Annotated in this window: 56 protein-coding genes (2 of these 56 cut by a window edge); 34 read left to right on the top strand and 22 right to left on the bottom strand. The window is 34.8% G+C overall.

The window, feature by feature from the left end; all coding sequences use genetic code 11:
• A protein-coding gene (locus MKS83_RS04765; protein WP_240582198.1) for a diacylglycerol kinase family protein crosses the window boundary here: on the bottom strand, window positions 1-125 show its 5' portion. Its footprint begins 232 nt before the window's first position; 125 of the gene's 357 nt are visible here — the first part of the coding sequence; it begins with the start codon at window positions 123-125; its stop codon lies off the left edge, out of view.
• A 196-nt stretch (window positions 126-321) separates the two neighbouring features.
• On the opposite strand from MKS83_RS04765, the gene dnaN reads away from it, so the two are divergent.
• From dnaN to MKS83_RS04720, 9 genes are all read left to right on the top strand, one after another.
• On the top strand, window positions 322-1,452 hold the full coding sequence (gene dnaN, locus MKS83_RS04760) for a DNA polymerase III subunit beta (protein ID WP_100375979.1): 1,131 nt from the start codon (window positions 322-324) through the stop codon (window positions 1,450-1,452).
• A gap of 198 nt (window positions 1,453-1,650) precedes the next feature.
• A complete protein-coding gene (locus tag MKS83_RS04755) occupies window positions 1,651-2,955 on the top strand; it encodes a TolC family protein (protein ID WP_240582197.1) in 1,305 nt (434 codons plus the stop codon).
• A gap of 29 nt (window positions 2,956-2,984) precedes the next feature.
• Complete coding sequence (locus MKS83_RS04750; protein ID WP_240582196.1) at window positions 2,985-4,241, top strand: efflux RND transporter periplasmic adaptor subunit; 1,257 nt, start codon at window positions 2,985-2,987, stop codon at window positions 4,239-4,241.
• Window positions 4,242-4,330: 89 nt separating this feature from the next.
• A complete protein-coding gene (locus MKS83_RS04745) occupies window positions 4,331-5,068 on the top strand; it encodes an ABC transporter ATP-binding protein (RefSeq protein WP_240582195.1) in 738 nt (245 codons plus the stop codon).
• A 167-nt stretch (window positions 5,069-5,235) separates the two neighbouring features.
• Window positions 5,236-6,453 carry an ABC transporter permease gene (locus MKS83_RS04740; RefSeq protein ID WP_240582194.1) on the top strand — a complete coding sequence of 406 codons (1,218 nt, stop codon included), beginning with the start codon at window positions 5,236-5,238 and terminating at the stop codon, window positions 6,451-6,453.
• A gap of 208 nt (window positions 6,454-6,661) precedes the next feature.
• A complete protein-coding gene (locus MKS83_RS04735) occupies window positions 6,662-7,690 on the top strand; it encodes a sensor histidine kinase (RefSeq protein ID WP_240582193.1) in 1,029 nt (342 codons plus the stop codon).
• 1 nt (window position 7,691) lies between these two features.
• Window positions 7,692-8,417 (top strand): LytR/AlgR family response regulator transcription factor, encoded by a 726-nt coding sequence (locus MKS83_RS04730; protein ID WP_240582192.1) that lies wholly within the window; start codon window positions 7,692-7,694, stop codon window positions 8,415-8,417.
• Between the two features lie 156 nt (window positions 8,418-8,573).
• Entirely contained in the window at window positions 8,574-10,976 is a 2,403-nt protein-coding gene (gene pheT, locus MKS83_RS04725; protein WP_240582191.1) for a phenylalanine--tRNA ligase subunit beta, read from the top strand.
• Window positions 10,977-11,258: 282 nt separating this feature from the next.
• Window positions 11,259-11,663, top strand: coding sequence for an META domain-containing protein (locus MKS83_RS04720; RefSeq protein WP_240582190.1), 405 nt, complete (start codon window positions 11,259-11,261; stop codon window positions 11,661-11,663).
• Between the two features lie 67 nt (window positions 11,664-11,730).
• On the opposite strand, the gene MKS83_RS04715 is transcribed toward MKS83_RS04720, so the two are convergent.
• The 8 genes from MKS83_RS04715 to MKS83_RS04680 all read right to left on the bottom strand — a co-directional run bounded on the left by MKS83_RS04715 (window position 11,731) and on the right by MKS83_RS04680 (window position 19,168).
• Window positions 11,731-11,970 carry a hypothetical protein gene (locus MKS83_RS04715; protein WP_002977986.1) on the bottom strand — a complete coding sequence of 80 codons (240 nt, stop codon included), beginning with the start codon at window positions 11,968-11,970 and terminating at the stop codon, window positions 11,731-11,733.
• A gap of 38 nt (window positions 11,971-12,008) precedes the next feature.
• Entirely contained in the window at window positions 12,009-13,328 is a 1,320-nt protein-coding gene (locus tag MKS83_RS04710; RefSeq protein ID WP_240582189.1) for a hypothetical protein, read from the bottom strand.
• A 79-nt stretch (window positions 13,329-13,407) separates the two neighbouring features.
• Entirely contained in the window at window positions 13,408-14,298 is an 891-nt protein-coding gene (locus MKS83_RS04705) for a 3-hydroxybutyryl-CoA dehydrogenase (RefSeq protein ID WP_175608832.1), read from the bottom strand.
• Window positions 14,298-14,720, bottom strand: a complete 423-nt coding sequence (locus MKS83_RS04700) for a hypothetical protein (RefSeq protein ID WP_240582188.1) — start codon at window positions 14,718-14,720, stop codon at window positions 14,298-14,300. The genes MKS83_RS04705 and MKS83_RS04700 overlap by 1 nt, the downstream gene beginning before the upstream one ends.
• Before the next feature lie 30 nt (window positions 14,721-14,750).
• Window positions 14,751-15,632, bottom strand: coding sequence for a CGA/CIA family class A beta-lactamase (gene bla-A, locus MKS83_RS04695; protein WP_240582187.1), 882 nt, complete (start codon window positions 15,630-15,632; stop codon window positions 14,751-14,753).
• Window positions 15,633-15,700: 68 nt separating this feature from the next.
• Entirely contained in the window at window positions 15,701-16,147 is a 447-nt protein-coding gene (locus MKS83_RS04690) for a hypothetical protein (RefSeq protein ID WP_240582186.1), read from the bottom strand.
• Window positions 16,148-16,210: 63 nt separating this feature from the next.
• Window positions 16,211-17,935 (bottom strand): cellulase family glycosylhydrolase, encoded by a 1,725-nt coding sequence (locus tag MKS83_RS04685; protein WP_240582185.1) that lies wholly within the window; start codon window positions 17,933-17,935, stop codon window positions 16,211-16,213.
• A gap of 270 nt (window positions 17,936-18,205) precedes the next feature.
• Window positions 18,206-19,168: a Gfo/Idh/MocA family protein gene (locus tag MKS83_RS04680; RefSeq protein WP_240582184.1), complete on the bottom strand. Its 963-nt coding sequence runs from the start codon at window positions 19,166-19,168 to the stop codon at window positions 18,206-18,208.
• A 125-nt stretch (window positions 19,169-19,293) separates the two neighbouring features.
• Between MKS83_RS04680 and MKS83_RS04675 the strand changes: the two genes are divergently transcribed.
• The 8 genes from MKS83_RS04675 (at window position 19,294) to MKS83_RS04640 (ending at window position 29,529) form a co-directional block, all read left to right on the top strand.
• Window positions 19,294-19,944, top strand: coding sequence for a protein-L-isoaspartate(D-aspartate) O-methyltransferase (locus MKS83_RS04675; protein WP_240582183.1), 651 nt, complete (start codon window positions 19,294-19,296; stop codon window positions 19,942-19,944).
• 210 nt (window positions 19,945-20,154) lie between these two features.
• Complete coding sequence (locus tag MKS83_RS04670; RefSeq protein WP_240582182.1) at window positions 20,155-20,550, top strand: DUF1801 domain-containing protein; 396 nt, start codon at window positions 20,155-20,157, stop codon at window positions 20,548-20,550.
• Between the two features lie 65 nt (window positions 20,551-20,615).
• Window positions 20,616-20,840 (top strand): prevent-host-death protein, encoded by a 225-nt coding sequence (locus tag MKS83_RS04665; protein WP_240582181.1) that lies wholly within the window; start codon window positions 20,616-20,618, stop codon window positions 20,838-20,840.
• Between the two features lie 105 nt (window positions 20,841-20,945).
• A complete protein-coding gene (locus tag MKS83_RS04660; RefSeq protein WP_240582180.1) occupies window positions 20,946-21,929 on the top strand; it encodes a 2-hydroxyacid dehydrogenase in 984 nt (327 codons plus the stop codon).
• A gap of 52 nt (window positions 21,930-21,981) precedes the next feature.
• On the top strand, window positions 21,982-22,272 hold the full coding sequence (locus tag MKS83_RS04655) for a hypothetical protein (protein ID WP_240582179.1): 291 nt from the start codon (window positions 21,982-21,984) through the stop codon (window positions 22,270-22,272).
• Window positions 22,273-22,468: 196 nt separating this feature from the next.
• Window positions 22,469-26,668: a T9SS type B sorting domain-containing protein gene (locus MKS83_RS04650; protein ID WP_240582178.1), complete on the top strand. Its 4,200-nt coding sequence runs from the start codon at window positions 22,469-22,471 to the stop codon at window positions 26,666-26,668.
• 193 nt (window positions 26,669-26,861) lie between these two features.
• Entirely contained in the window at window positions 26,862-27,281 is a 420-nt protein-coding gene (locus tag MKS83_RS04645) for an endonuclease domain-containing protein (protein WP_240582177.1), read from the top strand.
• Between the two features lie 262 nt (window positions 27,282-27,543).
• A complete protein-coding gene (locus MKS83_RS04640; RefSeq protein WP_240582176.1) occupies window positions 27,544-29,529 on the top strand; it encodes a urocanate hydratase in 1,986 nt (661 codons plus the stop codon).
• A 501-nt stretch (window positions 29,530-30,030) separates the two neighbouring features.
• Here MKS83_RS04640 and MKS83_RS04635 read toward each other — a convergent pair.
• Both MKS83_RS04635 and MKS83_RS04630 read right to left on the bottom strand, forming a co-directional pair.
• Window positions 30,031-30,657, bottom strand: a complete 627-nt coding sequence (locus MKS83_RS04635) for a hypothetical protein (protein WP_240582175.1) — start codon at window positions 30,655-30,657, stop codon at window positions 30,031-30,033.
• Window positions 30,638-31,651: a hypothetical protein gene (locus MKS83_RS04630; protein ID WP_240582174.1), complete on the bottom strand. Its 1,014-nt coding sequence runs from the start codon at window positions 31,649-31,651 to the stop codon at window positions 30,638-30,640. Before MKS83_RS04630 ends, MKS83_RS04635 begins: the two co-directional genes overlap by 20 nt.
• Window positions 31,652-32,028: 377 nt before the next feature.
• Here MKS83_RS04630 and MKS83_RS04625 point away from each other — a divergent pair, with 377 nt between their 5' ends.
• The 5 genes from MKS83_RS04625 (at window position 32,029) to MKS83_RS04605 (ending at window position 36,323) form a co-directional block, all read left to right on the top strand.
• Window positions 32,029-32,727 carry a DUF6261 family protein gene (locus tag MKS83_RS04625; RefSeq protein WP_240582173.1) on the top strand — a complete coding sequence of 233 codons (699 nt, stop codon included), beginning with the start codon at window positions 32,029-32,031 and terminating at the stop codon, window positions 32,725-32,727.
• A gap of 316 nt (window positions 32,728-33,043) precedes the next feature.
• Window positions 33,044-33,622: a hypothetical protein gene (locus tag MKS83_RS04620; RefSeq protein ID WP_240582172.1), complete on the top strand. Its 579-nt coding sequence runs from the start codon at window positions 33,044-33,046 to the stop codon at window positions 33,620-33,622.
• Window positions 33,623-33,635: 13 nt separating this feature from the next.
• Complete coding sequence (locus MKS83_RS04615; protein WP_240582171.1) at window positions 33,636-34,394, top strand: hypothetical protein; 759 nt, start codon at window positions 33,636-33,638, stop codon at window positions 34,392-34,394.
• Between the two features lie 209 nt (window positions 34,395-34,603).
• Window positions 34,604-35,542, top strand: a complete 939-nt coding sequence (locus MKS83_RS04610) for a tetratricopeptide repeat protein (RefSeq protein ID WP_240582170.1) — start codon at window positions 34,604-34,606, stop codon at window positions 35,540-35,542.
• A gap of 55 nt (window positions 35,543-35,597) precedes the next feature.
• Complete coding sequence (locus tag MKS83_RS04605; protein ID WP_240582169.1) at window positions 35,598-36,323, top strand: TonB-dependent receptor plug domain-containing protein; 726 nt, start codon at window positions 35,598-35,600, stop codon at window positions 36,321-36,323.
• A 123-nt stretch (window positions 36,324-36,446) separates the two neighbouring features.
• Here MKS83_RS04605 and tpx read toward each other — a convergent pair whose 3' ends face one another.
• Window positions 36,447-37,019: a thiol peroxidase gene (gene tpx, locus MKS83_RS04600; protein ID WP_240582168.1), complete on the bottom strand. Its 573-nt coding sequence runs from the start codon at window positions 37,017-37,019 to the stop codon at window positions 36,447-36,449.
• A gap of 163 nt (window positions 37,020-37,182) precedes the next feature.
• Between tpx and MKS83_RS04595 the strand changes: the two genes are divergently transcribed.
• The 6 genes from MKS83_RS04595 (at window position 37,183) to MKS83_RS04570 (ending at window position 43,725) form a co-directional block, all read left to right on the top strand.
• On the top strand, window positions 37,183-38,811 hold the full coding sequence (locus MKS83_RS04595) for an NADP-dependent glyceraldehyde-3-phosphate dehydrogenase (RefSeq protein WP_240582167.1): 1,629 nt from the start codon (window positions 37,183-37,185) through the stop codon (window positions 38,809-38,811).
• A 189-nt stretch (window positions 38,812-39,000) separates the two neighbouring features.
• Window positions 39,001-39,501, top strand: coding sequence for an RNA polymerase sigma factor (locus tag MKS83_RS04590; RefSeq protein WP_240582166.1), 501 nt, complete (start codon window positions 39,001-39,003; stop codon window positions 39,499-39,501).
• Window positions 39,502-39,519: 18 nt separating this feature from the next.
• Window positions 39,520-40,332: a hypothetical protein gene (locus tag MKS83_RS04585; protein ID WP_240582165.1), complete on the top strand. Its 813-nt coding sequence runs from the start codon at window positions 39,520-39,522 to the stop codon at window positions 40,330-40,332.
• Window positions 40,333-40,424: 92 nt separating this feature from the next.
• Window positions 40,425-42,485 carry a M4 family metallopeptidase gene (locus MKS83_RS04580; protein WP_240582164.1) on the top strand — a complete coding sequence of 687 codons (2,061 nt, stop codon included), beginning with the start codon at window positions 40,425-40,427 and terminating at the stop codon, window positions 42,483-42,485.
• A gap of 127 nt (window positions 42,486-42,612) precedes the next feature.
• The gene (locus MKS83_RS04575; protein ID WP_240582163.1) at window positions 42,613-43,113 is read left to right on the top strand and encodes an RNA polymerase sigma factor; all 501 of its coding nucleotides are present in this window, start codon (window positions 42,613-42,615) and stop codon (window positions 43,111-43,113) included.
• An 18-nt stretch (window positions 43,114-43,131) separates the two neighbouring features.
• Window positions 43,132-43,725 (top strand): hypothetical protein, encoded by a 594-nt coding sequence (locus MKS83_RS04570; protein WP_240582162.1) that lies wholly within the window; start codon window positions 43,132-43,134, stop codon window positions 43,723-43,725.
• Between the two features lie 37 nt (window positions 43,726-43,762).
• Here MKS83_RS04570 and MKS83_RS04565 read toward each other — a convergent pair whose 3' ends face one another.
• A complete protein-coding gene (locus tag MKS83_RS04565) occupies window positions 43,763-44,326 on the bottom strand; it encodes a YdcF family protein (protein ID WP_240582161.1) in 564 nt (187 codons plus the stop codon).
• An 8-nt stretch (window positions 44,327-44,334) separates the two neighbouring features.
• Window positions 44,335-45,870, bottom strand: coding sequence for a S41 family peptidase (locus tag MKS83_RS04560; protein WP_240582160.1), 1,536 nt, complete (start codon window positions 45,868-45,870; stop codon window positions 44,335-44,337).
• 141 nt (window positions 45,871-46,011) lie between these two features.
• On the opposite strand from MKS83_RS04560, the gene MKS83_RS04555 reads away from it, so the two are divergent.
• Entirely contained in the window at window positions 46,012-47,106 is a 1,095-nt protein-coding gene (locus MKS83_RS04555; protein ID WP_240582159.1) for an MBL fold metallo-hydrolase, read from the top strand.
• On the opposite strand, the gene MKS83_RS04550 is transcribed toward MKS83_RS04555, so the two are convergent.
• Window positions 47,107-47,394, bottom strand: coding sequence for a GNAT family N-acetyltransferase (locus MKS83_RS04550; RefSeq protein WP_100375941.1), 288 nt, complete (start codon window positions 47,392-47,394; stop codon window positions 47,107-47,109).
• 322 nt (window positions 47,395-47,716) lie between these two features.
• On the opposite strand from MKS83_RS04550, the gene MKS83_RS04545 reads away from it, so the two are divergent.
• The 4 genes from MKS83_RS04545 (at window position 47,717) to MKS83_RS04530 (ending at window position 51,507) form a co-directional block, all read left to right on the top strand.
• Entirely contained in the window at window positions 47,717-48,142 is a 426-nt protein-coding gene (locus MKS83_RS04545; protein WP_240582158.1) for a hypothetical protein, read from the top strand.
• Between the two features lie 121 nt (window positions 48,143-48,263).
• Window positions 48,264-49,169: a helix-turn-helix domain-containing protein gene (locus MKS83_RS04540; protein WP_100375939.1), complete on the top strand. Its 906-nt coding sequence runs from the start codon at window positions 48,264-48,266 to the stop codon at window positions 49,167-49,169.
• 88 nt (window positions 49,170-49,257) lie between these two features.
• A complete protein-coding gene (locus MKS83_RS04535) occupies window positions 49,258-50,259 on the top strand; it encodes an aldo/keto reductase (RefSeq protein WP_240582157.1) in 1,002 nt (333 codons plus the stop codon).
• 57 nt (window positions 50,260-50,316) lie between these two features.
• Window positions 50,317-51,507: an MFS transporter gene (locus MKS83_RS04530; RefSeq protein ID WP_240582156.1), complete on the top strand. Its 1,191-nt coding sequence runs from the start codon at window positions 50,317-50,319 to the stop codon at window positions 51,505-51,507.
• A 159-nt stretch (window positions 51,508-51,666) separates the two neighbouring features.
• Here the strand turns inward: MKS83_RS04530 and MKS83_RS04525 are convergent, their stop codons facing one another.
• The 7 genes from MKS83_RS04525 to MKS83_RS04495 all read right to left on the bottom strand — a co-directional run bounded on the left by MKS83_RS04525 (window position 51,667) and on the right by MKS83_RS04495 (window position 57,404).
• Window positions 51,667-52,059: a DoxX family protein gene (locus MKS83_RS04525; RefSeq protein ID WP_240582155.1), complete on the bottom strand. Its 393-nt coding sequence runs from the start codon at window positions 52,057-52,059 to the stop codon at window positions 51,667-51,669.
• Window positions 52,060-52,217: 158 nt separating this feature from the next.
• Window positions 52,218-52,991 (bottom strand): DUF1223 domain-containing protein, encoded by a 774-nt coding sequence (locus MKS83_RS04520; RefSeq protein ID WP_240582154.1) that lies wholly within the window; start codon window positions 52,989-52,991, stop codon window positions 52,218-52,220.
• Window positions 52,992-53,136: 145 nt separating this feature from the next.
• Window positions 53,137-53,901 carry a LytR/AlgR family response regulator transcription factor gene (locus MKS83_RS04515; RefSeq protein ID WP_240582153.1) on the bottom strand — a complete coding sequence of 255 codons (765 nt, stop codon included), beginning with the start codon at window positions 53,899-53,901 and terminating at the stop codon, window positions 53,137-53,139.
• Window positions 53,882-54,898: a sensor histidine kinase gene (locus MKS83_RS04510; protein WP_240582152.1), complete on the bottom strand. Its 1,017-nt coding sequence runs from the start codon at window positions 54,896-54,898 to the stop codon at window positions 53,882-53,884. Before MKS83_RS04510 ends, MKS83_RS04515 begins: the two co-directional genes overlap by 20 nt.
• Window positions 54,899-55,045: 147 nt before the next feature.
• On the bottom strand, window positions 55,046-55,486 hold the full coding sequence (locus MKS83_RS04505) for a hypothetical protein (protein ID WP_240582151.1): 441 nt from the start codon (window positions 55,484-55,486) through the stop codon (window positions 55,046-55,048).
• Window positions 55,486-56,469 carry a heme-binding domain-containing protein gene (locus MKS83_RS04500; protein ID WP_240582150.1) on the bottom strand — a complete coding sequence of 328 codons (984 nt, stop codon included), beginning with the start codon at window positions 56,467-56,469 and terminating at the stop codon, window positions 55,486-55,488. The genes MKS83_RS04505 and MKS83_RS04500 overlap by 1 nt, the downstream gene beginning before the upstream one ends.
• A 188-nt stretch (window positions 56,470-56,657) precedes the next feature.
• The gene (locus MKS83_RS04495) at window positions 56,658-57,404 is read right to left on the bottom strand and encodes an SDR family oxidoreductase (RefSeq protein WP_240582149.1); all 747 of its coding nucleotides are present in this window, start codon (window positions 57,402-57,404) and stop codon (window positions 56,658-56,660) included.
• 103 nt (window positions 57,405-57,507) lie between these two features.
• Here MKS83_RS04495 and MKS83_RS04490 point away from each other — a divergent pair, with 103 nt between their 5' ends.
• Window positions 57,508-57,671, top strand: the 5' end (the start) of a protein-coding gene (locus MKS83_RS04490) for a winged helix-turn-helix transcriptional regulator (RefSeq protein ID WP_240582148.1). It continues 172 nt past the right edge of the window; the window shows 164 of its 336 coding nt (coding positions 1-164); it begins with the start codon at window positions 57,508-57,510; the stop codon falls past the right edge of the window.

The following is a 57,671-nucleotide window of genomic DNA, read 5'->3' as shown; positions in this document are numbered from 1 at the left end:
AAAATTAAAAAGAGGTTAATGAAAAAAGCCAGGAGCTCAATCTGAAAATTTCTTTCGTTTTTCAACATCAAAAACACACCTCGGAAAGCGTTTAGAAAACTTTTATGGATTGGTGGTTTTCGCATGGTAAAAATTTATTGACAAATATACTCAATTGACAAAAAGGAATAGTTAATTGATCCAATCAAAAGAATCTATATTGAACAAAAGTGAAAGCGAAATATTTATAAAATTCTTTTGATGGTTGTTAATAACTCACCTAATTATTCTTTTCTATCTGTTTTCTATTTATTATATTTGTAGAAACTTATTTTTAAATCTATGAAATTTATTATTTCAAGTGGTGAACTGCAGAAGGCGTTACAAACTGTAAGTGGTGTAATATCAAGCTCTCAATCGAGACCTATTTTAGAAAATTATCTTTTTGAATTAGACGGAACAAACGTTACCATTACAGCATCTGATGGCGAAACAACTCTTGTGACTTCTCTTGAAGTGAAGTCTGATGATACAGGGAAATTCGCTGTTCCTGCTAAGATTTTTCAAGATTTTATTAAGACTTACGGAGAGCAACCTCTTACGTTGGCTGTAAAAGATAATGCAGAAGGAACAGGAAGTCAGCTTGAGATTTTAGACGAAAAAGATAATTTCGCGGTGGCATTGGACAATGCGGATGATTATCCTGAATTGCCTGAATTTGACGCTTCTCAAAGTGTGACAATGCCGGCAGGAGTTTTGTCTGAAGCACTTACCAATACACTTTTTGCGACAAGTAATGATTCTCTTCGTCCGGTAATGACGGGAGTATTGTTCCAGTTTGGAGAGAACGAAACGAATTTTGTTTCTACCGATTCTCACAGATTGGTTGTCTATAAAAGAACAGACCTGATGAATGCCGAACCAATGGAATTCATCATGCCTAAGAAACCGCTGAACATTTTCAAAAATATATTGGCAAGTTCGAATGATGATGTTACCATCGATTTCAACGAGAACATGGCTAAATTTACTTTTGGTAAGCATATCTGGATCTGTAGGCTGATCGATGGAAAATATCCGAACTATACAGCGGTAATTCCAAAAGAAAATCCGAATGTATTAACAATCAACAGAAACCTATTATTAGGAGCAATCAAAAGGGCTTCTATCATGTCCAATAAATCTACCAATCAGGTAAGATTTAAATTGTCGGCGAATATTCTTCACCTTCATGCAGAAGATACGGAATATGCAAACAAAGCAGATATGCAGATTCCTTGTGATTATAACGGGGAAGATATCAACATCGGATTTAGTTCTAAATTCTTAACGGAAATGCTAACCATTCTTGGTTCTGATGATATCACTATGAAAATGTCTCAACCCAACAGACCGGGAATCATAGAGCCACTTGATGGTCTTGAAGACAACGAAAACATTTTAATGTTATCAATGCCGGTAATCGGGTTGTAATAATATTAAAAAAAAAAATATATAAAAAAGAGACTGATTTTTTGGTCTCTTTTTTGTTTTTTAGTATTCTTTCAAAATATTCTATATATATTCCTTTCGTAAAAAACGACTGTTCTTCTAGACAATTTCATCGTTTGTCTATTACATTTGATATTGGTTTCATGATTGAGCAATTTTGTTTCGTAAAACAGACAGAAAATGAAACAGTATCTTATTATAGCACTCTTTGTCGGCATTTTTGCGCCTGCTCAAAAAATATGGACGCTTCAGGATTGTCTTGATTATGCTGTAGAAAATAATATCACTATTAAGAAAACAGTGTTAGATAAAACTACGGCTCAACTTAATTATCAACAACAGAAAAACAATAAATTGCCGACTATTTATGGTTCCTCTTCAGTAGGACTTACCAATGGATCGAGTATAGACCCTATTACCAGTAGTTTTGTAAATCAGAATATTCTTTCCAACAGCTTTGGGATTTCTGCCAACGCAGTTTTGTATCAGGGGAATAAATTAAACCTTCAGATTGAGCAAAATAAAATGATTGCTGATCAGTCAGAACTGTATCAGAAACAGGCTGAGAATAATATTGTTCTGAATGTTCTGAATGCTTATTTGCAGGCTTTATATTATTATGAAGGGATAGAAATTGCTAAAACAACGGCAAACTCTTCAGCACAGGAATTGAAATTTACGCAGACAAAATATAAAAACGGAGCCATTTCAAAACTTGAATTGGCGGATGTCGAAACCCAGGATGCACAGAACCAATATACTGTAGTGAGTAGTCAGAATCTTTATGATCAGCAGGTTTTAAAACTCAAACAGCTTTTGGAATTAGATCCGGGTATTGATTTTCAGATTGAAAAAGTAAACTTAAATGATTTAATGGATGAAATTCCGGATAAACAACAGGTATACACACTGGCAACGGAGAATCTTCCGGATCTTAAGATCTATGATTTTCAGAATGAAATCCTTACCAAAAGTTTAGAAATCACAAAAACAGGCTATTTGCCGACACTTTCGGCAACAGCAGGATTGAATACCGGATTGACCAGTACACAGGATTACAGTTATTTTAATCAGGTTAAAAATAACTTCAATAAATCTGTAGGGCTGTCTCTGAACATTCCAATCTTCTCTAAAAAGCAGAATGATACGAACGTACAGTTGGCAAAAATCAATATAGAGCAGAATAACCTGGATAAAATAAGCGCAGGGAAAACATTGTATTCTAATATTGAAACAGCCTGGCAAAATGCGGTGGCGAATCAGGCTCAACAGAAATCTTCAAAAGTGGCAAGAGATAATGCAAAACTTGCGTATGATTTGGCAAATAAAAAGTTTGAATTCGGAGGATTGACAACCACTGAGCTTGCTGTAAGCAGAAATACCTATCTCACGAATGAACAGACCTACATTCAGTCAAAATATATGGCAGTTCTCTACACTCAGCTTCTGAACTTTTACCAAGGTAAAACATTGACAACAAATTAAAATAAATATAAAGGATAAAATATAAAGCTATGAATCCAAAATATAAAAAATACTTTAAAAACTCAGTTATTACGCTTGTTGCGGTTGTAGCAGTCTTCTTTATCTACCAATATTTTACTCAGAAAAAAGAGGCTAAGATCTCCATACAAACAGTAAAGATGGCGAAGCAGAATATCACAACATCTGTTACAGCAACAGGAACAGTGGAGCCGGTAGATCAGGTTGAGGTGGGAACACAGGTTTCAGGGATCATTAATCATATTTATGTTGATTATAATTCTCAGGTCAAAAAAGGACAGCTATTGGCAGAACTGGACAAAACCAATCTTCAGGAATCTGTGAACAATGCATTGGCTCAATATGAAGCGGCTTTGAACGAACTTAATTATTATCAGCAGAATTATAACCGTCAGAATAATATGTTCAGATCAGGAGTGATCAGCAAAGCAGATTATGAGCAGGCAGCGTATCAGGTGAAAAATTCTCAACAAACCGTAAACCAAAGAAAGACAGCATTAGCACAGGCAAGAACAAACCTGAGTTATGCGAATATTTATGCTCCAATTGACGGGATTATTCTAAGCCGTGAAGTAGAAGAAGGTCAAACAGTTGCGGCAAGTATGACAACCCCTACGCTTTTCTCTATTGCAAAAGATATTACCAAAATGCAGGTTGAAGCCAATGTAGATGAAGCAGATATAGGTGATGTGAAAGTAGGACAGCGAGTGAGCTTTACGGTGGATGCTTATCCTCAGGAAGAATTTAACGGGAAGGTTCGTCAGGTGAGATTAGCAGCGACTACAGAATCGAATGTGGTGACGTATACGGTAATTATTGATGCAGATAATTCTGAACAAAAATTAAAACCAGGGCTTACCGCAACGGTGACTATTTTCACACAGGAATTGAAGAATATCAATACAGTTCCGGCAGCGGCGATTAGTTTTAGTCCGGACACAGAAATCTTACAGAAGTACTATCTGCAAAATCAGTTGACAGGTAAAGTTCCTGAAACGAAAACAGGGAAAAATAAAGAAAAATATATCTGGATCATCAATAAAGATAAAAGTCTTTCTCAAAAACAGATTACTGTAGGAATTAATGACGGAATCAATGTTCAGGTTAATAATGGATTGACGGGTGATGAACAAATTGTAACAGCTTTGGATGAACAGCAGGAAGCTGTAGCGAAATCCGGATCAGAAAGCAGCCCTTTTATGCCAAAAAGACCAAACAGTAACAATAAAAAATCAAGTTCAAGTCAAGGTCCGCCTCCGGGAAACTAAAAATCAGGAGAATTAAATTAAAATTTTGGTCAAGAATAAAGGAACTTAAGCCTTTTGAATTTGACCTTATAATCTAAAATAAAAGTAGAATGAAACCCATTATCCATATAGAAAATTTGAAGCGTGAGTTCAGAATGGGCGATGAAATTGTTCACGCGTTGAAAGGAATTAATCTTACCATAAATGAAGGTGAATTTGTAACCATCATGGGAACCAGTGGTTCTGGTAAATCTACCTTTCTGAATATTTTAGGGTGCTTAGATCAGCCAACCTCAGGAACGTATGAATTGGATGGTGTTTTGGTAAAAGAACTTAATAAAAATCAACTGGCAGATATAAGAAATAAAAAAATCGGATTTATATTTCAATCCTACAACTTATTGGCAAGAACAAGTGCGCTGGAAAATGTAGAGCTGCCACTATTGTATAACTCTAAAGTTTCAGCAGAAGAAAGAAGAGAGCGTGCTGTAAAGGCATTGAAACAGGTAGGGTTGGAAAGTAGAATTCATCATGTTCCCAGCCAACTTTCCGGAGGACAGCAGCAGAGGGTCGCTATTGCAAGAGCATTAGTAAATCAACCCGTCATTTTATTGGCAGATGAAGCAACTGGAAATTTAGATACCAGGACTTCTTATGAGGTCATGAATCTTTTCCAGGAATTAAATGATCAGGGAATTACTATAGGATTTGTGACCCATGAAGATGACATTGCAAAATTCAGTAAAAGAACGGTGGTGCTAAAAGATGGAAAGATTACTGAAGACCGACAGGTAACTCAAAGATTGTATGCTTCGGAAGAGTTGGCAAAACTCCCACCAGCAGAATAGCCAGAGAATTTTTTGTTCTAATATATATTTAGTTTGGTGTGTTTTAATGAAGGCGGATTAGATGCAGTAATGTTTGCAGGCCTGCAATGAAGACAGGTTGAAAAGAAAAAATGACGGAGAAATGAAGAAGAAGGTCTGCAAATGTTTTTAATTAAAAAAAGAAAAAAATGAACTTTTTAAACTTACTTAAAATAGCCTGGAAAGCAATTTTGCTTAATAAAACCAGAGCAATGCTTACCATGCTCGGAATTATCATCGGAGTAGCATCTGTTATTGCGATGTTGGCAATAGGAGAAGGATCGAAAGAGAGCATCAAAAAAAATATTTCCAGTATGGGAGCCAATCTGATTACAGTACGTCCCGGAGCAGGAATGATGGGGGGAGTACGTTCAGATCCATCAGCAATGCAAACCCTTACTTTGGCAGATTACAATGCTTTAAAAAAACAGGTGAAATTGATTAAAAACATTTCGCCACTGGTAAATGGAAGCGGACAAAGTATTGCAGGGTCCAATAACTGGCCAACTTCAATTTACGGTGTATCTCCGGAATATCTGAAAATTCGTGATTGGAGAGTAGAAGAAGGTTCTATGTTTACAGAAGATGATGTGGAAGCATATGCAAAGGTTGCGGTCATAGGAAAAACAGTACAGGAGAATCTTTTCCCTAATGAAAATCCTATCGGAAAAATGATCCGTTTTAAAAATATTCCGTTTAAAGTAATCGGAGTTTTAAAAGAAAAAGGAGAAAATACTTTTGGGCAGGATCAGGATGATATCATTATTGCACCTTATACGGCGGTTCAGAAAAGAATTTTGGCGCAAACCTATTTGCAGTCTATTGTAGCATCCTCTTTAAACGAAGAAAATTCTGAAGCGGCAGTGAATGAAATTAAAGCCGTAATGGAAAATCAACACAAGATAAAACCTGACGAAGACAATGACTTCAATGTTTCTTCTCAGCAGGAACTTATCTCGACATTTAGCTCTACCAGTGAAATGTTAACCGTGCTTTTAGTGGCTATTGCAAGTATTTCCTTAATTGTAGGCGGAATCGGGATTATGAATATTATGTACGTTTCTGTAAAAGAAAGAACCAAAGAAATTGGATTGAGAATGGCGATAGGAGCAAAAGGAAATGATATTTTGATGCAGTTTCTCATAGAATCGGTGCTGATTAGTATCACAGGAGGAGTTTTAGGAGTAATAATCGGGTTGGTCGCTACGTTTTGTGTAAAACAGTTTGCAGGCTGGCCGGTAAGTATTACGATGGTTTCCATTGTTATTTCTTTTGCAGTCTGTACCATTACAGGAGTCTTTTTCGGATGGTATCCTGCAAGAAAAGCAGCTCAGGCGGATCCTATCAATGCGCTGAGATATGAATAAAGCAAAAATTTAATTTTAAAATTGTAGGGAAAATGCTGGGAAAAATTTTAAATTCACTAATCCAAAGATTTCATAAATCTTCAATTTTCAACGGATTGAATAAATTTAAGTTTTAATTGAGAAAAAACTCATCTTATTAAAAAACATTTGTTTTTAAAGAATTAATGCAGTTTCGCAACATACATATAAACTCAAGCAACAATAAACAATGATTACCTTAAAAAATAAAAAACTGGAAGTCAGCATTCATCTATTGATCTGGCTGGTTCTGTTCTTCCTTCCTGCTGCTTTTTCATTGGGCTCAGATGGAAACTGGCTGGAACTTTTCAAACATTTTTGGCTGCAGTTGATGTTTTTAGCAATCATTTTTTATATCAATTATTTCGTATTGATTAATTGGTTGTATACCGATAAAAAACTTTATTTCATATTCACGAACATTATACTCATCATTGCATTAATCATTTTAAAGCAGCAGATTTTTTCATTAATAGAAACGCCAAGACCAAAAGGGGGAGGAGGAAGACGTCCGCCGGAAGGCTTTATCTATTTTATGGATTTTATGATCTATATGATTCCTGTAGCTTTTGCAATCGCCATCAATTCCGGGCAGAAAATGAAACAGGCAGAAGAAATTAAACGTGAAGCAGATAATATTAAATTGAAATCAGAATTACAACACTTGAAATATCAGTTACAACCCCATTTTTTCTTTAATGCTTTAAACAATATCTATTCACTGATTGATTTTGCACCGGAAAAAGCAAAGCACAGTATTCACAGTTTAAGCAAGCTGATGCGGCATCTTCTGTACAAAACAGATGTAGAAAAAATAAGATTGGTTGATGAAATCGACTTTTTGAACAAGTATATAGAGTTGATGACACTCAGACTGAATGATAATACCAAAGTTTTTACAAGCTTTCCGAAGACGATTCCGAATCTTGAAATAGCTCCTTTACTTTTCATTTCAGTAGTGGAAAATGCTTTTAAACATGGGGTTTCGGCAACACAACATTCAGATATTAGTTTTAAAATGGAAATTATGGAGGATGAAATTCATTTTACCGCTTCCAACTCTAATTTTCCAAAAACTGAAAGGGATAAAAGTGGATCGGGGATTGGGGTTGAAAATCTCAAAAAAAGATTAAGTTTGCTGTATCCCGAAAAACATGAATTCCATTCCCATCTCAATAACGGAATGTATATTGCAGAAATGAAACTGAAAACAAAATAAAATGAGAAAACTTACTTGCTTGATTGCTGATGATGAACCTATGGCTTTAAATCTTATAGAGAGTTATGTTTTGAAAACCCCTTTTTTGGAGCTCAAAGCAAAATGCAACAGTGCCATCGAAGCAATGCAGGTGTGTGAAGAAGAAAAAGAGATTGATCTTTTCTTTCTGGATATTCAGATGCCTGATCTTTCAGGGTTGGAATTCTCGAAACTGCTTCCTGCAACAAGCAAAGTGATCTTTACAACTGCCTTCGATCAATATGCAATTGACGGCTATAAAGTGAGTGCCTTAGACTATCTTTTAAAACCATTTGATTATAATGAGTTTCTGAATGCCGCTCAAAAAGCAAGAACTTATTTTGAGGCAGTTCCAGAGTCTACACCGCAAAAAACAGAGAGGAAACAAAGTTTCATTTTTGTAAAATCAGAATACCGACAGGTTAAAATTGAATTCTCAGAAGTTCTTTACATTGAAGGATTGAAAGATTATGTAAAAATATATCTTAAAGATAATCCTAAACCTATTTTAACATTGATGAGCCTGAAAAAACTTGAAGAAGAATTACCTTCCGAAGACTTTATGAGGGTTCACAGATCGTACATCATTGCTTTAAATAAAATAGAAGCCATTGAGAGAAACCATATTGTTATCGGAAATCAGCAGATTGTCATTGCTCCCAATTATAAGAAAACATTAATGGATTATATTGAAGGGAAAAGTCTATAAAAAATATCTCAACTTTCAATTGGTAAAATAGGTCGTTTCGTGAGAAATAAAAAGTGATGTATTTATCTTAAAGTTACTTCTAAATTTCTCTATCTCTCAAAAAAACACGACATTTGTACTCGCAAAAATTCATTTAAAAATTTTCAAAATAGAGCAATGAAGATATCAAATAACTGGCTGAAAGACTATATTAAAACGGAATTAAAACCTGAAAGAATAGGAGAGTTCCTTACTGATATAGGTCTTGAGGTTGAAGGAATTGAAAAATTTGAAAGTGTAAAAGGCAACTTGGAGGGAATTGTTGTTGGTAAGGTATTAACTTGCGAAAAACATCCTAATGCAGACAAACTGAAGAAAACTACCGTAGAAGTAGGAAACGGAAAAGTGTTGAACATTGTTTGTGGAGCTCCGAATGTAGAAGCCGGGCAAACAGTTCCTGTAGCGGTTGTTGGAACCAAAATCTATGATAAAACCGGAAACTTTTTTGAAATAAAAGAAGCAAAAATCAGAGGAGAGGTTTCTCAGGGAATGATTTGTGCAGAAGATGAATTGGGACTGAGCGAAGATCATGGAGGAATCATGGTATTAGATCCGGAAAAATATGAAGTAGGAAAAAATTTCGCTGATTATTTCGAACTGACCAACGATGAGGTTTTTGAAATTGGTTTAACTCCGAACAGAACCGATGCCATGTCTCATTACGGCGTTGCAAGAGATTTATATGCTTTCCTTTCTACCAATCAGTTGAAATCTACTTTTGAAAAAGTTTCTTCAGTAGTGTTGAATAACGAAGGCACTCACGATTTCCAACTGGAAGTTGAAGATGCTGAATTGTGCCCAAGATATATCGGAGCAGTAATTGAAGATGTAAAAGTTGCAGACTCTCCGGCTTGGTTAAAAGACAGATTAAAAGCCATCGGATTGAGCCCGATTAATAACGTTGTAGACATTACCAATTATATCCTTCACGGTTATGGTCAACCGCTTCACGCTTTTGATGCAGATAAAATTGCAGACAAAAAAGTAAAAGTGGGAACGGTAAAAGAAGGAACAAAATTCACGACTTTAGATGGGGTTGAAAGAACTTTGAATGGTTCTGAAATCATCATTAAAGACGGAAAAGACAACCCAATGTGTATTGCCGGAGTTTTTGGCGGTGCTCATTCAGGAGTTTCTTCGGAAACAAAAACGATTTTCCTGGAAAGTGCTTATTTCAACCCGGTTGCAGTAAGAAAAGGAGCTAAATTCCACGGACTGAATACGGATGCTTCTTTCAGATTTGAAAGAGGAGTAGATCCAAATCTTACAAGAACTGCCATTACTCACGCGATTAAATTAATTTCGGAATTAGCAGAAGGGAAGCTTGTAGGAGAATTGTTGGAGGAATATCCGAAGAAAATAGAAGACAGCTATGTGATCATCAGATTCTCTAAAATTGAGCAGATTTTAGGAACAAAAATTCACAGAGAAAAAGTAAAGGAAATTTTAAAATCTTTGGAAATCCAGGTTTTAAATGAAATTCAGAACGGTCTTGAGATTTCAGTTCCTGCTTACAGAGCAGATGTAACGAGAGAAATCGACGTTATTGAAGAGATTTTGAGAATCTATGGATACAACAAAATTGATGCTCCGCAAAAGATTTCATTTACTCCTGTAAAGCTGAGCGCAAACGATCAGGATGAATTGGAGAACAATTGGGCAAGAACTTTACAAAGCTTAGGTTTCAATGAAGTAATGAACAATTCATTAACTTCTGTAAAAGATGAAACGGATGCCGTGAAGCTATTGAATCCTTTGAGTGGTGATTTGGCGTTCATGAGAAAATCTTTATTGGAAGGTCTTCTTCAGAATGCAATCTACAATATCAACAGAAAAAATCAGGACATCAAGTTTTTTGAGTTCGGAAAAATCTATCATAAAAAAGATAAATATACTGAGAGAAAGCAGTTGGCAATTTTAGTTTCAGGAAGAGAAGTTGCTGAAAACTGGTTACAGCCAAAATCTGCAACGAGTTTTTATAATTTAAAAGCTTATGTAAAAGTTCTTTTAGAAAGATTAGCAATTGACTATAAAGAAGTTGCTTTGTCAGACGACAGATTCTCAGATGCTTTAGCGTATGAAGTGGATGGAAAAGTTTTAGTAAGAATCGGAAAAGTTTCTGCTCAGCAACTGAAAGATTTTGACATCGATCAGGAATGTTTCTATGCAGAAGTTGAATTAGAATTTGCTCAGGAATTGCGTTCTAAAAATGAATTGAAATTCAAGGATATTCCTAAATTTAACAAGATCAGAAGAGACTTAGCATTATTGATTGATAAGAGCGTGAACTACGAAGATCTGTATGAAACTGCTAAAAAGAATAAGTCTCCTTACATTAAAAACATTAATTTATTTGATGTATACGAAGGGAAAAACCTTCCGGAAGGTAAGAAATCTTACGCAATGAGCTTTGAGCTTTTAAATGAAGAAAAAACATTAGAAGAAAAAGAGATTGCAGCAGTAATGGAATCTTTGATTAAATCTTTTCAGAAAGAATTCAATGCTGAATTGAGAGGATAATCTTAAAATTATCATTAAAGATATATCAGAAACGGACTTTGTAAAAAGTCCGTTTTCTTTTTATAGATGCTTCGATAAGCTCAGTATGACATCGCGACACATTAATCTCTAGTATAAAGTTAGTATAAATGTCATGCTGAGCAAAGCCGAAGCATCTTTTCCAAGGAAAACAGTGATAGATTTATAAACCTAGAAAACAATCGTTAAAAAAACAATAAAATTTTCCGATCACTTTTTAAATAATATAATTTCCGTAAATTTGGATTAAATCAAAAGAGAAAAATGAAAAACCTTTTTTTAAGCATATGCACAGCAGCAGTTTTGGTATCATGCGGAACAGTGGCTTCTTCATCAAAAGTGGGAAAAGCGCAGCCTTCGATTGCCAATACAAAATGGTCTTTAGCAGATAATGTAAAAGGGCAGATTCCGACCCTGAATGTAGAAGGAGCGAAGATCAGCGGAAATTCCGGATGTAACAGATATTTCGGTGCCGTTACGATGGAAACAGCTTCAGGAAAATTCGCGGCTTCACAGGTGGGATCTACCAAAATGGCGTGTGACAATATGAGCGTAGAAAAGAATTTCCTGGATATGGTGCAAAAAGCAAACAGATATGTTGTTTCCGGGAGTACATTAGAATTGTATCAGGACAATCTTTTATTGTTAAAATTCAATAAGGCAGAATAAAAGTAAAAAATATAAAAATAAAAGGAACTCAATCGAGTTCCTTTTTATGTTTTAATAGGATTATGTATTAATCTTCCTCTTCTTCATCGTACTTAGCCAACTCTTCATCACACCACTTGAAAGCAGCTTCTACTACTTTAGTAGCTTCATCTGCCATCGTTTCTTCATCATCACCCTCTAGATCGTCTAGCCACTCAACTTCTTCTTCCTCAACGTTTAAGATAAATCTTGGATATTCTGTATGAACTACGAAAAGATCTTCCGGAAATTCTGAATTATCTGCTAATAAAAACTTTGGTAATTTCATTTTTCTAATGTTTTAACTTTAAATCAAAGATAACAAAATTATTGGTATTTGTTCTTGTCGATTTTAATTTTTTGAGAAACTTTATAGTAGGTTAAGGTTGTCTTTTTTAAGGTGTCAGAAGCTTTAAAGGTTACTTCTAAATTAGAATTTACCGTGCTTACAAGTTCTGCAACCTGCATTTTATCAAGATCTTCCATAGATTTTAAATAAAACCGTAAAGGAACCTTATCCAGCTTTTCAGACTCTAAAAAATGAACCACTTCTTTCCTGTTTTCAAGATAATTTCCTTTGGAAAGCCATGTGAAAAGAATTCCGGCCATAATACTTAAAATTCCGACAGCATAGACTTTAACATCAAAAAGCTGAAATAATTTTCTAAAATACACCAACCATAGCGGAAAACTGAACGGAGCAAGTATTCTGTAACCAATCGCATCTACAGGATAAAAATATTGAATGAAAAATGAACATATAATTCCGAAAACACTCGTGAAAACAATGAAAAACTCTGAATTTGTAAGCTTATATCTTGTAAATAAGAAGATCATAATAAGAATATTCAAAGCTCCTAATCCGTAAATTCCATAATTAATTATCCCACCACCCGGATCAGACATATGGATGAACGGATTGAAAGTGGTAGCAAGACCTTCAAATAATTCCTTTAAAAGTTTAGAAGTAGGGTATAATCCTATTTCCAAAGACTGTTTTACGTAATCTTCATTAAAATAATCAATAAATAAAAGCTTATAAAGAACGATATAAACTCCTGAAATAATCCCTGAAATTAAAAATGAACGTCCATAACTACGTTTGATGAACAACAGTCCGTAAAGACCTACTGCTCCCATGATGAAAAGGGAACTATATCTAATGTTATAAAGAAGAATTAAGCTTAAAGAAAGATAAAAAACAGCTTTCCATCCTTTAAGATTTTCTTTAATAATTTTATCAGCTATAAACAGGAAAAGGAAAACAAAAGGCAGAATACAGCCTTCACTCAAAGTAGCTGCAAAAATAGAAACAAAGCTGAAAAGAGCGACTAAAACAGTAGATTCTCTGGAATAAAAATTCTTTTTCCAGGAGAAAAAAACAATAAAAAGCATGGCCGCAATTCCTACGATTTTACTCGCCCAAAATTCATCCGTGCCTAAAAACGTAAAGATCTTAATGCTCAAAGGATATCCTAAAGGCGTAATGGTATTATCGATCTCCGGAAGTACATGAGCAAATTTCAGATACCGTATAGAATCGGGGCTTACTCTTCCGTTTTCATTGAGTAAAAAACGTAAAATGGTCACCATTACCGTAATGATGACCAATAATATCTGTATATATTTTTCTTTAAATTTTATCAACGTTGCAGTTATTAGATAGATTACAGCTTTTAATAAGCCAAATTTATAACTTAAAACTTACAACTCATAACTTAAAAGTTTATTTTGAGAACATTTTTGCTACTTTTTCAGCCTTTTTGCTTTCAGAATAGTCATAGAACCCCTCTCCTGATTTTACTCCCAGTTTTCCTGCCATTACCATGTTGACCAATAATGGATTAGGTGCATATTTAGGATTTTTGAATCCGTCGTACATTACATTTAAGATCGCTAAGCAAACATCAAGACCGATGAAATCTGCTAACTGAAGCGGTCCCATCGGATGAGCCATTCCCAATTTCATTACCGTGTCGATTTCTTCAACCCCTGCAACACCATTATACAATGTTTCGATAGATTCGTTGATCATCGGCATTAAAATTCTGTTAGCTACGAATCCAGGATAATCGTTGACTTCTACAGGAACTTTCCCTAGCGTTTTGCTCATTTCATAGATAGCATCAAACGTTTCTTTAGAAGTAGAATATCCTTTGATGATTTCAACAAGCTTCATGATAGGAACCGGGTTCATAAAGTGCATTCCAATTACTTTGTCCGCTCTTTTTGTAGCTGCGGCGATTTTAGTAATGGAAATAGACGAGGTATTGGTAGCCAGAATACAGTTTTCAGGGGCAAATTCATCCATTTGTCCGAAAATTTTCAGCTTCAGTTCCTGATTTTCAGTAGCTGCTTCCACGATAAGATCTGCAGATCCTACAGCATCCTGAAGCGCTGTGAAAGTGGTGATATTTCCTAAAGTTTCAGCTTTTTGTTCTTCTGTAAGGTTTCCCTTTGCAATTATTCTGTCAAGATTGGTAGTAATGGTTTTTAACCCTCTGTCTAAAGCTTCCTGAGATACATCTACCAAATTCACTTTAAACCCGCTTTGTGCAAAAGTATGTGCAATACCATTCCCCATGGTTCCAGCTCCGATAACTACAATGTTTTTGATCATTTTAATTTTTCTTTTTTATAGATAGTTAAATTATTTAATTGGTTTAATTTTTCTTTACTTAAAGATTGAGTCGGTGTGAAAAATACAGATCCGTCACTGTTGAGACTTCTTTTATTATTCTGCGATGTTACCGTTTCTTCAAGGCCTTTTATGAATTGTTTTCTTTGGGATTTTGAAAGTGCATCAATTCCGATAAAAAGCTTGAACTCACCTTCTCTTCCAAGCCCTGATTGTCTGTAGACTTCAATGGGTTTTCTTTTGTTTCTGCTTTGAAAAGTTTCAATATAAGTCATTACAGGGATTGTAGATGGAGTTCCGCAACACACGCTGTTATAATCCAGATAAAGATACGTTTTACTCTTCTGCGCAAAGAAAAATGTGCAGGTGAAAATTCCTAATATTAAAAATGTTTTTTTCATTTTGTCGGTTTTAAAATTAAGCTTTAAATTTTACTTATTAAAATAATCCCAGACAGTCTTTGAAATATCCGAAATCATTTTGCAGTTGACAGCATCCGTTTCCATTGAATTACTGACAAATACAGCTATTGTATAATGCTTGCCATTTGGTAAAGTAATGATCGCAATTTCATTTTCGGCCCCTGTTAAACCCTCTTTATTTTTTCCTGAAGCTCCCGTTTTTCTTGCTACAGGAGTGTTTTTAGGAAGCTGTTCAATTAATTTGTTGAGTCCTGTTGAGGTAGATAACATAATTTTCATCAAATAATCTGTCGATTTTTTCGATAATAGTTTTCCGTCGTAAAATTTTTTCAAGACATCTGTTGCAGAATTCATGGTGCTGTAATTTTCATACTGAACATTCCAGTCTTTATGCATAGTTTCTTCATTGTACTTAATCTGAAAGCCTTTTACTCCTTTAGAATCCATAAACTTCTGAACGGTTTGAGTGCCTCCCAATAGCCTCAACAGAATATCGCATCCATTGTTGTCGCTTTTTGCAACGGTCATCTCAAGAACTTCGCTCAATGGAACTTCTACCCCTCCGTTAGGATATTTGTCGCGAAGAGGTGACCAGGTGTTTTCCAGTAAATTAGATTTATCCAATACTATTTTTTGATCTAAAGAAAGCTTTCCTTTATCCACAAAATCTAAAACTGCTGCTGCAATGTGAAATTTGAACACACTTTGCATGGGCAGTTTTTTGTCTGCGTTTTTATTGTATTTAAAACCATTTTCAAAACCCAGCACGGAAACACCGACTGTCGCTTTTTTATCTTTGATAATGGAATTGATTTTTTGATCCAAAACGGATTGCTGAGCGAACATAAACGTTGAAATCAGAAGGAGGAAAAGCAGACTTATTTTTTTCATAATAATAGAGATTAAAAAATCCTTCTTAAAAATTAAGAAGGATGGTATTCAAATATAAATAAATTAATTTACATCATACGTCCAAAGGCAGCAAACATACCCCATAAAATCATAAGAATATAGATTCCCATTATTACAATGGTAAGAATTCCGATAAACTTGTAATGCGATTTAATGTACTCGAAGGAAGAGGTTAGGCTTGCCTGATTATTGGTGCGCAAAGCATTCTTCATATTAGACGAAAATTTATACAGGTAATTAATCGGTACGAAATAAAAACCGGCAATAAGAATATAAAAAATACCTACAAAAACACCGCCTCCAAAAGGACCAAAGCTAGTCGATGCTCCTATAACCATTATAAATAAAGCTACAACCACCATCAATCCAAGACCGACAAAGCCTAGAATAGATAAAAAGTTAGCCCATTTTGCGGTTTCTGCAAGAAACTCTCTTGAAATTCTGTCGATTCTTAACTCCTCAAATTGTTCGAAAGGAGAATTTGTTTCCATCATAATTATTTAATTTTTCGGCAAAATAATTAAAATTATTTTAACTCTGCCCTATAAATCTTAAATTTATTTTACTTCAAAAGATTTTAGGTTTACTCCGTCATTTTCGAAATAGATTCTGATTTTATTTTCTCCTTTTTTAAAGTTGATTTCTTTCACAGAAACTATTTTCCAGATTTCATTTCCTCCTGTTGAATTCAATGAAACGGTTGCAAGTTGTTTTCCGGATGCTTCTTCAATCCTGATTTTTGTACTAGTATTATTGCTTGCATAATTGATGTCGAAAGTATAAGCTTTACTGTCTTTTGCATTAATAGTATATTGCAGCCATTCTCCATTTTCTGTTTTTCCGACATAATATTGGTTGTCATTGGTTTTGTAAATGTCAACCCCGTCGTTTCGCAACTGATTTCCCGAATTCCATTCCGATCTTTTTGCCGGATCACTTACCCAAAGATTGGTGAAGTCTTTATCTAAGTAAGCAGCACCCATTCTTCCCAAATCGTAATCTGTAGCCAGGATTTTTCCCGGAGCCTGAAGATTTTTAAAAGGTTTTGTAGAACCATCTTTGGTCTGTCTGAACATGGCATCAATTACATCATTTTTAATCTCAACATTATTGAATTTATAATTATCCGCAATCTGCATTAAAGTTTTTTTGGCAAACTCTTTTGACGGTTTTTCACCTCCGTTTTTCCAATAGTCTAATAATTTCTGATATTCCGGGGTGATTTTCACATTGGTGATCCCTGCAATATTATCTATCTTTTTCATCGGCCAGAATGCATAGCCAATATTATGCTTGTCTAAAAGCTGGATAAGTTCCGTAAACCATACGTTTGAGTTTTCCCCTGTTTCTCCCAACCAGATTGGAATGTTATGCTTTTCTCTTAAATCTAAAGCAAATTGTAACGTTGCATCGTCATTGTAATTCCAGTATTTATGAAAACTGAATGCCATATTGTTGTCCCAAAGCGGAGTTAAGCCATTGTAGTTATTTCCCCAACCGTTTCCTTCGATAATGATGATATGTTTTTTATCAACCGTACGGATGGCTTCTGTAATTTCTTTTTGTAGTTTCCATAGAGGAGCATTAGACATTTCATCTGTTCCGTTGGGGTTTTTTCCTGTGAAGTTGATATTGGGTTCGTTAATTAAATCATAACCTCCGATCCATGGTTCATCTTTATATCGTTCAGCCAGTTTTTTCCAGAGAGCAATTGTTTTTTTCTGGTTTTCTTCGCTGTCCCAAAGTGATGGTTTAGTTTTATCATTATCGGAAATATTAACGTCATTTCCCTGTCCACCGGGTGCAGCATGAAGATCCAGAATCAGATACATTTTGTTGGCTGCACACCATTTTAAAAGATCATCGGTCATTTTAAAACCTTCTTCCAGCCAGGTATTTTGTCCTTTTTTAGGCTCTTTTTCAATAGGTAAGGTATACAGATTATAATGCATCGGAAGTCTGATAGAGTTGAATCCAGCTTTCTTCAGAAAATCAATATCCTGTTTGGTGATCCCGTTTTTCAGGTAAGCTGCATAGAATTCATTCATTCCGTCTTCACCGATTAATTCAGCGATTTTCTCTTTGATCTTGTATTGAGGGCCCGCAAAATCTGCAGTTTTCAACATATAACCTTCCTGCAGCATCCATCCTCCCAAACCGAGGCCTCTTAATTGAACATTTTCTCCTTTGTCGTTTACAATTTTCTGACCATTGGTCTTTAAAAGTTGTGATGTCCCAAATTGAGACAATAAAAAAGCGGATAGAAGGATGGCTCTTTTCATAATAGTTTAATTATTTAAATATTAGGGATTGTTTTAAGAATTAGAGTTTCTACAATGACAAATATATTTAAAAATTGTTGAATAAAAACTAAAAATAAATAATCGACAAAATTTTATTGAATGTATTAAGAATACTAAGGAGCTTTAAATGAAATGTAGATCATTTTATTCCATTCAAAAGAGGATTATGTTGAATTTCATCCATAAAAAAACGAGCCGAAGCTCGTTGTATATCATTTAAATAATGTTGTTTAGAAAATCTTTAAATAATTAAGATATCAGCTTCATAATCTCCAAAGCCACTTTCAACGCTTCTGTTCCGTCTTCAAGAGAAACTTCCACATTTTTATCTTCCATGATAGCATCTGCGAAAGAATTAAGCTCATCCAGAATTGCATTATTAGGCTGGATATTCGGATATTCAAATAAGATCTGATTCTTTTCTCCATCAGCGTTTTCAATAATCATATCGAATGGAGTAGGGTTTTCAGGGGCATCTTTCATTCGGATAACTTCTGCCTTTTTTTCTAAGAAATCAACAGAAATATAAGCGTCTTTCTGGAAGAAACGGCTCTTTCTCATCGCTTTCATAGAAATTCTTGAAGTCGTAAGATTGGCAACACATCCGTTTTCAAATTCGATTCTTGCATTGGCGATATCCGGAGTTTTGCTTACCACACAAACACCGCTTGCATGAATGTTTTTAACCTTGGATTTTACAATACTTAATAGGATATCCAGATCATGAATCATTAAATCCAGTACTACAGAAACATCTGTTCCACGAGGGTTGAATTCTGCCAGTCTGTGGATTTCTATGAACATCGGATTTTGAATGTAATCTTTAGCTCCGATAAAAGCCGGGTTGTATCTTTCAACGTGCCCAACCTGAGCTTTGATTCCATTTTCACGACATTTATAAAGAATTTCTTCAGCCTGCTGCAATGTCTGGGTTACCGGTTTTTCGATGAAGAAGTGAAGTTTCTTTTCAATGGCTTTTAATGCATAATCGTAATGATAAATGGTGGGTGTTACAATATCCAGCATTTCGATTTTTTCAAGCAATTCATCAAAATTTTCAAAATATTTGTATCCGAATTCGGCTTCTAATTTTTTTCCGTTTTCTACATCCTTATCATGAAATCCTACAAATTCATACTTATCAGACTGATTCAGAAGACGTAAATGTATTTTTCCTAAATGTCCGGCACCTACCAAACCTGCTTTTAACATAGCTGTATTAAATTTTTGTAAAGATAATAAAGAAGTTATATTTCGAAGGGCAGAATTTAATTTTTTGTGGATAAATCTTTTGCGGAATCACGAAAATCTAATATCTAATTTCTTATTTTTGTGACATGCAGGATTCGTTTGTACACAAGGGAAAAAGAAAGATTTTGATTGATTATCTTCGGAATAGGATAGGAATTTCGGATGAAAATGTACTTTCGGCAATGAATGAAGTTCCGAGACATCTTTTTATTGAAAGCATTTTTGAAGACTTCGCTTATGAAGACCGTGCTTTTCCTATTTTGGCACATCAGACAATTTCACATCCGTCTACTGTAGCGGAACAATCTGAACTTTTACAGGTAAAGCCGGGCGAAAAAGTACTGGAAATAGGAACCGGATGCGGTTATCAGACTGCTGTTTTACTGGCGATGAAAGCTCACGTATATACGGTGGAAAGACAAAAAGATCTCTTCGATTTTTCAAAGAAAAAGCTTCGTGAAATGCACTTATTCCCGAAATTTCAAAGTTTTGGAGATGGATTTGCCGGACTTCCTACTTTTGCACCTTTTGACAAAATCATTGTAACCTGTGGAGCATCAATCTTACCCACAGAGTTACTGAAACAGCTGAAAGTGGGCGGAAAAATGGTCATCCCACTAGGACCAACCGACGAACAGGTTTTATTCAGATTCACAAAAGTATCGCCTACCGAATTTGAAAAAGAAGAATTCGGAGCGTATAAATTTGTACCGATGTTGGGAAGCACCAATCAGTAATTTTCGCGGTAAACATAACTACTTTTTAAATATTCTCTGTCATTCTGAATGAAACAAAGTGGAATGAAGAATCTTTTAATATTATAGATTCTTCTTGCGTCAGAATGACAAAAAAGAATTTTTGAGTTACCGGTCTAAAATATCAGTTCTGTAAAGGAATTTATTATTGATGTAATTGTTTAATTTTATGAGATCATTAATAAATAAAATATGAATTCTGATATCCAACAATACATTGAATCACAAACAGAATCCGACCAAAAGATATGTTTAAAACTCTCCGAGATCATTAATGAAAATCTAATAGAAGCCGAATCAAAAATATGGCATGCACATCCTGTCTGGTTTTTAGATGGAAATCCTATTGTAGGATATAGCAAGCAAAAGAAAGGAGTCCGGCTGATGTTTTGGAGCGGAAAATCTTTTAATGAAGAACTCTTAAACGTTTATGGAGGAAAATTTCAGGATGCTTCTGTTTTTTATAATGACGTTTCTGAAATCAATACAGAAGATGTAAAAAGATGCCTCGAAAAATCTGAGAAAATTCAGTGGGATTATAAAAACATAGTGAAAAGAAAAGGTCAATTAATTCAAATAAAAAAATGAATTTTGATGTGTTCGGAACGATAATTGGATTCAAAACACAACCTAATCTTTTAAATCTTATTATCATGGACACGAACAGATTTAAAGCATCACACGACTTCAGCAATATCCAGAAAAATCTTTCTCATAACAGAAGATATCAAGCGACAAGTCATTCTCAGCAAGCCGATATGAAAAACCAAAATCAGGAATCATCAAAAAATGGTTTCGTGACTCATGCTCCAAAAACAGTGAAAGAAGTTTGGGCAGAAATTCAGGAAATGAATTCCAGATCTGGGAAGAAACATTAAAGATGACAAAAAATAAATTTTACTATTAAAGTTAGAAAAACCTTGCTTTTAACAGGAGTAAGGTTTTTTATTTGAAAAAATAATCAAAATTAATTACAAAATAGAATGAAGGTATTCGTAAACAAGAGGATTCCGGAAATAGGAATTCACATGCTGAAAGATGCAGGATGGGAGGTTTTTATCCCTGAACATGAAAATTTATCTCACGATGAATGGCTAAGTTATTGTAAAAGCCACGATGCTATTTTAAGTGTTGGAGCTGAATTTAAATATGATAAAGATTTCTTTACAGAATGTCCGAATATAAAGGCAATTGCATTATACTCTGTCGGTTTTGATCATGTGGATATTCAGGAAGCAAACCATAGAAATATTCCGGTCGGAAACACGCCTGATGTTTTAAGTAAAGCGACCTCAGATGTGGCATTTTTATTAATGCAATCGGTTGCAAGGAGAGCAAGCTACAATTTTGAAAAAGTAAAATCCGGAAATTGGGGAGATTTTGACCCTTTACACGCTCTGGGACAGGAGTTATATGGTAAAACATTAGGAATTTTTGGCTTAGGAAGAATCGGTTTTGAAATGGCAAAGAAATCCCGGAAAGCTTTTGATATGAATATTATTTATCATAATCGGAATAAAAATGAAGAAGCCGAAAATGAATTGGATGCAACTTATGTTTCCTTCGAAGAATTGATTGCACAGTCGGATGTTTTAAGTATTCACGCTAATTTCAGACCTGAGCAAAAAGAACTTTTCAACACTTCAATGTTTGAAAAAATGAAAGAAAACGCGATCTTCATTAATACAGCCAGAGGAGGTTTTCATAATCAGAAGGATCTGTATAATGCACTTGCAGAAAAGAAAATCTGGGGAGCAGGACTGGATGTTACGAATCCTGAACCGATTTTTAAAGAGGATCCTATTCTGGAACTTTCCAATGTTTGTGTCCTTCCGCACATCGGTTCCGCAACGATAGAAGCAAGAAACGGAATGGCAAAATTAGCTGCAGAAAACCTGATTGCCTTTTCAAAAGGAGAAAAAATGCCGGCCTGTGCAAACCCTGAAGTTTATTCTCAGAATTCCTAGCAACTTGGAATTATTTTTGTTTACCTTTATATAACTACTAAATACAAGAATTATGATACCTGAAAATAGCGAACAAGAACAAGATCGAAGATTAGAACAGCGGGAATATAAATCAAACGAAGATATTTTTAACCGTGAAAGACATATTCCGCTCGATGGAGATGGAAAACCCATAGAAGAAGATGAATTCTATGACAGCTTAGACAGAGGGCTGGATATTCCGGGAGTAGATGACGACGATGAGATGGAGGAGATCGGAAGTGAAGACGAAGAAAATAACTATTGGAGCCTAAGTGATAATGATGATGATCACGAAGAGGAAAATGATGATGTTTTAACTTAAACAATTTACTGATTATAAAAAAAGCTTTACTTAATGAGTAAGGCTTTTTTTTGTTATTATTTAAAATACAAATGATTATGTAGTAATTATATAGATTTTTTATATATTATTTAATATAAATAAATATTTATTATTGAAAATTCTATAAATAAAAGTGGTAAATTTATCATATGTTAGTGATTAATTATTTTAGCTTATGATGAATATTTTACGAATTTTATTCTTATTCATTAGTGCTTTAAGCTTCTCTCAGGCTCCGGTAAATGTAAAAGTGAAAGATGCAGCAGGAAATGAAAGTTTCAATGTTACCTGTACTAATGATCTCGATGCGAACGGCTGCATAGCACTTCATGTGGAATACCCTGTGCTCAAGCAGACTACAAGTTATGAAGCTATTCAGGAAACCTACAATCCTCCGATTCCGATGAATCAGGGAACGTCACTAAATGCCAATTATGATGATCTTTTCGCTGCAAAATTGGATTTGCCTTTCAAATTTTGTTTTTATAATCAATATTTCGATGCCCTTATTGTAGGTTCAAACGGAATGGTAACTTTCAATTTGAACCAGTTGGGAAATATCAATTATCCGAATGTTCAGTGGCAGAATCCAAGTACGAGCCTTCCTAAAAATTCGATTTTCGGAGTATATCATGACATGGTTTTTTCATCAGGAGATTCTTCGGAAATTTATTATTCAACCATTGGAACGGCGCCTTTCAGAAAGTTTGTTATCAACTTTTTTGATGGAAGAGTTTCGGGTTGTACAGACCGGTCTTCATCACAAATCGTTTTGCATGAAACTACTAATGTAATCGAAGTCTTTGTTGAAAAAAAATTACTCCCTTGTCCGACGAGGAAGTTTGAAAATGCACTCATTGGCATAAGTAATAATGACGGAACTCAGGGAGTTTCTCCGGCGGGCAGAAATACAGGAGTTTGGCAGGCGATGCAGGAAGGTTGGAAATTTAATCCGCTTGGAAATGTAATTCAGCCCAACATTACCTGGACAAATTCTGCGGGACAGACGGTAGGGACAGGAATTCAGACAACGGTTTGCCCGACTGAGAATGAAGTTTATACAGCGAATGTTAAGTTTAATATTTGTGGAAACAGTGATCTGACAATAACCGATGATTTTCCGTTAACTTTTGATCCGACCTATCCGGCTGCGAAAAACTATACCCAGAATTTCTGTGGAAATACGTCCGTTAATCTTACTTTAAATAGTTTCAATGCTAATGTAACTTCACAAAATCCGGTTAATTTTACCTTTAGTTATCACTCGAGTTTGCAGGATGCGCAGAATAATGTCGGTGCTTTGCCAAACAACTTTACATTAGCCAATAACACCATTTTATATGTAAGAATTCAAAATCCGACAACGCCAACTTGTTATCGTGTAGCCGTTTTAACTTTAAATTTATTAAGTAAAAGTTTAATTAAAAATACTGTAGAACTGTGCGACACCAACAATGACGGAGTAGAGCAGAACTATAATTTAAGCCTGTTAAATCCTGAGCTTTTCGTTACCGGAACAACGGGAATTACTTATTTCAATACCCAATCTGATGCTCAGAATAATATAAATGCGATCACTACAGCAAATATTACCGTAAGCACGAATCTTTGGGTAAGGCTTCAGGAAGGAGCCTGTACGTATATTCTGGGACCTGTTCATTTCCAGTTTAAACCAGGTGTAAATCTGAATTCACCAATCAATTTTTCATATACGATTTGCGATATTAATGCAGATAACCAGGAACCTTTTGATTTTGCATTAAATATTGGCCCGTTAATTTCAACACAAACCGGAGCCGTTTTTATAGTTTACAATACCTATGATGAAGCTTATAACGGAAACGGAAATGTTGTAAATACTATAAAAGAAGGAATTTATATACTCTATATAAGAGTTCAGGTTCCGAATGGTTGCTTTGCAGTTGCAACAGTGAATATGAATGTTACTTTCACAAAAATTCTTGCTAATGAAAAGAATGAATATATCTGTTTTAATGGAACAGATGATATCAGTATTAATTTAAGTACGCTCTCAAATGGAATGCTGATTTCTCCTGCAACCGTTCCTGTGACTGAATTTTACAACAGTTCTGCTGCTGCAAACTTGGGAACAGGATCAATCAGTCCGAACCAAACCATTACGACAGACGGAAATTTTGTGACAAAGATCTATTTTGTCCGGTTTGAAATTTCAGATCAATGTTTTACAGTAAGACCAATTACGGTGAATTTGGTTCATCCGGTAATTGTTCAGTCCAGTTTCGCAATCTGTGATTTTAATAATGATAATTCGGAGAATGTACAATTATCTCAATATTCATCAGCAATTGTCGGAAACCAGAATGCATCAGCAATTTTTTATCCTACTTTGGCAGATGCAACCAATGGAACAAACCCGATTACCAACCTTACGGTTACAGGAACACAGCAGATTTTCGTTAAAATTAATTCTTACAATTGCCAACAGATTTATCCGGTAAATCTAAGCCTAACATCAACTCCGGTTGTGAATTCTCCTGTGAATATTACTTTAAACAATATTTGTGACAATAATAATGACGGAAGTGAGATTTACGATTTAACGCAGGCTCAGCCTCAAATTACTTCTGCTGCAAATGTAAGTTTTACGTATTATGTAAATTATGATCCGGCAACGCATACTTTTTCCAATGAAATCACAAATCCGACACAATTTGTAGTTACAGCAGGAAATGCAACGGTTTTTGTAAAGGTTAAATTGAATAATAGCGAATGTTTTTCAGCTACCCAGATCAACATTCAAATGACGTTTTTACCACCAGTAGTTTTAAACAGTGCGAATTTAAATACATGCGATGAAGATTTTAATTTAAGCGAAACCTTTCAGCTGAATGATGCAATTCCGCAGTTATTTATCGCGTCACAAAATACACAGCCATTGTCTGATATGACGATTTCATATTATAATACACAAGCTGATGCCAACGCCGGAAATCCGGCCAATCAGATCGGAACTTCGATTACCACGAGTATTTCTTCGGTTCAGGTTTGGGCGAGATTCCAGTCACAGACAACAGGTTGTTATTCGGTTGCACCAATTCAGCTGAATACTTATTTTCCTCCAAAAGCTATCAATTCTACCATTACGGTTTGTGATGAAAATTTAGATGGAAGCTATGAAGTAAATTTATTGAATTTTACAAATTTAATGGTTGATATTCCGAATCCTGCGAATTCATTTACCTTCTATCTGACTCAACAAAATGCACAAAACGGTATAAATCCGATTACAAATCCTTCTAATTATTCTGCAAATCCTTTCCCTGCACAAATTTGGGTGAAAGTTCAGAATATACCGGGTTGTGATGATATTGCGACCATCAGTTTTGTTTTTGGAAATAAAGTGACTTTACAAAATAATGGACCTTTTCAGTTAGAAACCTGTGATACAGGAAATGATGGAATTGAGATTGTTAATGTAACACAATTTCAATCACAAATTTATACAGGAACGAACGTTACGTTCACTTATTATCCGACTTTAGCTGATCTTAATGCAGGAACAAATGCAATCTCAACGCCTGGAAATTTTAGTTATAATCAAGCTTCAAGCTCAAATATTGTTTATGTAAAAGTGAGTGTTCCCGGTTTTTGCCCAAGTGTTGTAGAAATTCATTTGGCTTTAAAGAAAACTCCGATTTTTGATATCCCGACACAATATTTCTGTCCGGAAGGCTCCTTAGATTATACGGTTCATATTGAAGGATATACCATTGTAAATTATGTTTGGACAAACCCTTCAGGACAGGTAATTTCCACTACGGATACCATTACAGGAATTACAACAGTTGGAACTTACACCCTTACGGTAACGGCAAGCAACGGCTGTTCTTACACCGAAACTTTTGAAATAAAGCATTTTGAAGTTCCTGTAATCGAACAAATTGAAATTAATGGAACAACCGCAACAGTTCATGCAACAGGCTCGAAACCCATCTTATATTCTATCGATGGAATGACGTGGCAAGCAAGTAATATTTTCTATAATCTGCAGACCGGAATCATTACTTTCTATATAAAATATGCAGACAGCAACTGTATTGTACAACAGCAAAGCGTAATTTTAGATATTAAAAATGCCATCACACCAAACGGAGACGGATTAAATGATCACTGGATTGTTAAAAATCTTCAGGTTTTCGGAGATAAAATGTCGACCGTAAAAATCTTTGATCGTTACCAGGTATTGATTTTCGAACAGAGCTCAAACAAACAATTCTTCTGGGACGGAACAATTAAAGGCAGACCTGTTCCTACATCAAGTTATTGGTATGTGATTACCCTTCCGGATAGTAGAACCTTTACAGGATGGATTTTAGTGAAAAATAATAATTAATTTTAAAGATATATTTACAGACAAAAGCCTCATTGAATTTTCGATGAGGCTTTTTATTTTTGAAAAGAAAAAACACAATAAATCATTCCAACTATCCACAACGAAATTCCCCTCCTTTGGAGGGGTGGATTCGACCGGAGGGAGAAGACGGGGTGGTTAAATATGACACAACAATTTTAAAAAACAACAAATAATGAAAGAAATCCTCACCGAAATCAACGGAGTTCCCATTCGAAGAAACTTCGTAGAAAACTTACCTTACAATCCCAAATTAAAACCATTACTCAATGGAAAAAGGAAAGCGGGAATTCTCAGTGAAGTACTGTTCTGGAAACAGGTTCGTGCAAGAAGTTTCCATAGAATAGATTTTGACAGACAACGAATTATTGGGAATTATATCGTTGATTTTTATGCTAAAACTCTTGGATTAGTCATAGAAATTGATGGATGGAGTCATGATGTAAAAGAGCCTTATGATATGGATAGGCAAAAGTATTTGGAATCTCTCGGATTATATGTTTTCAGAATCACCGATTTTGATATTAAAAATAACTTGAGTGTTGTAATGAAAGAGTTAGAAGACTTTATTATTGAACATTACGGCCATGAGTAAAATTACATGCAACAAAATTCCCCTCCTTTGGAGGGGTGGATTCGACCAAAGGGAGAAGACGGGGTGGTTCAAAAGGGATACTACAAAATTATTATAACAACTACCATTCTAAACCACCCCGTCAAAAATTTTCACGAATTTTCGCCACCCCTCCAGAGGAGGGGAATGTTTTGGGATTGCAAAATTTTATAATTAGTTGCAGGGATTTTTGAATTTGAATATCTTTAAAACTTTGAAATTTAAACTGAACTTAAACTGTAATATGACTTTCCAGGAACAGATACAACAAGGCATTCCAAGCCAGTTACCACCATCCAGACCTTACGAAACCAATATCAATCATGCTCCGAAGCGTAAAGAAATTTTAGGAGATGAAGAGAAAAAATTAGCCTTAAAGAACGCTTTACGTTATTTTGAACCTCAGTTTCATGCAGAATTACTGCCTGAATTTAAAGAAGAATTAGAAAAATACGGAAGAATCTATATGTATCGTTTCCGTCCGGATTACGAAATGAAGGCGAGACCGATTTCTGAATATCCGGGAAAATCTGAACAGGCAAAAGCGATCATGCTGATGATTCAGAACAATCTGGATTATGCAGTGGCGCAGCACCCTCATGAGCTGATTACCTATGGTGGGAATGGCGCGGTGTTCTCCAACTGGGCACAGTATCTTTTGACAATGAAATATCTGTCTGAAATGACAGACGAGCAAACGTTGGTAATGTATTCAGGACATCCGATGGGATTGTTCCCTTCTCACAAAGATGCGCCGAGAGTGGTCGTGACCAACGGAATGATGATCCCGAACTATTCCAAACCGGATGACTGGGAAAAATTCAATGCCCTTGGTGTGACGCAGTACGGACAGATGACAGCAGGAAGTTATATGTACATCGGTCCGCAGGGAATTGTTCACGGGACTACGATTACCGTTTTAAATGCTTTCAGAAAAATACATAAAGAACCTAAAGGCGGACTTTTCGTGACTTCAGGATTGGGAGGAATGAGTGGAGCTCAGCCAAAAGCAGGAAATATTGCTGGATGTGTTACCGTTTGTGCTGAGGTGAACCCAAAGATCACAAAAATCCGTCACGATCAGAAATGGGTGAACGAAGTCCACGAAAACCTTGATGAACTCGTAGCAAGAGTAAGAACAGCTCAGGAAAATAAAGAAACTGTTTCTCTGGCTTACCTTGGAAATGTGGTTGAGGTTTGGGAAAAATTCGATCAGGAAAATTTAAGAATCGATATCGGTTCAGATCAGACTTCGCTTCACAATCCTTGGGCGGGAGGATATTATCCTGTCGGGCAAAGTTTTGAGGAATCCAATACAATGATGGCGGAAAACCCTGAATTATTCAGGGAAAAAGTTCAGGAGACGTTGAGAAGACATGCGGCAGCCATCAATAAGCATACGGAAAAAGGAACCTATTTCTTCGATTATGGAAACGCTTTCCTCTTGGAAGCTTCAAGAGCCGGAGCCGATGTAATGGCAGAAAATCCTACGTTGGGAAGAGAATTTAAATTCCCTTCTTATGTTCAGGATATTATGGGACCAATGTGTTTCGATTACGGTTTCGGGCCGTTCCGTTGGGTGTGTACGAGCGGAAAGCCTGAAGATTTACAGAAAACCGATGATATTGCCTGTGCCGTGTTGGAAGAAATTCAGCAGAACTCTCCGGAAGAGATCCAGCAGCAGATGAAAGACAATATCCAGTGGATCAAAGGAGCGCAGGAAAACAAGCTTGTGGTAGGTTCACAGGCGAGAATTTTATATGCCGATGCAGAAGGAAGAATGAAAATCGCAGAAGCTTTCAATAAAGCGATTAAAAACGGGGAGATCGGACCGGTAGTATTGGGTAGAGATCATCACGATGTTTCGGGAACGGATTCTCCGTACAGAGAGACTTCGAATATCTATGACGGATCAAGATTTACCGCAGATATGGCCATCCATAACGTAATTGGCGACAGTTTCCGTGGGGCAACATGGGTTTCTATTCACAATGGAGGTGGTGTCGGTTGGGGCGAAGTGATCAACGGAGGTTTCGGGATGTTATTGGATGGAAGCGATGATGCCGACAGAAGATTAAAATCGATGCTGTTCTGGGATGTGAACAATGGAATCTCAAGACGAAGCTGGGCCAGAAATGAAGGCGCTATTTTCGCGATTAAAAGAGCGATGGAAATAGAACCGAATCTGAAAGTAACGCTTCCGAATATTGTGGATGAAAATCTTTTTTAATTTGATAATTTAAATAAATCAGCTTTGCAATGAATTTTCACAATCAGTTTACAACAGCATATTTTTTAATTGTACTTTGTATTTTAATGATTGCTAATCTTGTAGTGATAAGACAAAGAAAACTGAGCTTGAACTTGCTGTTGGATTGGAAAATCATTTTATTCACGCTGATCATTACATTTTTAGGGTTATTATATACAGAAGTTTCTGTATCAAAAGATTGGAAAATTGAGACGTACGGATTTCCTAAGTATTTTTATTTGAAAAAATCATCAATTGGAAAAGATAATTTTTTAAGCTTTGGGATTGTCAGATTTCATTTTATCAACTTTATTCAAAATTTTATGTTGTTTTTTATGGTTGTACAGTTTTTCTGTTTGTCTACGAAAAAAACACGAAAGTAGCTTTATTTTAAAACTTTTTAGATATTGAAACCCCTGCCGTAAGGTAGGGGTTTCTATTTAATTGAAAGTTCTTATGGCCAATAGCAGAGAAGAAATTTTATTGTATTTTTCTTCGATTAATTTCTGATATATAGTATTCATATGCACTACTTGTAACAAATAATGTTAAAAATAAATAGTTCAACAAAAAATAGTTTAATAAGATTCGATAAATAATTAATAATGAAAATTTAATTGTCAAATAAATATCAATTTCATCATACTCAATGGTAAATTGATTAAGATCAATTTTTAATGATAAATCAAATATATAATTTATACTACATAAAATGATTATAAAAATTGATAAAACAACTAAATAGCTTGTGATTGAAATAAATCGCTTAAAGAAGTTTTTCTTTTGTTTTAATCTAACAATTTCCTCTTCATTCTTCCCTAATATGGATAAGTTAGTATTTTCAAATTTATCAAAAATACTTACTAATAATGACATAAATAAGGATACTGAAATAGAAAATGCAGACATTATGTAGCCTATTAAATCCTTAGATATTCCTTTCGTTAGTTTAAAAATAATAAGAATACTTATTATAAATAAAAACCATTGAACATCACTTAAATAAAACTTAGGTTTTTCATCTTTACCATTAATATTAATATTTTGCCATTCTTGACCTCCTTTTATAAGAGGAAAGAGAATCTTTTTAACGCTCTTGAACTGCATTTTGTAAATAGATTTCTTGTTTTATACTTTCTAATAATTGAAAACAATATTCTTTAATACGAGGAAAATCACTTTCATCGTAATTTATTGTTACGTATTTAGATAAAATAATACTCGGTTTGATTTGAAAATTATTATCAAGTTCAAAAGGGGCATTTTTCCCTGTATCTACATCTTTTAATGAACCTTTTTTCTTATTGAAAATTCCTAAACGAAAGTTTTTAAAAGTAGTTTGTTCAATAGGAGCAATTGCTTCATCAAATTCATCATATGTAAATCCCGAATCAGTTGGTTCTATTTTTATTGTAATTTTAAAATTTCTAGTATCAAAATTAACTGTATTTCCCAATAAAGAATCGCTTGGTATTTCAGTTGTATAAGTTAGATTAGAAATTGTTGCACCATTTCTAAAGTCTTGTATAATTCCTGCGGGAATATATTTTGATAAGGCTGGTTGATTAAATACAGCAGGGTAACATAACAAGTTTTTCCAAAATTTCTTCATTACACTGTCAATATTATCATCAGAATAAGATTGTAACAATAGTATGGATTTATCTGAGTTTAAAGGGGTATAAATTAGAAAATAAAAATCATCTGTAATTGCATCTCCTTCACTAACTTCAGATTTATTATTTTTATTTGCTGTTGAAGTTTTTTTTCTTTTTCTACCATAAGCGCCACCTTCTATTATCCCTTCAATAATAAATGAGTCACTATGAAATCTAATATTAGTATTTACATTCTCTGATTCAATATCTATTTGATTTGCAGTAATACTTTTTTTTGTATTTTCATCAGAATACATTTCATTGGTATCTATTGCTGAAATAAATTTTCTTGAAAATTCTAGAAAGATAAAAGAATCTGCTAAATTTTCAGAAGAAGTATCTCCAATTATATGTCTGAATAAATTTCTATTTGTTTTTTCTGTACGTTTATTAACTGGCTTTAACTTTATTATATATGCCGATAACTTAGGTTCGTGTGCCATGCTTATTTTTGGTATCTTGGTTATTATTATATAATTAATTTCTAAAGAATGTATAATATACATTTAATTTTCAAATATAATAAAACTAGACTATGCTTAGTTACGGTTTCCCATAATCAGATATCTTGCTTCTTTAAAAACATCCATGCTTTTAATTATCCGAATTCTCCGATGATTCAAAATAACCTTAAAACAACTCTTCGACTTTCTTCATTTGTTTGAAACAAGGGTGTTTGTAATGACCGAAGTGCTCCGGTTATCTCCCGCAAGTTGCGGGAAATGTTCGGCGGATTTCTTTGGTTTAAAACATGACTGTTTGTAATTAAAGAAGTTTTTATATATTTGATTTCTAATTTATTAAATAAAACACAAACGAAATGAAAATTACACTCACGAAGCTGAGCACTAAAGATCTTGCGACTTTGGCTCAGAGAATTCTCAGCAACATTCAGTCAGGAAAATATCCTGTGATTACCAATCATCCTCTTACTGCAACTTTGGCGGCTTCATTTACGGAGTATGATAAAGTGTACGCAAAACAGGTCTATAGCGGGAAAGGGAAAGATGTTGCTATGGCAGATCAGGAAAGGGATCTTGCCTATACCAATCTCAAGGCTTTCCTGAATGGGTATAGAAAACTTTCTACGGCGGCTCATTATCAGTCTGCAGAAGATCTGTACGGGATCTTTAAAAAATTCGGACTTGATCTGGATCGGCTAAGTTATTCCTCACAGACGGCTCAGATGAAAAAGCTGATCGAAGAACTGGAAACTCCCGAAAATCTTCAGAAAATTTCCCTTCTTTCTCTGGATGTGGCTTTTGCAGACATGAAAACCAAGCATGAAGCTTTTGAAACTATTTTTGCTGACCAGGCAGAAGCCAATGCAGATCTTCGCCAGTTGACAAGTGCAACGGCTATTCGAAAAGTACTGGAGAAAAACCTGAAATCCTACCTTAATTTATTAACCGCAATGAAAGACGTCCCGGGATGGGAGCTTCTTTACAGCGATACAAATGAGCTGGTAAAGGCGGCAAAAAATTCGGGAACTAAAAGAAAAGATGAAAATCCATCTTAGATGATAAAAAAAAACAATGCAGCATTGTGCTGAGTGTTTTATTTCCGTCAGTTCGAGTGTTTTTCTGGAGGAAAAATGTATCGAGAACTTTTATGTAAATTATCCCCAAGTTCCCGATACAAAAATTCTTTCAGAATTTCACCAAACTGACGGATTGTTTTTGAAATCATATAACTAAAAATGATATTTTTGGGAGATGAAACTAATTAAAGTTAAACCCAAATTGTCGCTTTGAGTAAGGAGTGAAAATGAAACCTATTGGGAAATTTACCTCGAAAATTGCCTGAACTGACGATTAAAAAACTAACCATAAAAAATGAAAATCTTAAAGCTTATCCTTTTACTGTTTCCGGTTTTAATTTTTACGCAAAACAGCCTTCCTGATTTGCATTTGAATGATAATATCGATGTGAGTAATGATGTTCAAAAGCTATTGAAGCTTAAAGGGAATGAAATTGCGGTTTCTTTTTATACCAATGGCGGATTGGGGTATCAGTTTACTATCGATAATTTTATCTATAAGGAAAATGGCGATATTTTGCATTACAAGGACAAGATATATTTTAAAAGGGGTAAAAAACATGAACGAAATAAGATGAAGATGATTGAATCAGAAAAAACTGATTTAAAGAGCATTGTTCAGTCAGAATTTTTCAGAGATTTCACAAAATATACTCAGGCAGATTTCCGGTATTCGGAAAAAAATCATCAGATTTGTGCTACAGACAGTATTGACGATGCACCGGAAAATTTTGTCATGATCACCCAAAACGGAAAGCAAAATACGATCATGGTTTATTTGCCGAAAAATAATGCAAAATGCAGTGCTGAAGGCTCTCCTTTGATGAAATTTATTCAGTTGCATCAATTATTTGGGATTGAACTCGAGGGATAACTATAAAATTGGTATGAAAAAAATAGGAATTATTGGTTGTGGATGGCTAGGGAATCATATTGCGGAACATTTATCAGACCAATATGAAATCTTCCCAACTACCACTTCAGAATCCAAAATACAAGAATTTAAATCTAAAGGATATTTCCCGACCTTAGTCAGTTTTCCTGATGAAGCGGATGCTGAAATGAAACCATGGAGTGTTGTATCAATGCTGGATGCGGTGATTATTGCTGTTCCTTTTTCAGGACTCAGGGGTTCACAAATTCCTATGACCGGAAAACGGGAGAACCTGATCCGTTTTCTTGGAGATTTTCAGGGGCAGATTTTTTATACCAGTTCAACGGGGGTATATCAGGATATCGAAAAGGAATTTACGGAGGACGATAAACCTGCATCTGAAGTGGAAAGTGAAAGCTTTATTCTGGCGAAATTTCCCCAGACCAATATTCTGAGACTGGGAGGTTTGATGGGAGGTGAAAGACTGTTGAAGAACTACAATATTTCCAATCTTGACCAGTTGGTGAATCATATTCATTATGCAGATATCTGTTTGATTATTGAAAAAATGCTGAATAATCATTCGCAATCTAAAGTCTATAATATTGTAGCTCCGGTCCACCCGAATAAAGAAGAAATCATTAACGCACAGAAAAACCTGCCATACTCGGGTGAACGTGCTGAAAAAGGAAGGCTTATTTCGTCTGAAAAACTCATCTCAGAGCTGGATTTTGAATTTCAGTATCCTGATCCGAGATATTTTCATCTTTAAATATCCAGTTATTCTTAATAAAAACAATAGGTAAACTGTCATTCTGAACGAAACGGAGTGAAGTGAAGAATCTGTTGAATGGCAGAGATTCTTCCTTCGTCAGAATGACGAGAGTACTGCATATTTTTTTATAAGAATAACTACTTCTGACTTCATTAAAATTTCTTTATTTTTAACTCAATAATAATCAGAAAGTAAGAGATGTTAATATGAGAAAATTCTTTTTTAGCTTAATTTTCGGTGTTTTATTTTCAATTCCGGTTTTTGGATGTCTGAACGGCGAGAGCTTACGATTAGAAGATGGATCTGTCCTTTATGAAGATTATGAAGGGTACGTTCCTTATGGTCATCAGTTTAGGGATAATGAAGAATTGATGCAGACTTTAGCTTCATTGGAAAAAAGTTATAAAGAAACTGGGAAAATAGAGTATTTATCAGATAAAGGACTGATTCTAATTATTCAGGGGAAGTATAAGGAAGCGATTGATCTGTATAAAAAAATTGAACAGATTCAGCCCAACAGATATTCTACCGCTTCAAATATAGGAACAGCTTATGAATTAACAGGCAATAATTCCGAGGCTTTACAATGGATTGAAAAGGCAGTGAAAATTGATCCTATATCTCATTTTCGTTCGGAATGGATTCATATAAACATTTTAAAAGCCAAAATTAAAGGTGAAAAATATATCACCTCGAAGTTTTTAATCGAGCAAGACTTTGGCAATAAAAAATATCCTGTATCGGATTTGGAAAAAGAAGAGCTTTTTAAGCTTAGGGGGATGATTTACTATCAATTGAATGAGAGAATTTCATTTGTAAAACCCAAAGATAAAATCGTAGCACAGCTTTTATTTGATTTAGGAAATATTTCTTACTTATTCGGTGAGAAAGAAGAGGCGTTGGAAACTTATAAAATTGCGAAAGAATACGGATTTGATCAGCCTATTTTAAAGGAAAGGATGGAATTGTATTCTCCGCCGGTTATTGATAATCTGGAAAGAAAAGCAATGAGAGAGATAAAACACCAGATAAAGCCAACAAGAAAAGCTCGCCTCATAGGAATATTTGTTTCTGTCTTTGCGCTAATTTTTTCAGGGCTTATTGTTTTTGTATTCAGAAAGAAAATTTTATTAACGATAAAATAATTCAACTTTCCAACCTTCTTTTGCAATAAAGCATCTTTATAAGTAAAGAAGCATTATGAAAATTACAATACCTAAACCATGTCATGAAAACTGGGAAACCATGACCCGCGAAGAAAAAGGAAGATTTTGTTCTGTCTGTTCAAAAAAGGTAAGAGATTTTACTGTTGCATCGGATGAGGAGATTATAGATGTATTCTCTAGCTCTACAGAGGAAATCTGTGGTCATTTCTATGAATCTCAACTGAACAGAAATCTGCAGTATTCCTACATTAATTCTGTTTTGGTAAAGTTTGCCGTAGGATTTATTCTTACAACAGGAGGTCTGGTTTCTGTACAGGCACAACAAAATGCGGTAGAAGATACCTTAAAGACAAAAGAATTAGGTGGGATTGTACTCATTCCTAGTAGACATCATGCCTCAAGCAGTCTTACCGGAACCACGACTGTTGTATCGGAAGCTGATTTGATGGTTCATTCAAATGATTCCAGTACAGGTGCTTCAAAATCAACCGGATTGCAGATGAATCAGTTGCCTCAAAGAAACGCAAAAGATGCGATAAGGATTGGAGGAGCCAAGTCAAGTCTGAGACAAGATCATCAACCTTTGGTTGTACTGAATGGAAAAGTGAGTGATTTAAAAAGTTTACAACAAATAGATCCGGCGCTGATAGAAACTGTAAATACTTTTGACGGCGCTTCTGCGACCGCATTATGTGGTTCAAAAGCTCAAAATGGTGTCATCGTCGTTACGACGAAAAAGAAATGGAAGGCTAAAAAGTAATTGAATGGTTTTCAAAGCAAAACGAGATAACCAATTAAGATGCTTCGGCTTTGTTTAGCATAATCTCTACATAAAAAACTCCGTAAAAACCGGAGTTTTCAGTTATTTTTAAGTAAAATCGCTTTAATTTTTAACAGCTTTAATAGCTGCTTCGTAATTCGGTTCGTGGGAAATATCGGCAACCTGCTCTTCATAAATAATCTTTCCGGAAGGGTCGATCACGACAACGGCTCTGCTCAATAATCCTTTCATTGCAGAATCTGTAATTTCTACGCCATATGTTTTTCCGAAATCTGAACGGAAATCAGAAAGCATGACCACGTTTTTAATTCCTTCTGCTCCACAGAATCTTTTCTGGGCAAATGGCAGATCTTTAGAAATGCAAAGAACCACCGTATTCGGAATACTGGCAGCATCTTCATTGAAATGATGGACAGAAGCGGAACAAACACCCGTATCTACACTCGGAAAGATATTAAGAATAAGATATTTCCCTTTATAAGATTCCAGCGTCTGGTCTTTCATCGTGACATCTGTAAGGGTGAATTTGGGCGCAGGTTTATTTACTGCCGGTAATTTGGCGTAAGTATGAACGGGCTTTCCTCCGGCTAAAACCGTATTGGATGTTTTAGAGTTTTGTGCCAAAGCAAACGATGAGAAAAATAGCAACGCACCGAGAACGAATTTTGAATACATGAATTTTATTTTTAAACAAAATTATTCTTTTTTCAATGTTCCAATATTAATTTTCTTTCAAATAGAGTAAATCTATTAAACGCCTCTTTTTAAAGTCGATTTTTCACTCTACCTTTATTCTATCAAAAGTTTATACTAATACTATTAAAAAAATAAAAGATTTATGAATTCAGCAAATACAGCATCATTTTATGAGATATTTAAAACCGAAAATGAAATCCCGGAGGAATATAAAGTTACGGAAATTCACCAGAAAGTTTACCTGTTAAACGGTGAACTGGTAGAATGGAACGGGGAGGTTCAACATATTTATTCTCCTGTCTGCATTCCTACAGAAAACGGATTGGAAAGAAAATTATTGGGAAGCGTCCCGAATATCGGTCCTGATGATGCCATGAAAGTTCTTGATGCCTGTGTAAAAGCCTATGATAATGGGTTGGGAGAGTGGCCGACTATGTCTGTGGAAGGAAGAATTAAATGTATGCAGAAGTTTGTGTATTTAATGATTCAGCAAAGAGATCTGGTGATTAAATTATTGATGTGGGAAATCGGGAAAACACTGGCCGATTCTACCAAGGAATTTGACAGAACAGTAGATTATATCAATCAGACGATCGATGCCTTAAAAGATTTAGACAGAGAATCTTCACGTTTTCAACAGGCAGAAGGAACCATTGCACAGATCAGAAGAGCTCCGCTTGGTGTTGTTTTGAGTATGGGGCCATTCAATTATCCTTTAAATGAAATTTTCACCACCTTGATTCCTGCTTTGATCATGGGGAATACAATTTTATTTAAACTTCCAAAACATGGTGTTTTAGCACATTATCCTTTATTAAATGCATTTAAAGAAGCTTTTCCTAAAGGAACGGTAAATACATTGTATGGAAAAGGTTCGGAAATCATTACTCCGATTATGGAAAGCGGAAAGGTGAATGTTTTAGCATTTATTGGTTCCAGTAAAGTGGCGAACGGACTGAAGAAACTGCATCCGAAAGTTAATCGTTTAAGAGCAATCCTGAGTTTAGATGCTAAAAATGCAGCCATTGTTACAAAAAATGCAGACCTTGATGTAGCGGTAAGTGAGTGTATTTTAGGCTCGCTTTCTTTTAACGGACAAAGATGTACAGCTTTAAAACTAATTTTCGTTCAGAAAGATGTTGCAGAAGCGTTTATACAAAAGCTGACCGCAGCTGTTTCGGCAATGAAGCCCGGGCTTCCTTGGGAAAAAGATGTGAAGATCACACCTCTTCCGGAAGTCAACAAGCCTCCTTATCTGAAAGAATGTATTGAAGATGCAATATCAAAAGGTGCAAAAGTGCTTAATGAAAACGGCGGATTTACAGAAGAATCTTTTGTTTTTCCGGCAGTGGTTTATCCGGTAAATAGTGATATGAAATTGTATCATGAAGAACAATTCGGGCCGGTAATTCCTGTGGTTCCATTTGATGATATTGAAGAACCTATCGATTATCAGGTGAACGCCGACCACGGAATGCAGGTGAGTATCTTCAGTGAAGATCCTGTTGAAGTGGCTAAGCTAATTGATCCTTTTGTCAATCTGGTAAGTCGGGTAAACATTAATTGTCAGGCGCAGAGAGGACCTGATGTTTTTCCTTTTACAGGAAGAAAAGACAGTGCAGAAGGTACGCTTTCCGTTTTTGACGCCTTGCGTTCATTCTCAATTCGTTCTTTGGTAGCAGCAAAAGTGACAGAATCCAATAAAGAACTTTTGAATACCATTATAAGAGATCATGACTCTAACTTCCTAAGTACCGATTATATTTTTTAATTAAATAATTGATCACTAAAATAAAGCCCGCAATAATTAATTTTATTGCGGTTTTTTTTGATTAATAAAAATCAAAATAGCATTGGAAAAGATAGGTAATATTAAAATCTGATTGTAAATTACTTTTTATGTAGGTCAAAATGTAACAAATATTTAAAATTCCTACTAACTGAAACATAGCCTAATTTAATGTCTTTACTGGAAAAAGAATTCCTGGAAAAAATTGACAAGCATAAAGGTGTGATTTTCAAAATTTCCAAGATGTATATGGACAATCCCGACGATCAGAATGATCTCTATCAGGAGATCATTTATCAGGCGTGGAAGTCCTACAGCGAATTTCAGAAAAAGAGCGAATTTTCAACATGGCTTTATAGAACGGCACTCAATACAGCTATCGTATTTTTACGAAGTGAAAAAAAGCGTGGTTTTATCCAGAATCAAAGTATAGAAAATCTCAATGTTCATCAGGAATCTTATAATGATACGGACGACAGGAATATGAAGATGATGTATGAAGCTATCCATCAGTTAAGTCCAATCGACAAAGCACTTATTTTTTTCTTTTTGGAAGATTTTCCGGGCAGAGAAATCGCTAAACAGTTAGGAATTACGGAAGTAAATGCAAGGGTAAAGCTTAATCGGGCAAAAGCTAAGCTGAAAGAGATAATTGAAAAAAGAACGGTTTAAATTTTAAACATCTAAAGTATGGAATTAGATAATTTTAAAGAACTCTGGAACAAAGAACATCATGATCTTCCGGAAATTTCTTTGGAAAAACAGAATGAAATTCATTCTCCCCTGGAAATGATCAAGATTAATATGAAAACCGAGTTTTGGCTTATGGTTGTTACGTTGCCTATGGTTTTCATCGGCTTTCCGTTTACTACCAATGATTCTAATGTGAGGACAATTTCAATATTTGTAACATTCCTAACTGTCGGACTAGTTGTTTATTTTTATTCCAGGTTTTTGAGGATTTATAAAATGCTTACAAAGACCAGTACCAATACCAATTACGATCTTTTCAATATTAAAACCCAGCTTTTGGTGTGTAAAGAGATTTATATTTCTTATTATATTTCTTATATCCCTTTGGCTTTTGTTTCTTCTTTAGAACAGATCAACTTTCAGTTTAACGAAGATTACCATATTGCTATTTTCGCAACAAGTTTTCTGATTGCAATTTTACTACTCAGTGTTATTGTAAAATATTGGATTTACTATATGTATGGGAAATACATTGAGGATGTTGTACGTCTGGTAGATGAGCTTAACGGAATTGAATTACTTCCCCGAAAAATCAAAAACAAAACATGGTTTGAAAAGTCTCAGAGGTATTTTATTGATAAGTTAGGTGTTAAAGGAAACATTTTGAATACAATCTTATGGTTTGTTTCAGTGTATTTACTTATGATTTTAGTGCTTGTCATAATTCTTAGCATCATTATTATTGTAGGTGCAAAGCTGGATTTAATCAATTTAAATATTCTTTTAAAAGCTTTAAATAAGGAAAATTAATCATATGAATTAAAAATTCTTAAAAAAAATAAATAATTTGTAACATTTTTAAAACTTTCCTACTAACTGTCAGATTTAATCAAAAATAAAATATGAAAAAGACAGTTACTATTGCTAAAGCTTTGATTTTTACATTTTCGATTGGCGTTGCGCCTTTTTCTTTGGTTTATTCTCAAAATATAAGAATATCGGAAAGTTCTGCTGAGAATTTACCTAAAATAGTGAACACATCAGAATTAGGAACTTTCTACTCTGATTTTACCAATTACAATACTTCTTCTAGAGATCTTGAAACAGATTTGAGAAAATGGTTAGGTTGCCAGAGTAATGATACCTTTAAAATTGTAAAGACGTGGGAGGATGATTTAGGGGTTAAAAAAACAATGTATCAACATTTTTATAAAAACATAAAAGTTCAGGATGATATCATTGTTATTCACGAAAAAGATGGAAAGGTTGTATATGTAAATGGAGAATTTGTTAAAAATATAGATATTCCTGTCGTTGTAGTCCCTCTTTCTCAGGATGAACTAAAAAATACCATTGCAGCAGCTTCCAAAACCTCTTCTGAGAAAATTACATTATCACCTGCGGAAAGTGTTATATCTAAAACAAATACTCAAACAGGATTAAAAATAAACAGCAGTACAATGGTATCTGCATCTTCAATGATTGCGCCTGTTTTTTCGAAAACTTATTATATTGACAATATTACGAAACAGGTTGTGAATGAAATGTCTCTTATTCATAATGCAGATACTCCATCTTTAAGTACCACCTATTATAAAGGAAATCAAAATATGACCGTAGATTCTTACAACGGAAGCTATAGGCTAAAAGATAATACAAGAAAAGTATGGACTTTGGATGGAACAAATTTGGGAAGTGCGGGTGGATACGGTTTGGATGCACAGGGATATGTTCTTCCTGCATCTGGTCCTGTAGAATATACTAGCTCTACGGCTAACTTTACAGCTACATCTACTAAAGCTCCTGTAGAGATTCACTGGGCGATACAAAAAGCCAACGATTTTTACAGTACTGTACTAAACAGAAATAGTTTTGACGGAAACGGTACTGCAATTGCCAATTATTATAATGTAGACTTTTCTATTTTTAATCAGCCGGGTCAGGCAAACCCTACACCTGCAGGATATGGAGCAAATGCAACTGCTATTACTTTCGGTACAAGTACCGGAGGACAGGTGCATTTTATGGCGTATGGGAATGGAAATTTTCCATCCAGTCCTGGAGCCTTCAACCCCTTTGCCGGAATTGACGTAGGAGGTCACGAATATTCACATTTAGTTGTAGCTACTAACGGAACAGGAGGACTTAATTACCAAGGTGAGTCCGGAGCAATTAACGAATCTTTTGCTGATATTTTAGGAACCAGTATCGAGTTTTATGCAGCACCTTCACAAGCTAACTGGACAATCGGGGAAGGGCTGTGTAATTTTGCGCCAGGTTATTTGAGAAATATGGCTGCACCAAAAACGGGACCTGCAGCACTTAGCTCACAGCAGCCTGATACATACAACGGAACATATTGGCAAAGTACAGCTGCCGGAGCTGCGGACAATGGAGGAGTACATACCAATAGCGGAGTAGGAAATAAATGGTTTTATCTGCTTTCGGTAGGGGGAGCCGGAACGAATGATAATGGAACAGCATATAATATTACCGGTCTTACCATACAAAAAGCCGAAAAAATAGCATTTAAAACTTTAACGGGAGGATATCTTACTGCAAATGCAACCTATTTAAACCTTTATAATGCTTCAAAGCAAGCAGCTATAGCTCTTTATGGAACAGGCAGTAACGAATTACAGCAGGTAGAAAATGCTTGGTGTGCAGTAGGGTTAGGTAATTGTGCAAATTTATTAGCAGTGCATGAAATCACAAAATCTGATGCACAGAATATCACTGTCTATCCGAATCCTGTAAAGAATGGTTTATTCACAATAAATAATAACAGGAAATATGAAGCAACATTTGAAATTTATGATGTTTCAGGAAAGTTAGTAAGAGGTTCAGAAAAATTAAATAAAGAGGACAATAAAATTACAGTTAACGGATTTCAGAAAGGAGTTTATATAATTAAAATTAGTTTCAATGGTACTGCTATTTCTAAAAAGATAGTGGTAGAATAAGTTTTCATGATCAAAAAACACACAATGGAAGCTCGGCAGAAATATTTCTGCCGGGTTTTTATTTATTTTCACAAAAGCTGTAACAATTTTTTAAAAATGAAACTAACTCTTTAGAGTAACGAAAATCATGACCTCATTAGAACAGGAATTTTTAGAAAAGATCGAAAGACATAAAGGAATCATTTTTAAGATTTCCAAAATGTATGTGGATGAAAAGGATGACCGCGACGATCTTTTTCAGGAAATTACATATCAGGTATGGAAGGCATATTCTGGTTTTAAAGGGGAAAGCGAATTTGCAACCTGGCTGTACAGAATTGCTCTTAATACCGCGATCATATTTCTGAAATCCGAAAAGAAAAGAAGCTTTATAGAAAACAATAATGTTTCTAACTATAAAATTATACAGGATGAATATGATCATGACAAAGAAGAGAAGCTGAAGGAAATGTATCGGGCTATTCATCAGCTTAACCCGATTGATAAAGCATTTATTTTTTATTATTTAGAAGATTTTTCCGGAAAGCAGATTGCTGAACAAATGGGAATTTCCGAAGGTAATGTAAGAGTAAAAATGAACCGAGCTAAGAATAAGCTGAAAGATATTCTGAACACCAATAAATACTAACTTTTTAAATCAATTATCATGAATATAGATGAACTGAAAAATACCTGGAATGCAGACGATTCTTTTGAAGAAGCTCCGCAGATAAGTATTGAGCAAAAAAATAAAATTAATTTGCCACTGGAGAAAGTGCGAAAGAATATGCACAAAGAGTTTTGGTATACTTTGGTAGTTTTTATTATCGCTTTTTTTGCTGTTTTGTCGTGTAAAACTTTTAAATTACAATTTTATCTATCCGTTTTGATTGTTTCGATGGCATTTGTAATTGGGTTCTTTTTTAGTAAGTTTTTTAAGCTTTATAAAGAAATTAGCAATACTGAAATGAGCACTTATGATTCCTTGAAAGATTTATTGCAGCAATTTTATCTCAATAAGCAATATTATATTTCATTCTATTTAAGCTTTGTTCCTTTCCTGGTTTGCGAAATGATTATCGTTATTGAATTTATCCCACGTCCAAAACCTTTGAGTGAGCTTAAAACAGCAGTATTATTAATAGGTTCGGTTGTGATTGGTTTATCTGCACTTTTTCTGATGGGAAAATACTGGTTTCATCGTTTTTACGGAAAATATATTAAACAGATTGAAAATCTTATGACAGAATTTAAAAAATAACAAAGCTTCGGCGGGCTGAAAGCCTGCCGAAGCTTTGTTATTGAGTATAATAAGCCGGAAATTCTCTTACAATCGAATAAAAATCTCTGAATTCAAAATAATTTGGACTTACACTGCTTACATTTTCAAACCCCTGATCTTTAAATAGTTTTTTGGTTCGTGTCACATGAAAATACTGAGAGACAATAATGAGGCTGTTGAATTTTAACTGTGGTTTCAGTTTTAGCGTATTGATAACGGTGGCTCTTGTATTGTCGCCATGATTATCAACAATGATCAAAGAATCGGGAATACCTTTTTCAACAAGAAATTCCTTCATTTTGTCCCCTTCATAAAATCCTTCTTTTCCCAATCCGCCACTCACTAAAATCTTTTTTATGCGATGATTTTCATATAGATTGATCCCGCTTTCCAGGCGTTTTTCTAATCTTTTTGATAAAGTCCCGTCTTGGTTCACCTTATTTCCTAAAATAACAGCAAGATCAGCATTCTGTCCAGAATCAGAAAAGCCATCAATGGTAATGTATAGGGAATGAACAAGAAACCATAAGATGATTACAGAAGCAAGAATTTTAAAGAATTTAAAAATATTTTTATTCATCAAAATGATTATTTTCCATTTTTCTCATTTACGATTTTCTTCATCACCCATTCCATCTGACGGTCTTTTTTATCCAGAATATCCTGAATGTTTTCTGTAATGGTAACATCTGGAATGACTCCTCTTTCCGTGTTGGTAAAAGAGATATTGGGCTGTACCAAAGCCAATCCGATCGGTAAGCTTATTTTGGAATGAGGTAACTTTTGATAAGAATAAAATCCTGCAATAGTGCCATCATTGGCACCTCCCGTTTCTTCTCCTACCAAAGTAGCAAGTTTATCATTTTTAAGTTTTGCAGCTATAATGGATGACGCTGAAAAACTACCTCCATTAATGAGTACAAAAACCTTTCCGTGAAAAGCATCTTTTTGAGGTTGGGTTTCGCGGTCCGCTTTCATTTTATAATAAACAATACTGTCTTTTTTATAGGTGCTCATCGTCTGACTTACAAGAAAAGCAGGATACAGCAAGCTTTTAAAAGTGTAGTTTAGCGCATTGCTTTTTCTGAAATAATTGGTTTTTAAAGGACTGCTTTTTGAAGTTACCTGAGATCGTTTGATCAAAGTAAATGGTTCAGAAGCCAAATAAGAATACAGGTTGTTAATTTCATCCAGAGATCCGCCATAATTATTACGGATGTCTATGATGAGGTATTTTGCTTTTGCATTTTTAATTTTGGCAAAAGTCTCTTTATAGAATTTTTCTGAATAGGTTCTCGAAAAACTTTTGACTTTAATATAGGCAGTACTGCTGTCAGGAGCCAGGAATTTGAAAGTACGGTTATAAGAATCATTAAAGGCAACATAATCATTTACCTTTCTTTCCAGTGTTTTCTTTTTTTGTTCCTTATCTTTTTCGAAATCAGTTTTAGATTTCTCGGCTCTTTTTAAAATGTAGGTTTTTATTTTTTTATCATAAAGGGTTTCAATTTTTGCGGTATCATTAAAGCCAAATTCGGCACTGTAAAAATTAAAGAATATATCTTTTAAAAAATAAGGCTGAAAAGTAGTATTGTACCCGTCACTGCTGATGAGATTTTTATATTTTTTTAAATAGACAGGTACAGGAACATCGTTTATTTTTAAAATTTCAGTTCCCGGTTTTATATTTTCAATCGAATCTTTGTTTTCGATGATATATAAATGTTCTCCGCTTACATAATATTCAAACCGGCTGAACATTCCCTTCTTATTTTCCAGAGATTTGAGTTCTTTCTTTGTAAATTTTTTTATCGGAATTCTTAAAGAAAGATGCCCTTCTTTTATACTGGCAATTACAGGCTGCAGCTTAAAATAAAATTCAAGTGGGGTAAGAGGCTGATCTATGGTTTGCTTAAGACTGTCAAACTTATAATCTAACTGTTTTTTGGGAATATACCAGTAAAGTTTGGGATGCATTTCTTTAATCTTGGTATAAGCATAGTCTACATCTTCTTTCAGTTCTTCAGGAGGAATACATGAACTTCTCTGCTCATTATGCTTTCTGACAGATGAACAGGATGAAAGAATGAGAACGAATAATATAATGGGGGAAAACTTTCTCAATGTTTTTGAAATTTCAATGGGCTAATTTATAAAAGTTTAGAATATTGTTTTGCTTTTTACATAAAATTAAGTAAAAAATAAAGGTATTCTTTTTGTTGATCCGTCATAGAAGATAATGTCATACATTTGACTATTTAGAAAATGATATTTATACTTATTACAATAACGGTTTTAATCATCCTGTATTTTATAGTGACCAGTCAGGATGTTTTCGGGGCGGAAGCAAAAGGGGAAAGACTTGAAAGAATGCAGCAGTCAAAACATTTTAAAGATAAAAAGTTTCAGAATTTAAGCTATACTCCTTCGCTTACAGAAGGCTATTCGATGCCGAAAGTAATGTATAATTTCTTTTTCAAAAAGAAAGATCCACTTTTAAAACCCGTAAAAAATCTTCCGTCCATTCATACAGACCTGAAAAACCTTTCAAAAGATAAAGATATTTTTATCTGGATGGGGCATTCATCGTATTTTATTCAAACCGATGGCGTTTCTTTTTTAATTGATCCTGTGCTCAGTTTGTATGGTTCTCCGTTTAAATTTTTCAATAAAGCATTTGCAGGAGCCGATATTTTCAAACCGGAAGATACTCCCAACATCGATTATTTGGTCATTACTCATGATCACTATGATCATTTGGATTATCCAACCGTAAAAGCAATTAAAGATAAAGTAGGAAAAGTTATTTTACCTCTTGGCGTGGGTGCTCATTTGGAAAAATGGGGGTATAAACCGGAACAATTGATTGAAGAAGAGTGGGGAGCTGAAATTATTCTAAAGAATGATATTAAAATAATATTTACCCCTGCAAGACATTTTTCAGGAAGAAAAACACAAAGAAATGTTACGCTTTGGACCTCTTATGTGTTGGAAACGCCTACCAAAAAAATATTTTTAGGAGGAGATAGTGGATACGATACTCATTTTAAAATGATCGGAGAGCAATTTGGTCCGTTCGACTATGCCATTATGGAGAATGGGCAGTATAATGAAGCCTGGAAATACATTCATGCCTTACCGGAAGATGTAATTCAGGCAAGTATAGACGTGAAGGCAAAGAAGATCATTCCGGTACATTCTTCAAAATTTGCATTGGCACTGCATCCATGGAATGAGCCTTTGGAAAAAGTACTGCGACTTGGAAAAGAAAAAAAACTGAATATTTTAACACCTATGATTGGTGAACCTGTAGACCTCAATAAACAAGATCAGCAGTTCAGAATCTGGTGGGAAGATTGATCAGGCGTGCCAGATTCCTTTATATCTTGCCGGATGATTTTCGAATTGCTGTCTCACAAAATCACATTCTGGATCTACGAGCAGATCTTTTTCTTCGGCATAGCGTACCAGTTCGTCTAAAAGCATTTTGGCGTATCCTTTTCCCTCCACCTCTTCATTAAGCTTGGTATAATATACAATAAGAAGTCTTCCGTCAATTTCTATGGACATATAACCGGCTTTTTTTTCATCAATCAATATCTGCAATTCGTCCTGATATGGAGATATTTCAAATTTTATATTTTCCATAATATCGAGATTTTTGGCGGTTAAAAAAATAAGGTTTTATTGTTTTTCTCTTCTTAAAATTACAAATTTAAAATGAAAAATAATTGTTTTTTAGCTATTTTTAAAACTAATTATTAAGAAATTAAGGAACTGAAAATCTTGACAATCTATTTTTTTTAAAGAACAGAGAGGTTAATTTACCCGGAAATTCAAAAATTATATTCACTTTGATTGAAAACTATGGTGCAGATTATCAAATTCTTATATTTTTGAACGGAATTTAAAACTGATTTTGGCATTCTAATTGAAAATTAATAGGTAGTTTAATTTTAAAACGCATGAAATGAAAAAGTTATTATTAACAGCAATGCTTGTCGGGACATTTGGATTAACATATGCACAGTCAGATTATTATAACGATTACAGAAGAAGTATAACAGATATCAACTGGGCATCCGTAATTACCGATTTGGTGCTGTCGCAGACACAGGCTAATCAGATTTATGTTCTGAATGATAGATACCATGATTACAATTCATGGAATAGAGTATACGTCAATAATCCTGACAGATGGAGAGAAGACAGATATATTGAACTGGAAAGAATTTTAGGACCTGATAAGTATTTAAAATTCAAAAATAAATATTACAAAGGTCAAAATCCGGTGGCAGTTTATAACCGTAATAAGAATAATAATAAAAAATACAAACACGGAAATAAAAAAGTCTATATCTATAAGGAAAAAGACAACCACGGGCATCATCATTAAACCAATTATCAACTATACATTCAATTTTGAAATGGCTAATCGAAAGGTTAGCCATTTTTTATTTTATCAATGGTTATTATTTTTTACATAAACTTATGTTTGAATTTTATAATTTTGAACCATGGAATCCAGAGAAACAATAAAAGGTTTTTACGAGCGAAATGCTCAGAACCAAGGTTTACAATGTATCAAAACTCCGGGAGTAGGACACTTCAATGTTTTTTCACGTGAAAACTGTTCATCCATTACGCCGTATAGCAGAAGAGACTATTACAAAATTTCGCTAATTATTGGAAAAGGAAAGCTTCATTATGCAGATAAGTGGATTCACGTCGATCGGCCTGCTTTATTATTTTCAAATCCTGTGATTCCCTATTCATGGGACGCGGATGACGACGATCAGAAAGGGTTTTTCTGCCTTTTTACCGATCAGTTTTTACATGATGGAAACCGGTTGGGAACACTTCAGGAATCACCGCTTTTCAGAATTGGAGGAACTCCTATTTTCTTTATTGATGAGGAACAGCAGAAAACCGTTTCGGATATCTTTATTAAAATGATGACGGAAATCCAGTCAGATTATTTACATAAATACGATATGCTGCGCGCTTATCTTCATCTTTTGATCCATGAAACCATGAAGATGCATCCTGCGGAAAATTTTGAACCTTATCAGAATGCTTCTCAACGGGTAGCTTCTCTATTCATGGAATTATTGGAAAGACAATTCCCGATCGATAGCCCGGAAAGATTTTTAAAATTGAAAAGTCCGGTGGATTATGCGGAAAACTTATCCATTCATGTCAATTCGCTCAACCGTTCCGTAAAGGAAATTACGGGAAGAACAACAAGTCAGCAGATCACCTCAAGAATTATCCAGGAAGCGAATGCACTATTGAAACATACAGACTGGAACGTTTCTGAAATTGCTTACGGACTGGGATTTGAAGAACCAGCTTATTTTACTAATTATTTTAAAAAACAGACGGGAATGACTCCCAATGCTGTTCGGACTTCTGTTGTTTGAATTTTATAATTCTTCGTTTGAATTCTATATCAGAATCTTTGCATTTCCGTTATAATTTTGTCCTGTAAATTTAAAATCACAACCTATCATGAAATTTAGAAAATTAGGAAACACAGAAGAACAATTATCGGCTATCGGTTTGGGATGTATGGGAATGAGTTTTGCGTACGGACCGACAGATGAACAGGAAAGTATTAATACATTACATAGAGCTTTGGATCTAGGAGTGAATTTCTGGGATACGGCAGATATGTATGCGAACGGAGAAAATGAAAAGCTGATCTCCAAAGTATTGGTTCCAAACCGTGACAAAATTTTTATTGCTACAAAGTTCGGGTTCAGATTTAAAGACGGAAAAGCAAGTCACAGCGGAGCTCCCGGAACTTATTTTGATGGTTCTCCGGAATGGATCAAACAGGCGGTTGACCTAAGTCTTCAGAGATTAAAGATTGATGAGATCGACTTGTATTATGCTCACAGAGTAGATCCTAATATTCCTGTTGAAGAAACGGTAGGAGCAATGGCAGATCTGGTAAAAGCAGGAAAAGTCAGATATTTGGGATTGTCGGAAGCTTCTGCGGAATCTATCCGAAAAGCAAATAAAATTCATCCGATTACCGCTTTACAGTCAGAATATTCTATTTTAACAAAAGATGTTGAAAAAGAAATTCTGCCAACAATCAGAGAGCTGGGAATTGCTTTAGTTCCTTATTCTCCTCTGGCGAGAGGACTTTTCTCTAATATTAATGAAGTTCAGAATTTCGGGGATGAAGATTTCAGAAAATCATTACCTCGTTATCAGGCAGAATATCTTGAAAATAATAAAAATTTAGCTAAAGAAATCAATGATTTTGCAGCTTCAAAAGGTGTGAAGGGAACTCAGTTAGCTCTTGCATGGGTACTGAACCAAGGTGAAGATATTATCCCGATTCCTGGAACAAAACGTATCAAATATTTAGAAGAAAATGTAGAGGCCATTAATCTCGAGCTTTCCAAATCAGATTTGGAAACTATTGATGCCATCCTGAAAAAATATCCAAATACTGGAGAAAGATACAATGAAGGATCTATGAAACTGGTAAATAACTAAAAAATACAGAAAATTCAGGTTCCCGGAGCATTTGGGAATCTGAATTCTTAATGAAGAATGGTAACACTTAAAGAAAAAAATAAATTTATTGCTACAATCTTAGCATTTGCAGTCATTCCGATGTCGGGTCTGGCAACTGATATTTATCTGCCTTCCATGCCGAGTATGGCGACCGAACTGCATCAGACGGAAAGTAATATTCAGCTTACTTTATCCATATTTTTAATCAGTTACGGACTCACCCAGTTTTTTGCAGGGAGTATTGTTGATTCTTTCGGAAGATATAAAGTTTCAATGGCTTCACTGGCTTTATTTGTAGTGTCATTTTTAATAACAGCAACTACTCAGAATATTTTTGTAATCTATATGATGCGTGTACTGCAAGGAATTTTGTCTGGCTTTGCCGTGGTTTCCAAAAGGGCCTTTTTTGTGGATGTCTATGAAGGAGATGAACGGAAACATTATTTAAGTATCATGACCATTGTCTGGTCTGTCGGACCTATCATTGCACCGTTTATTGGAGGATATTTGCAGAAAAATTTCGGATGGCAGTCCAATTTCTATGTCTTGGCGGGATACAGTTTGTTGCTTTTAATTTTAGAATTCCTATTCTCTGGAGAGACCTTGAAAAAAAGAAATCCTTTTCATATTGAGTTCTTATTAAAGGAATATGAGTCGATGTTTAAAGCAAAAGATTTCTTTTACGGAATGCTGATGTGCGGACTAAGCTACTCAATGATTATGTTCTTCAATTTGTGTGGATCTTTCATCATTGAACATAAAATGGGTTACTCAGAAGTGGTTGCAGGCTACGTTTCCCTTATCCTTGGTTTTGCATGGATGACAGGAGGATTCTTAGGAAAAGCATTAATTAATAGAGCGTTTTTACCTAAAATCCGGTATGCTAATTTCATGCAATTGATTTTAATCATTTTGATGTTTGTGGCTTCTTATTTTTCAAGCAATATTTACAGTTTGGTTGCATTTGCATTTTTAATTCATGTGACGGCCGGATTTATCTTTAATAACTATTTTTCTTATTGTATCGGAAGATTTCCTAATTCTGCTGGGATTGCGGGAGGTTTGACAGGCGGAATTGCCTTTATCATCACATCAGCGATAAGCTATGGAATTGCAGCGGTAATAAAGCCGCAGATTCAGTTGCAGGTGGCGGAAGGTTATTTTATTTTAGGTGTTTTAGGACTGATCATTTTAAGCATGATTAAAATAAGAAAAGCACACGCTTAATTTCGCATAAATTTTAATGGTTTACATCAATATTTATATTTTTCTATTTATAATTTTCTACAATAAAACCTCTCAACATCTGAGAGGTTTTATTTTTACATAAGTAATTTGAAAAGTTGACATTTGTTTTATGAAAGACGGATGAGTTTTATTTTTACTTTAAATTCTTTCTAATACTAATTTCTGATCATAGATTCTTCTGAACATAAAGTAGGTTACAGAAAGCACGGTGAAGGCCACAATCGCATCAATCGTTGCCGGAAAACCAAGCACTGCAATTTTGGAGAAAAAGGCGAATATAATGTCAAAGAACATCCCTGCAAATACCCATTCTTTTAATCTTAAGAATCTGTTAGGAATCAGTAAAACGATAATTCCGGATAATTTGAATACGCCTAAAATGTAGATGAAATGAGCCGGATAACCTAATTGCTGTGTGATATCCCAAACTACCGGATTTTTTGTCAGTTCAAAGAAGCCGCTTGCTCCAAACCAAAGTGACATAAAGATTGCGCCTGACCAAAAGATGATTTTTGCTGTTTTTGTTTCCATTTTTTTATTGTTTTAAGTTGTTAATATTTTTAAGTTGATTTTTTGGTTGCTATATTGTATTAAATTTTGTAGTCAATTGTCATTCTGACGAAGGAAGAATCTTTTGAAGTTCTTCATTTCGCTCTCGCTCCATTCAGAATGACAAAGGAGATGTTGTGTTAGAAAGAAGCTTTTGCGGAACTAAGAATTTCTCCTGATTTCATATTCTGGATCATTCCGATAATTTCCCAGTTATTCATGTTGAAATTTTCCGGAAGCTTGAAGTTTGTTGTTCCTGCCGTAGAATTTTTTAAAGCAATTTGACTCTGTTGATGAACAATTTGCCAGTGAATCAGATGACGGCCTTCATTTTCACCTCTTTGTACGTTGGTAGAGGATTTTTTTTCAACCAAAGTGATGAACAATTTGTTTTGAGAATTACTTTCTAAAGTTTTAAAGTTTACATTAATTTCTTTCTCAAAAACCTTTGCAGACAGATCGATTTTAGCGTTATTAGAGTTCAATAAAGCGGTTTTAATTGAATTTTCAACCGCATCCTGATCAGAACCTACAAATTCCTTTTTACCATTTACAATCAATTGTGGCGTGTAAACCTGTGAATGCAAAGTCCGGGCATATTGCTGTTGGCGTTTGGAATTTTCAGCACTGCTGAACTTGTCTTTCCAGCCCAGATGATTCCAGTAATCCACGTGATAGGAGAGGATATAAACTGGTTGATCTTTGTATTTTTCTTCGATTTCCCCCATTAACCGATCTGCAGGAGGACAGCTTGAACAGCCTTCGGATGTGAATAATTCCAACACGGCAAATCCGTTATTGCTTGTTGAGGTACTTTGTGGTGCCGTTTCTTTATTTTCTTGGTAAACGAACGCGGAGACGGTGAACATCAATGCTATGAAAACTACCGTTCCTATTAGATTTTTTAGTATCATTTCTTTTAATTTTGATTCAAAAGTAGATACCTTTCCGGGACGAAAGAATACAAAAAAGGTTCAACCGGACAAAATGAATGGTGAACCTGTATTTTATAAACTTAAGATTTTTAGCAAGAAGTTGAAAGATGAAAAGTTTGAGATCTTAACGGTCTTCCAGCCAGGTGAAAAAACTGTGGGATTTCTCTTTATTGATTAAGAGCTGTTCAGGAGTTTCAACAGTTAATTTCACGAGGATTTTTCGCTGAAAATAATGTTCCATTTCTTTGATTGCACTGAAATTGATGATGTATTGCCTGTTGACTCTGAAAAACTGTTTTTGAGATACCTGTTCGGCAATTTGTCCCAAAGTTTGGGTAAGCTGAAACTGTTGTTTATCAAAAGTCATCAAATGTGTAATTTCATTGTGAATAAAGAAATACGCAATATTTTCCGTTGGAATGGTAGTGTATTTTTGATTTTTAAAAACCAAAAAACTTGATTTTGCAGGAGCTTGCGGCTGCGTAATTTTCTGTATGAGAGCTTCCAGTTCAGGAAGTTCTGTTTTCTGGAAGAATTTCTTTAATTCGTCAACCTTTCGGAAAGCTTCGGCAATATCCTCGCGTGAAAAGGGTTTCAGCACGTAATCGACTCCTTTACTTTTAAAGGCATCGAGCATGTACTGATCGAAAGCGGTACAAAAAACCACTGGACATGTGATTTCGACCTGCTTGAAGATTTCAAATGATAATCCGTCTGACAAATGGATATCCATGAAAATAAGATCGGGTTTGCTGTCTTTCAGCGCTTCAATGCTCATTTCAATGCTGTCGTAAACTCCAATGATTTTTGCTTCAGGTTTTAATTCTGTGATTAAATTCTGAAGGGATTTTGCGGCTCTGAATTCGTCTTCAATAATGATTATATTCATGGATAAGAGGAAGTTTTATTTGAAAGGTTTTTTCGTCGGAATTAATTTCAATTTCCTGTTCTAGCAGATGCTGATAACGTAATTTTACATTGTCCAGTCCGATTCCTAACGAATCTTCAACGGTCATTTTTTTCTGAATTGGATTTTCAATGACGATTTTATTTTCAGAATTATAGATTTTGATGTGCAAAGGTTTACTTTGTGAAACAATATTGTGCTTAATACAGTTTTCCACCAGTAATTGCAAGGTAAAAGGAGGAATTAATGTTTTTAAAACGTTTTCATTTAATTCCTGAGTAAGTGTAATTCCTTCGCCAAAACGGGCTTTTTGTAGGAAAATATACGAATCGATGATATTCATTTCTTCCTGAACGGTAATAAGATCCAGTTTTCTGCTTTCCAGTGTAAATCTGTAAAAATCAGAAAGCTTCATGATGAAATCTACAGTTTCAGAATCATTTGTTTCCGCCATAGATTTCAATGTATTTAAACTGTTAAAAAGAAAATGCGGATTGATCTGCTGCTTTAATAGCTCAAACTGAGCACCCAGATTGTCACTTTTTACTTTTTCCAACTCCAGCTGAACCTGTTGTCCGGCATAATTATTTTGCAATAAAGTCAGGAACATATAACATACTAGGTTAATCAGAATTCCGCGAACTTCGATCATTAACATGGTCGGTCCAAAATTGATATGCGATAAAATAAGCTGCTGTATCCATGCCAAGCCAAACATTACGACCATCCCGAAAGCTAAAACAACCATCAGTCTTGAATAGGAAATATTCTGACGTCTTTTTCCTGAATTCCGGTTCAGCATATAAATGTTGAGATACCACATGATCACAGAGAAAGCAGCGGTTATGGCTGAATTTACAACGGCTTCTTCCCAGTTGAATGCGTGGGAAGCCAATTGCGGAACCGAAGATAATATTCCCAAAAAAATGGAACTTATCCAAATGACGGCTTGTGAAATTTTTATTTTTTGTTGTTGCATGACAACTGTGGATTTTGAAGGCATTAAATTAATGTTTTTCACGGATAATTTTGTGAATTATCAATGGTCAATTTGCTTCGCTTGTGAATTTATAAAATGTAAAAAATTCACAAGCGAAGCAAATTGACTATTCACCATTCACTCTGATCACGGTCTTACGACGGGTTTGTAGCTCATGATATATTGTATTCTTTCCTCCTGATTTTGCTGGATTTTTTCCTTTTCAGAAGAATTTTGAATTCTATAGGAAATATTTCCGCTCTTATCAACACTAAGGGTTTCTATACTTAGTAATTCACCTGTAATTGTTCCTCCGATGTACTGCGGATTTTCATGGTATTTCCAGGTCACCAGTTTAAATTCGGAATTGGGATCTTGCTGATGATTTCCATTCATTAAAGAATTCAAAGCTTCCTGATTTCCATATAATGCGGATGAAGTTTCTTTGGTTGGATTTAATGAGGTCGAGATGAATTGTAAATTTCCGGGATCAAAAACTATTCGTTTTAAGTCTTTATCGGGTTCATCTATTTTGCAGGCAGTGAATATGGCACAAATTGATACGATGATTAGGAATATTTTTTTCATTATTTCTGTAGGTTTTTAATTAATCTTTCGGTATTTACTTTCATAGGAACATCAAACAGGTAGCCTGTTTTTTCGGCTAATTGTCTGTGACAGGCAATGCACGATTCTTTTGCGAATGAGGCTGTTTTTCCTGTCGGATGGAGATCATTTCCTGAAAATTTTGCAAATCCCCAACCTTCAGTATCGGTGTATTTTTTAGAATCTTTAACCATGAACTGAGCATTCACAAAGTCTCCGGCTCTGATTTCTCCATTGGCTGAATTTTCTTGTTTCCACACAGATTTTACGACAACACTTCCGTCTGGCCAAGGATGAAAGTTTTCTGTTTCGATGGCTTTTACCGCAATGTCATTTCCGTAAATAACACGGATTGAATTGTCAAAAAGAGTGCTCATGCTGATGACCTTCCATTTTTTGTATTCATCCGTATATTGTATACCATTGGGAGAAACCGGAAATTTTGATGGGATCATTTTTTCTGATGTTTCAGTATTCTGATGAATGTCTTTCACTTTATTTTTTGTGGGAGCAACGCCGGAAAGTGAAAGCGTATATTTTTTTATCGTTTCAATATTTTCAGGAGTGATCTTTGCTGATGGGTGAAGCAGCGTATATTCATGAAGCGGCATCTTTCCGCTTTGCATCATGTTAAGAATGGCGTACATTCTTCCTTTATGCTCACCAGGAGAATCTGTCCATTCTGAAAAATTAAGGACTTCTCTCGCTCTCTTTACGTCTTTATCCACACTCCAAGAGATTGGTGCAATTTTATCATACCAATTCAATTTTTGTTCATTGGAATGACAGGCAAAACATGAATTTTCCAGAATAGCGAGAACTTCACGGGGCGCTTCGATTTTTTTTGAAACAGATTTTCCTTCTATTGGCTTATTGAAAAGCTGTAAAATTCCGAATATTCCCAGGATTGCTAAAAAAACTACAGCAATGGGATTTACGTTTCTTTTTTTCTTTACTGAGTCCATAATATTGATTTTTATGGACCAAAAATAGGGGCTTGAAGAAGGTTTTGAAATCCGAAATTAGGTGAACCGGACAAATCGAAAGGTGAATGTGGAATTTTGAGGGATTAAAAAGAAAGGAAGCAGGACGATGGAAGAGGGAAGTTTTTAACGTATACTTAACTTCAAGCCTCCATCATCCATCTTCCTGCTTATAGCACCATTCCTCCGTCTACAATGATTTCTGTTCCGGTAATAAAACTTGAATGAGCATCGTCGGATAAATAAATTACGAGTTTGGCGACATCTTCTGCAGTTCCCATTTTTTTTAACGGAATTTCATTGATGAGATAATCCGTTAAACCACTTAAAGTGTTTTCGTCTAAGCCTGCTTTATTCATGATTTCGGTTTTTGTTGGTCCGGGGCTTACCATATTGACACGGATTTTTCGTGGTGCTAATTCTGCTGCTGCTGTTTTTGCTATAGAATTTAAAGCTGCTTTACTCGCCTGATACACCGAACTGTTGGGTTTATAAGTTGAAGCTACAATGGATGATAAAACTACAACAGAAGCCCCATCGTTCAACAAAGGAATGAATTTGCTTAAAGTGAAATAGGCTCCTCTGAAATTAATATTCATTACATTATCAAAATTTTCAACAGACATATTTTCAATAGGAATTAAACCACCTGTAATTCCGGCATTGATAAATAAAATATCCACTTTTCCGTATTGCGCCTCAACTTCTTTTTTTAAGGCATCAATGTCCTCTAGCTTAGCTTGGTCTGCCACAAATGAGATTGCTCCCAATTCTTCTGCTGCTCTTTCAACGGCTTCTTTTCGTCTTCCTGTGATGATTACTTGTGCACCTTCTGCCAATAATTCTTTTGCGGTTGCATACCCGATTCCGCTGTTACCGCCTGTTACAATGGCTAGTTTGTTATTAAATTTATTCATTTCTTTAAAATTTTTGACAAAGTTATTTCAAATTGATATACTTTTGTAATCAGTATCACAGAGTATATCAGTATCATTAATGATATCATTTAACTTTGCAGACATGGAAAGAGATCAGACCGAAGAACTTAGAGCATTGCAGGACACCCTTTACTTTATTGGAGGAAAGTGGAGAATTCCGGTGATTAATTCGATCTGTAACGGGAACAGACGTTTTCGTGAAATTGAAAGAAGTATCCCTGGAATTACAACAAGAATGCTTTCAAA

The sequence above is a fragment of the Chryseobacterium sp. Y16C genome, assembly GCF_022488405.1.
In the GTDB taxonomy this organism is placed as follows: domain Bacteria; phylum Bacteroidota; class Bacteroidia; order Flavobacteriales; family Weeksellaceae; genus Chryseobacterium; species Chryseobacterium geocarposphaerae.
Note: the sequence above shows the minus strand (reverse complement) of the source record. Positions and strands in the feature narration are given on the sequence as shown.

Coding starts and splice junctions, on each gene's coding strand:
- MKS83_RS04515 (WP_240582153.1), bottom strand. CDS start 53,901: ATGAATATAATCATTATTGAAGACGAATTCAGAGCCGCAAAATCCCTT.
- MKS83_RS04645 (WP_240582177.1), top strand. CDS start 26,862: ATGAAAGAAATCCTCACCGAAATCAACGGAGTTCCCATTCGAAGAAAC.
- MKS83_RS04630 (WP_240582174.1), bottom strand. CDS start 31,651: ATGGCACACGAACCTAAGTTATCGGCATATATAATAAAGTTAAAGCCA.
- MKS83_RS04555 (WP_240582159.1), top strand. CDS start 46,012: ATGATATTTATACTTATTACAATAACGGTTTTAATCATCCTGTATTTT.
- dnaN (WP_100375979.1), top strand. CDS start 322: ATGAAATTTATTATTTCAAGTGGTGAACTGCAGAAGGCGTTACAAACT.
- MKS83_RS04495 (WP_240582149.1), bottom strand. CDS start 57,404: ATGAATAAATTTAATAACAAACTAGCCATTGTAACAGGCGGTAACAGC.
- MKS83_RS04655 (WP_240582179.1), top strand. CDS start 21,982: ATGATACCTGAAAATAGCGAACAAGAACAAGATCGAAGATTAGAACAG.
- MKS83_RS04575 (WP_240582163.1), top strand. CDS start 42,613: ATGACCTCATTAGAACAGGAATTTTTAGAAAAGATCGAAAGACATAAA.
- MKS83_RS04735 (WP_240582193.1), top strand. CDS start 6,662: ATGATTACCTTAAAAAATAAAAAACTGGAAGTCAGCATTCATCTATTG.
- tpx (WP_240582168.1), bottom strand. CDS start 37,019: ATGTATTCAAAATTCGTTCTCGGTGCGTTGCTATTTTTCTCATCGTTT.
- MKS83_RS04745 (WP_240582195.1), top strand. CDS start 4,331: ATGAAACCCATTATCCATATAGAAAATTTGAAGCGTGAGTTCAGAATG.
- MKS83_RS04660 (WP_240582180.1), top strand. CDS start 20,946: ATGAAGGTATTCGTAAACAAGAGGATTCCGGAAATAGGAATTCACATG.
- MKS83_RS04545 (WP_240582158.1), top strand. CDS start 47,717: ATGAAAAAGTTATTATTAACAGCAATGCTTGTCGGGACATTTGGATTA.
- MKS83_RS04650 (WP_240582178.1), top strand. CDS start 22,469: ATGATGAATATTTTACGAATTTTATTCTTATTCATTAGTGCTTTAAGC.
- pheT (WP_240582191.1), top strand. CDS start 8,574: ATGAAGATATCAAATAACTGGCTGAAAGACTATATTAAAACGGAATTA.
- MKS83_RS04505 (WP_240582151.1), bottom strand. CDS start 55,486: ATGAAAAAAATATTCCTAATCATCGTATCAATTTGTGCCATATTCACT.
- MKS83_RS04620 (WP_240582172.1), top strand. CDS start 33,044: ATGAAAATCTTAAAGCTTATCCTTTTACTGTTTCCGGTTTTAATTTTT.
- MKS83_RS04500 (WP_240582150.1), bottom strand. CDS start 56,469: ATGGACTCAGTAAAGAAAAAAAGAAACGTAAATCCCATTGCTGTAGTT.
- MKS83_RS04615 (WP_240582171.1), top strand. CDS start 33,636: ATGAAAAAAATAGGAATTATTGGTTGTGGATGGCTAGGGAATCATATT.
- MKS83_RS04525 (WP_240582155.1), bottom strand. CDS start 52,059: ATGGAAACAAAAACAGCAAAAATCATCTTTTGGTCAGGCGCAATCTTT.
- MKS83_RS04530 (WP_240582156.1), top strand. CDS start 50,317: ATGGTAACACTTAAAGAAAAAAATAAATTTATTGCTACAATCTTAGCA.
- MKS83_RS04750 (WP_240582196.1), top strand. CDS start 2,985: ATGAATCCAAAATATAAAAAATACTTTAAAAACTCAGTTATTACGCTT.
- MKS83_RS04680 (WP_240582184.1), bottom strand. CDS start 19,168: ATGTTAAAAGCAGGTTTGGTAGGTGCCGGACATTTAGGAAAAATACAT.
- MKS83_RS04580 (WP_240582164.1), top strand. CDS start 40,425: ATGAAAAAGACAGTTACTATTGCTAAAGCTTTGATTTTTACATTTTCG.
- MKS83_RS04640 (WP_240582176.1), top strand. CDS start 27,544: ATGACTTTCCAGGAACAGATACAACAAGGCATTCCAAGCCAGTTACCA.
- MKS83_RS04605 (WP_240582169.1), top strand. CDS start 35,598: ATGAAAATTACAATACCTAAACCATGTCATGAAAACTGGGAAACCATG.
- MKS83_RS04730 (WP_240582192.1), top strand. CDS start 7,692: ATGAGAAAACTTACTTGCTTGATTGCTGATGATGAACCTATGGCTTTA.
- MKS83_RS04690 (WP_240582186.1), bottom strand. CDS start 16,147: ATGATGGAAACAAATTCTCCTTTCGAACAATTTGAGGAGTTAAGAATC.
- MKS83_RS04635 (WP_240582175.1), bottom strand. CDS start 30,657: ATGCAGTTCAAGAGCGTTAAAAAGATTCTCTTTCCTCTTATAAAAGGA.
- bla-A (WP_240582187.1), bottom strand. CDS start 15,632: ATGAAAAAAATAAGTCTGCTTTTCCTCCTTCTGATTTCAACGTTTATG.
- MKS83_RS04755 (WP_240582197.1), top strand. CDS start 1,651: ATGAAACAGTATCTTATTATAGCACTCTTTGTCGGCATTTTTGCGCCT.
- MKS83_RS04510 (WP_240582152.1), bottom strand. CDS start 54,898: ATGCAACAACAAAAAATAAAAATTTCACAAGCCGTCATTTGGATAAGT.
- MKS83_RS04740 (WP_240582194.1), top strand. CDS start 5,236: ATGAACTTTTTAAACTTACTTAAAATAGCCTGGAAAGCAATTTTGCTT.
- MKS83_RS04685 (WP_240582185.1), bottom strand. CDS start 17,935: ATGAAAAGAGCCATCCTTCTATCCGCTTTTTTATTGTCTCAATTTGGG.
- MKS83_RS04665 (WP_240582181.1), top strand. CDS start 20,616: ATGGACACGAACAGATTTAAAGCATCACACGACTTCAGCAATATCCAG.
- MKS83_RS04535 (WP_240582157.1), top strand. CDS start 49,258: ATGAAATTTAGAAAATTAGGAAACACAGAAGAACAATTATCGGCTATC.
- MKS83_RS04610 (WP_240582170.1), top strand. CDS start 34,604: ATGAGAAAATTCTTTTTTAGCTTAATTTTCGGTGTTTTATTTTCAATT.
- MKS83_RS04595 (WP_240582167.1), top strand. CDS start 37,183: ATGAATTCAGCAAATACAGCATCATTTTATGAGATATTTAAAACCGAA.
- MKS83_RS04585 (WP_240582165.1), top strand. CDS start 39,520: ATGGAATTAGATAATTTTAAAGAACTCTGGAACAAAGAACATCATGAT.
- MKS83_RS04670 (WP_240582182.1), top strand. CDS start 20,155: ATGAATTCTGATATCCAACAATACATTGAATCACAAACAGAATCCGAC.
- MKS83_RS04715 (WP_002977986.1), bottom strand. CDS start 11,970: ATGAAATTACCAAAGTTTTTATTAGCAGATAATTCAGAATTTCCGGAA.
- MKS83_RS04570 (WP_240582162.1), top strand. CDS start 43,132: ATGAATATAGATGAACTGAAAAATACCTGGAATGCAGACGATTCTTTT.
- MKS83_RS04720 (WP_240582190.1), top strand. CDS start 11,259: ATGAAAAACCTTTTTTTAAGCATATGCACAGCAGCAGTTTTGGTATCA.
- MKS83_RS04675 (WP_240582183.1), top strand. CDS start 19,294: ATGCAGGATTCGTTTGTACACAAGGGAAAAAGAAAGATTTTGATTGAT.
- MKS83_RS04520 (WP_240582154.1), bottom strand. CDS start 52,991: ATGATACTAAAAAATCTAATAGGAACGGTAGTTTTCATAGCATTGATG.
- MKS83_RS04625 (WP_240582173.1), top strand. CDS start 32,029: ATGAAAATTACACTCACGAAGCTGAGCACTAAAGATCTTGCGACTTTG.
- MKS83_RS04590 (WP_240582166.1), top strand. CDS start 39,001: ATGTCTTTACTGGAAAAAGAATTCCTGGAAAAAATTGACAAGCATAAA.
- MKS83_RS04540 (WP_100375939.1), top strand. CDS start 48,264: ATGGAATCCAGAGAAACAATAAAAGGTTTTTACGAGCGAAATGCTCAG.
- MKS83_RS04565 (WP_240582161.1), bottom strand. CDS start 44,326: ATGAATAAAAATATTTTTAAATTCTTTAAAATTCTTGCTTCTGTAATC.
- MKS83_RS04550 (WP_100375941.1), bottom strand. CDS start 47,394: ATGGAAAATATAAAATTTGAAATATCTCCATATCAGGACGAATTGCAG.
- MKS83_RS04700 (WP_240582188.1), bottom strand. CDS start 14,720: ATGAAAAAAACATTTTTAATATTAGGAATTTTCACCTGCACATTTTTC.